The organism is Nocardia sp. BSTN01, assembly GCF_015354405.1.
Taxonomy (GTDB): Bacteria; Actinomycetota; Actinomycetes; order Mycobacteriales; family Mycobacteriaceae; genus Nocardia.
This window is the reverse complement of the sequence record NZ_JADKYP010000035.1, coordinates 1-56,705: the sequence shown is the minus strand read 5'-3', so window position 1 is coordinate 56,705 and position 56,705 is coordinate 1. Positions and strand designations below refer to the sequence as shown.

Below are 56,705 nucleotides of genomic sequence, written 5' to 3'. Positions count from 1 at the left end.
AACAGCGCCAGATGCCAGTTGTGCACGCCGATGATGCCGGCCACCCAGCCGGTGGAACCGCAGGCGCTGGCGATCTTGCGCACGGTGTCGTAGAACACGACCGGATCGGCGGCGTATCCGCCCCACTGGCGCGGCTGCAGCAGCTTGAAGAAACCGGTCTCCTGCAGCGCCTTCATGGTCTCGTCGGGAATCCGGCGCAGATCTTCTGCCTCCTGCGCCTGTTCGCGCAGCTTCGGCAACAGCGCTTCGACCCGCTCGGTCACTTCTTGCGTCATCTCGGGGGCTGCTCCTGCCTGATCGAAATCGGAACGGTGTATCGGTCGCATTCCGTTCTGCGGAACCGATACTTGTCTTGAGACTAGAACACGTTCTTATTTATGTCGAGAACGGGTGTTCATTGTCCCACAACGAACACCTTTGCCTGGTAGTCAACGGAATAGCTGGCGCTGGGCCGCTCAATTTTGTAACGTGTTCTAGTACTTCCAGAGGAGGGATGACGATGGCAGAAACCGCACAGCGGAGCGGGAAGGTCCGCGAGATCGACGTCGGCTCGACACCGACGCGGTACGCGCGGGGCTGGCATTGCCTGGGCCTGGCCGAGACGTTTCGCGACGGTAAGCCGCATGCCGTGCAGGCTTTCGGCACCAAACTCGTGGTGTGGGCCGACAGCAACGACGAGCTGAAGGTGCTCGACGCCTATTGCCGCCACCTGGGCGGCGATCTCAGCATGGGCGAGATCAAGGGCGACTCCATCGCGTGCCCGTTCCACGACTGGCGCTGGGGCGGCAACGGCCGCTGCACCTCGATCCCGTACGCGCGGCGGGTGCCGCCGCTGGCCCGTACCCGCGCCTGGACCACCCTCGAGCGCAACGGCCAGCTCTACGTCTGGCACGACCACGAGGGCAACCCGCCGCCGGACGACGTCACCATCCCCTACATCGAGGGGCCCTACACCGATGCCGACGGCAACCCGGTCGAGGAACGCAACAGCGACTGGACCCCGTTCACCTGGAACACGATGCTGATCGAGGGCGCCAACTGCCGCGAGATCGTGGACAACGTGGTGGACATGGCCCACTTCTTCTATATCCACTTCGCCTTCCCGACGTATTTCAAGAACGTCTTCGAAGGTCACGTGGCGACGCAGTTCCTCGAGACGAAGGGCCGTCCGGACATCGGCATGGCCGCCAAGTACGGCGGGGAGACGCTGCTGAAGTCGGAGGCGTCCTACTTCGGCCCGTCCTACATGATCAACCCGCTGACCAATATCTACGGCGGCTACCAGATCAAGGTCCAGCTGATCAACTGCCACTACCCGGTCACGCAGGATTCGTTCGTGCTGCAGTACGGCCTGTCGGTCGAGAAGCCCAAGGGCATCGACGACGAGACGGCGGAGAAGCTGGCCAAGTCCATGACCGACTTCTTCGGCGACGGCTTCCTGCAGGACGTGGAGATCTGGAAGCACAAGTCCAAGATCGACAACCCGCTGCTCTGCGAGGAGGACGGCCCGGTCTACCAGCTGCGGCGCTGGTACGACCAGTTCTACGTCGACGTCGCCGATATCGACCCGAAGATGGTGCAGCGCTTCGAATTCGAGGTCGACACCACCAAGGCCAACGAGCACTGGGAGGCCGAGGTCGCGGAGAATCTGCGGCGCAAGAAGGAAGAGGACGCGGCACAGCAGGACCCTGCCGTCAAGCAGGAGGCGGGTGCCTGATGGTCTCCTGGGCCAAAGCACCCGATTTCGCGGACCGCCCGGAACGCCGGGAACAGGTGCGTGCCCAGACGGTCGTCGACAAGCAGCGCTATCTCGAAGACGGCCTGACGCCGGTGGCCTGCCGGGCATGCGGAGTGGAAGTCCTGGTTCGCAAGTCCTCTTCGCACCAGCGGTCGGTGCAGTGGACGGTCAGCCCGGCCGAACACTGTCCGGTCTTCGCGAAGCTGGCCGGGCCGGGGCGGCCGGATCCGTGCCCGGACCTGGAGAAGTCGATCCAGTATGCGATCGATGAGGGCATGCTGGCGATCGACGAGTAGGTCGGCGCGTAGCTCGGGCCCGCCCACCGTATTCGGTGGGCGGGCCTGAACTATTCGTGCAAACCTCCGCCCGAAAGGCGGAAATCGCGCCGAATCGCCGAGGTTTGCACGATGTGTTCACCCCGGCGATCAGTCCAGCCGGAAGTCCGCGAAATCGAATCCGGGCGCGACCACGCAGCTCACCAGCACGTATTCGTCACCGGCCGGGCGGGCGGCCTGGCTGACGCCGGCGGGCACCACGGCCTGCAGGAGGTGTCCCCGTTCGACATCCGGGCCGAGGATCACCTCCTCGCCGCCGATGTTCAGCAGCAGCGGGCCACCGCGGTGCCACAACCAGATCTCGTCCGAGCGCACGGTATGCGGCGCGGACTGTTCGTGCGCCAGCAGCAGGAAGTGGATGGCGGTGGCGGATGCGCGCGGGCCGTCGTAGCCGTCCGGCTCGAATTCGACCGGGCTGCGGTAGGTTTCGCGGAACCAGCCACCTTCGGGATGCGGTTGCAGATCCAGCGCCTCGGCCAGTTCGGGTCGTTCGGACATCGTCGCCTCCTGCACGGTTGTCGTCTCCGGGTTTCTGCGCGGCTACGGCCGGCAGCGGCTCATCGGGCATCCCGCGCGACGCTGTAGGCCATCGCGACATGGGTGAACAGCGTGGTGCGCTGTTCCCGCGCGGTGGTGTCGTCCGGTTCGAGCAGACACTGCTGTGAGGTTCCGTCGTGGACCGCGACCACCGCCCGCCCGAGGCCCTCGCGGTCGGTGACGGTGCGGCCCGCGCGATCGAGCAGCGCCTCGAGGACCGGCAGCAGGGCCGCGACGATCGCGTTCTCCCGCGCGACCATCACCCGCCGCAGCGGCGGGTTGCGCAGGGCGTGGGCGGTGAATTCGGCGGTGATGCGAAACCATTTGTCGTCCAGCGGAACCGCCCGCAGCACCTGTTCCACACCGGCGCGCAGGTCGTGGACATCGGCGCCGGACTCCGACTCCAGCACTCCGGTCAGTTCGCGCAGCATCGCGGCCGAGCGCAACTCCCACATCGCCAGGAACAGCTCCTCCAGCGAGCTGAAGTTCGAGTAGAACGCCCCCCGGGTGAATCCGGCGCGCTCACAGATCTGCTCCACCGTGCACCGCCCGAACCCCTCCTCCGCGAAGGCGTCGAAGGCCGCGTCCAGCAACCGCTGCCGAGTCTCGGCCCGTCGCTTGGTCATTCGCGGTTCGCGCGTGGCTACGCCGCTCGGACCGGCGAGATCACCGACGGGAGCGGCCTCCCCCGACGTTTCGGCCGATGCGTCGCGGCGACGTTGCGATGTCCGGCCGCGCCCGGCCTCGGACGACTTCCGGGCACCGAGGGACGTCACGAACGCTTCCTCTCCATGGACACGTGGATACACGAGTGTATCAACCGGCCTGTTCCAGGTTGCCGATCGAAACGACCTGGTCGATCCGCCCGGCCGCACAACGACCGCGGGCCGCGAACGGGGAACGTTCGCGGCCCGGGGTGCCGAATCCGTGCTGCCGTCAGCTGAGGTTGGTGCCCGACCAGCCGAAGTTGAAAGTGTGTCCCTTCGAGCTGCACTGCACCGCACCGCGCCCGCCGGCGCTGCAGGTGGCACCGCCGTAGGTGATGACGCCGCCGTAGTCGTAGCCGTCGACGGAGGGGCCCGGGTCGAAGGGGCGGCTGCCGGCGCGGCCGAGTGGGCCGGTCAGGCCGAAGGTCGGATGCGCCGGGAGGAACGGCAGGTCGATGGCCACATTGTTGATCGGAACTCCGAACAGAGTGGCGATTCCGGGGCTGATGTCGCAGCCGACGTCACCGTTGGGATGTATCGAGCAATTGGCGTATCCGGCGTTGAAATACACCGTGTCGCCCACCAGAAAATCGGCCGGATTCTGCACCGTGGGCCCGTTCGCGGCGACGAACGGCTCCGCACCTGCCACCGCTCCACCCGCCATCGAAATCGCGATAGCGGCAACAGATCCAGCGATCACAGCCCGCATGTTCACAGCAACTCTCCTATGTTTTTCCAAACGAATACCGAGAACAGATTGCTTGCCGCGCAGTGCTACTGCGCGTCCCAGACCCATGATCCGGATCGGTTCGAAACCCACGCGCGTTAACCGCCCACCGCATCTCGTTCTCCGAAAGAATCGAAAGCGGCACCAGCCGGCCTCGCGTTCCGACAATACAGACGCGTCCACGCCGCTCTCGCCGAACGGAGCCGCCGTCCGCGGCGGCGGTCCGACCTGTCGTCACCGGACTTCGCCCCGTACACGACAGCGGGCCGCGAACGATTCACGTTCGCGGCCCGTCGCTCTCGATCCGCTCAGGCGGAGGCGGTCTGCTCCCGCTGCAGTTCCAGCGCGATGTCGATCAGCTGATCCTCCTGGCCGCCGACGAGCTTGCGCTTACCGGCGCGCACCAGCATCTCGGCCGCCGAGACGCCGTAGCGTTCGGCTTGGCGCTCGGCGTGCTTGAGGAAGCTCGAGTACACCCCGGCGTAGCCCATCATCAGGGCCTGGCGGTCCAGCAGGCATTCCTGCGGCATGGCCGGGCGCACGACGTCCTCGGCGGCATCGGCGATGGCGAAGAAGTCGATACCGGTCTTGATGCCGATCTTGTCGGCGACGCCGACGAACGCCTCGACCGGGGTGTTGCCCGCACCGGCGCCGAAACGCCGTGCGCTGCCGTCGATCTGCTTGGCACCGGCCTTGACCGCGTAGATCGAGTTGGCGACGGCGAGGTCGAGGTTCTCGTGACCGTGGAAGCCGACCTGGGCGTCGTCACCCAGTTCGGCGGCGACCGCGGCGATGCGGTCGGAGACCTGATCCAGCACGAGCGCACCGGCGGAGTCCACGACGTAGACACACTGGCATCCCGCGTCTGCCATGATGCGCGCCTGCTTCGCGAGCACCTCCGGCGGCTGCGAATGCGACATCATCAGGAAGCCGACGGTTTCCATGCCGAGATCGCGGGCGTAGCCGAAGTGCTGGATCGAGACGTCGGCCTCGGTGCAGTGGGTGGCGATGCGGACGATGGACGCGCCGTTGTCCTGGGAGATCTTGATGTCCTCCTTGACGCCCACGCCGGGCAGCATGAGGACCGCGATCTTGGTCTGCTTCGCGGTCTGCGCCGCGATCGTGATCAGTTCCTGCTCAGGGGTTTTGGAGAACCCGTAGTTGAACGAGGAACCGCCCAGGCCGTCACCGTGGGTCACCTCGATGACCGGGACGCCCGCGGCGTCGACGGCCGCGACGATATCGCGCACCTCGGTGGCGGTGAACTGGTGGCGCTTGTGATGGGACCCGTCGCGCAGCGAGGTGTCGGTGACGCGGACGTCGAGTTCCTGGGAGAACGGCTGCAATACGTAGTTCATGATCTGGTCCCTCCTAGACCCGAGCCGTGAGGATCTGTTCGGCCATGACCTCGCCCACCCGGGTGGCGGCGGCGGTCATGATGTCGAGGTTGCCCGCGTACGGGGGCAGGAAGTCGCCCGCGCCCTCGACCTCCACGAAAACCGAAACCTTCGCCATCCCACCGGAAATCACGCTCGGCTCGTCGAACTGCGGTTCGTTGAGCAGGCGGTAGCCGGGCACGTACTCCTGGATGTCGGCGACCATCCGGTGGATGGATTCGCTGATCGCGGCGGTGTCGGCATCCTCGGGGATGGCGGCGAAGATGGTGTCGCGCATGATCATCGGCGGCTCGGCCGGGTTGAGGATGATGATCGCCTTACCGCGCTTCGCACCACCGATGGTCTCCACACCCTTGCTGGTGGTCTTGGTGAACTCGTCGATATTGGCACGGGTGCCGGGTCCGGCCGAGACCGAGGAGACCGAGGCGACGATCTCGGCGTAGGGCACCTCGACCACGCGCGAGACGGCCGCGACGATCGGAATCGTGGCCTGCCCACCGCAGGTGATCATGTTGACGTTCGGGGTGTCGATATTCGCACCCAGGTTCACCGGCGGCACGACCGCCGGGCCGACCGCGGCGGGGGTGAGATCCACCGCGCGGATACCGGCCGCCTCGTACTTCGGCGCGTATTCGCGGTGCACGTACGCCGAGGTCGCCTCGAACAGCATGTCCGGCTTCTCCGGCAGCGCGAGCAGCCAGTCGGCACCCTCGGCCGAGGTCTCCAGACCGAGCCCGCGGGCGCGCTTCAAACCCTCGCTGTCCGGATCGATACCGATCATCCAGCGCGGCTCGATCCGCTCCGACCGCAGCAGCTTGTACAGCAGATCGGTGCTGATATTGCCGGAGCCGACGATCGCGGCTGTGACCTTCCCGTTGCTAGGCACTTGATCTCCCTCAGCTGAACTTCAAACGGACGGAACCGAGTCCAGCGAACTCGGCATGGAAGTCGTCACCCGGACGGGCGTCGATGGCGCGGGTGCACGAACCCGGCAGCACGATGTCGCCGGCCTTCAGCCGCACCCCGAACGAGGCGACCTTGCGGGCCAGCCAGGCCACCGCGGTGGTCGGATCGTCGAGTACCGCGTCGCTGCGGCCCTGGGCGACGACCTCGCCGTTGCGGGTCAAGGTCGCGTCGATGGCCTTGATATCCAGCGCATCCGGTGCCACCCGCTCCGGCCCGAGCACCCAGCCGGCCGAGGAGGCGTTGTCGGCGATGGTGTCGCACAACGCGATATTCCAGTTCTTGATGCGGGTGTCGATCAGCTCGATGGCGGGGGCGTAGGCGACCGTCGCGGCCAGCACGTCGGCCTCGGTGCACTCCTCGCCCGGCAGATCCGCGCCCAGCACGAAACCGACCTCGACCTCGACGCGCGGGAACAGGTACTTCGACGTGTCGACCGGAACGTCCTCGAACACCTGCATATCGGCGAGCAGATGGCCGTAGTCGGGTTCGTCGACGCCCATCATCTCCTGCATGGCCTTCGAGGAGAGGCCGACCTTGTGGCCGACCACCTTCGCGCCGTCGGCCAGCCGCTGCCGGATGTTGATGAGCTGAATCTCGTAGGCGTCGACCACGTCGATCGCCGCATACCGCGTGACCAGCGGATCGATCGGCACCCGGTCTCGTTCGGCGACCGCGAGCTCCGCGGCCAGTTCATTCCGTACCGCGTCGGACAGCACGCTTGTTCCTTCCATTGGGGCGCTCGGTCTGGGGACCAGCCGGTGAACGGGATACAAACTGAAACGAGTTTTCCTGCATTTTCTCGTGTCAGCAGTCCCATCTGCCAGACCAATATAGACCGAACCTGATCCGATTCTATAACGTGTTCTACATGACTGATCGGGAATACGACGTGGTGGTGGTCGGCAGCGGCGCCGCCGGAATGACCGCCGCCCTCGCCGCCGCGCACCACGGACTGCGCGCGGTGCTCATCGAGAAGGCCGCGCACTACGGCGGTTCGACCGCGCGTAGCGGTGGCGGTGTGTGGATCCCGGGCAACAAGGCGCTCGAGGCGTCCGGCCGGCCCGACGACCGGGAGGAGGCCCGCCGCTATCTGCACAGCATCATCGGTGACGTGGTGCCGAAGGAGAAGATCGATACCTACATCGACCGCGGTGCCGAGGCTTTCGACTTCGTCCTCGATCACTCTCCGCTGAAGATGACCTGGGTGCCGGGCTACTCCGACTACCACCCCGAGGCCCCCGGCGGCCTGGGCTCCGGCCGCTCCTGCGAGCCGAAGCCGTTCAACCTCAAGGTGCTCGGCGCCGAGGCCGCGAATCTGGAACCGCCCTATGCCAAGGCCCCGCTCAACGTCGTCGTCATGCAGACCGACTTCGTGCGCCTGAACCTCATCAAGCGGCATCCGAAGGGCATGATGCGCGCCATGCGGGTCGGCGCCCGCACCTACCTGGCGAAATTCACCGGCAAGCAGATCGTGGGCATGGGCCAGGCCATTATCGCGGCCATGCGCAAGGGCCTGCAGGACGCGAACGTCCCGGTGCTGCTCAACACTCCCCTGACCAAGCTGATCACCGAGGACGGCCGGGTCGTCGGCGTGGAGGCGACCGTCGACGGCGAGCCGACGATCTTCAAGGCCCGCTACGGCGTGGTGCTGGGCACCGGCGGTTTCGAGCACAACGCCGAGATGCGCGAGCAGTACCAGCGCAAGCCCATCACCACCGAGTGGACCACGGGCGCGGCGGCCAACACCGGTGACGGCATCCGGGCCGGTATGGAGGTCGGCGGCGACATCGGGTTCATGGAGGACTCCTGGTGGGGGCCGACCATTTTCAAGGGTGAGGGCAAGCCGTGGTTCGCGCTGGCCGAGCGCAATCTGCCCGGCGCGATCATGGTGAACGCCGACGGTAAGCGATTCGGAAATGAGTCCGCTCCTTACGTCGAGGCCGTGCACACCATGTACGGCGGCAAATGGGGTCAGGGTGACGGTCCGGGCGAGAACATCCCCGCCTGGCTGGTGTTCGACCAGCGCTACCGCAACCGCTACATCTTCGCCGGGCTGCAGCCGGGCCAGCGCTTTCCGTCCCGCTGGATGGAAAACGACAACATCGTCAAGGCCGACACCCTCGAGGAACTGGCCCGGCGTCTCGGCGTGCCGGCGGACAATCTCGCCGCCACCGTCGCCCGGTTCAACGCCTTCGCGGAGAAGGGCGTCGACGAGGACTTCGGCCGCGGCAAGAGTCACTACGACCGCTACTACGGCGATCCGACCGTGAAGCCGAACCCGTGCCTGGCGGCCCTGGTGCAGGGCCCGTTCTACGCCGCCAAGATCGTGCCGGGCGACCTGGGCACCAAGGGCGGCCTGGTCACCGACACCGCGGCGCGGGTGCTGCGGGCGGACGGCAGCGTGATCGACGGGCTCTACGCGGCCGGCAACTCCTCGACCCCGGTCATGGGCCACACCTACGCCGGTCCCGGCGCGACCATCGGGCCCGCGCTGACCTTCGGTTATCTGGCGGTCATGGATATCGTCGAGAAGGCGCGCGAGGAAAAAGCACCCACCGGCGCGGCGAGCAAATAGGCGGGCACCGGTGAGCGGGACCCGCAGCGGGGGCGTGGCCCGATCCCGGCACCATGGGAGCGGTCCGGCCACCCGCGGCGGCGTCCGCAACACCACTGTCGATGGAGGGTGGTCCGGCCGATCGGATCGGATTCCGGACACCCTCGATCAGGACTCGTGATACGTCGGCGAACAAGGAACACACACAATGCCTATTGACCTGAAAACCGCTCTCGGAGCGGAACTTCCGACCCAGGCGTTCTCCTGGACGCCCTCGGATGTACAGCTGTACCACCTGGGCCTGAGCGCCGGCACCCGCTGGACCGATCCGGGCGAACTGCGCTATCTGGACGATCGGGAGCCGCAGGTGCTGCCGACCTTCGCGACCGTCGCACCGACGATGCGGGTCACCGAACCACCGAAGGTGAGCTATCCGGGCGTGGAGATCGACCTGGCCAAGGTCGTGCACGGCAGCCAGGAAATCGTTGTGCACCGGCCGATTCCGGCCGAGGGCAAGGCGAGCAGCACCGGGCGGATCACCGAGGTGTGGGACAAGGGTTCGGCCGCGGTGATCACCCACGAGACGGTGATCACCGGATCCGACGGGCAGCCGCTGTGGACGGCACGCTCGTCGATCTTCGCCAAGGGTGAGGGCGGTTTCGGTGGTGAGCGCGGCCCGAGCACCAAGGCCGAACTGCCCGATCGGACCCCGGATGTCGAGGTCCTCACCCCGACGCTCCCGCAGCAGGCACTGCTGTACCGCATGTGCGGTGACCGCAACCCGCTGCATTCGGACCCCGAATTCGCCCGTGCCGCAGGCTTTCCCGACCCGATCCTGCACGGCCTGTGCACCTACGGCCTGGTCTGCAAGACCGCGACCGACACCGTGCTGGACTCGGACGCGAGCCGGGTGACCGGCTTCCGGGCCCGATTCGCCGGCGTGCTGTATCCGGGTGAGACGATCCGGTCGCGGATCTGGCGCGAGGGCGACGAGCTCGTCATCGGCGCGACCGTGGTCGAACGCGAGGACGCCCCGGTACTGAGCGATGTGCGGCTGAGCTTCACCGCCTGATCGACGACTCGCCACCGAACGAAGAACCGCCCGACCGGCAGTGCCGGTCGGGCGGTGTCGTCCATCCCGGTTCGCTGATGTTCCGGGCGGGGCCTGTCGGCGTCAGTCCGGGAAGCCGGTGGCGAACAGGCCGGCGATCGCGACGGAACAGATGACGGCGATGATCGGGATAATCCACATGCCATCAGACTACAAGGCGTAGTAGGAAACCACGACATCGCGTAGTAGGGCAAACACCCCGGTTGTGGGGTATATCACGCTCCCACGACTACGTCGGTTCCGCCGTATCCGGGGCGTCCTCGCGCCCGATCACGCCCTGCACGATCGCCGCGTACAACACGATGACCAGCACCGGAGCCAGCAGCGGCAGCCACGCCAGCCGCCCCGGAATCAGCGTCGCCAGCACCGCCGCCGCCGCGAAACCGAGCGCCCCGACGACCGACGGCAATGTGGTGGGAACCACGCCGGCCGGTGCGTGCAGCGTGGCGGTGTTGAGCAGATAGGTGGTCGCCACCAGGCCGGTCCCGGCGGCGGCCAGCGCACCGGTATCGGCCCACGCCAACGCGCCGAGGGCGACCAGTACCGCCAGCACCGCCACCGTGCGGAACCGCCAGCCGACCACGACCGCGACGAAAACCGGAATCGCGGCCCACGGCAGCACGATGCCCACCGCGGTGGTCAGCAGCAGCCCGGACAGTACGGCCAGAAATCTTGTCATCGCTTCACCCGCACCATCCGCCGATGGTCGGGCAGCAGCCGCATCGCCTGGTCGAGGCGAGCGCCGTCGGGCCAGGCCACGATGTCGACTCCGACGGTGCCCATATCGCGGTACATCGCGGTGCGTTCCAACTGCCACATCCGGGCCAGCGTGGGATCCAGGCCGTCCTTGAACGGCGTGCCGCGCAATACGTCGACCACCACCACGGCATGGCCGCGCTTGCGCAGATCGATCAGGGCCAGCGCGAATTCGGTGTCGAGCAGGGTCGAGAACGCGACCACGATCGCGCCGATCGGCACGGCCGTATGCGGAGCCAGCGTGCCGACATTCGGGATGTGCTCGTCGCCCACGCCGAGCACCGTGTCGACGATGCGATAGAACTGGCGCCGCCCGATATCGGGCCGCAGCCAGCGCGGCGCGCGGCCCAGGCACACCACGGCGGTGCGGTCGCCCGCCTGCAGCGCGGTCTGCGCGACCTGCGCGGCCCCGCGCACGATCAGCTCCATCGAATCCGAGGCCGGGCCCGGGGCCTGCAGCGAAGTATCCACCAGCACAACGACATCCGCGGCCCGGTTGGTGAGCCGCTCGGTGACGTAGAGGCGGCCGCGGCGCGCGCTCACCGGCCAGTTCACGGTGCGCAACTGGTCGCCGGGCGCATAGGCGCGGATATCGGCGTACTCCACGCCGGGCCCGTGCCGGCGGGTCAGGTGGGTACCGATCCGTTCCGGAAGTTCGGTGCGCGGCAACCGCATTCGCTGCGGATCAGCGATCGGGTACACGTACACCTCACCGGCGGCGACGCTCGCGGACGCCTGGGCCAAGCCCGCCGGACTCAATGCCGTCAGCCGGACCGTCACCGGATAGCGGCCCCAGCGCTGGGTCGACAGCGCCAGCCGCAGGCCGGCCGGCGCGGGCCCGGAATCCGAGGACTCCTCGACCCGCAACTCCAGCCCGCTCGCCTCCTCGGGACGGCAGCGCAGCAGCGCGTGCCCGTGTTCGACGAACGCGGCGACCGGCAGCTCGACCTCCTCGGATTCGAAGCAGCGCAGAATCCCGCCGCCGTCGACCTGAACCCTGGTGCGCGACAATTGAATCGGCGCGGTGGCCAGGACACCCAGCATCGGCGCCGCGAAGACCGCCAGCTGCCACCGATCCAGCATGATCGCCGGCACCAGCGCGACCGCGGCGGCGACCGCCAGCATGTACACCAGTGGCGCGGGCCGCCAGCGCAGATCGACCTCGCTCGCCGAGGTGGTGTCGCGATGTCTCATGTCACCGTCGCGCGCGGTACCGGCAGGCGGCGCAGCAATTCGGAGATCACGTCCTCGCCGCGGATCCGGCGCACCCACATCTCCGGGCGCAGCGTGATCCGGTGCGCCATCGCCGGAACCGCCAGCGCCTTCACATCCTCCGGGATCACGTAGTCGCGCCCCAGCAGCAGCGCGCGGGCGCGGGCCATCTGCACCAGATCCAGTTCGGCGCGGGGACTCGCGCCGACCTCGACCTGCGGATGACCGCGGGTGGCGGCGGCCAGCGCGACCACATACGTCACCACATCCGGGTGGACGGTGACGAATTCCACCGCCTGGCGCATCTCCACCAGACCTTGCGCGTCCACCACCTGCCCCACCTGCGGGGTGACCGCGCCGCGTTCGAGCCGGCGGCGGATCATCTGGGTCTCGTCCTTCTCCGACAGATATCCCAGCCGTAACTGCATGGCGAACCGGTCCAGCTGGGCCTCCGGTAACGGATAGGTGCCCTCGTACTCGATCGGATTGTCGGTGGCCAGCACGATGAAAGGCTGTGGCAGCGGGAAGGTTTCGCCGTCGATGCTGACCTGCCCCTCGGCCATCGCCTCGAGCAGCGCGGCCTGGGTCTTGGGCGGCGTGCGGTTGATCTCGTCGGCGAGCAGCATATTCGTGAATACGGGCCCGCGCCGGAAGTTGAACCGGCCCGAGGCCATGTCGTAGATCGTCGAGCCGATCAGATCCGCGGGCAGCAGGTCGGGCGTGAACTGCACGCGTGTGAAGTCCAAACCCAATGCGGCCGCGAAGGATCGGGCGATGAGCGTCTTGCCCAGTCCCGGTAGATCCTCGATCAGGATGTGGCCGCCCGACAGCACCGCGACCATGATCAGCTGCAGCTCTTCGCGTTTGCCGACCACGACGCGGGCGATCTCCCGCAGCACCGCATCGGTGCGTTTGATGGTCACATCCAAAGGTGTCGTCATATCCGATCTCGCACTAGTTCCAACCCATTTCACATGTTCGGCAAGCGGCTCACATGCTCTGCAAGCGACGTAGAATCTCGTCGAGCGCGGCCCGGCCGGGCGCACGCGTGTTCTGATCACGCGGCGACGAATTGGCCGGATCCACCCAGCGCCACAGTTCCGGACCGAACTGCAGCCGTCCGGCGGCCTCGGTGGCCTTGCGGTTCTTCGCGATCCGATGACCGCTGGACAGTTCGAACTCCTTGGCCAGCAGCGGGCGCAGATAGCGATCCCAATCGGCCCGGGTGCCGTCGGCGCGGGTCGCGAGCATCTGCGCCCGCGCGTGCCAGCGGCTCAGCATTTCGGCCGGGCCGTTCTCGAAGTCGTGGTCGTCGGCCTCGGCACGGTCCCGCGCCCGCGAGCGCTCGACCAGCGACCACAGCAGCAATGCCAGGGCGCCGAACACCGGCACCCCGACCAGGATCGGCAACATCTCGCGCTGGTTGCTCAGGCCGACCAGCTCGATCAACGCGATCATCGCCACCGCGCCGACCACGATCGTCATCCGGGTCACAGCCGCGCCCCCTGCAGATCCGCCAGCACGATGCGCAGCAGTTGTTCGGCACGCATGCGCTGCCATTCCAGGATCGAATGCGGGCTGAACCGGGCCTCCTCGAACAGCGTCACCAGTTCGCGGGCCGAGGCGTCGTGCAGAACGCCGCGATCGAAGGCGCGCGCCAGCACCTCCGAGGGGGTGTCCGAAATCAGTGGCGCCACCTCGCGGGCCTGCGCCAGACCGCTCTCCATCGCGACATAGCAGGCGATGATCGCGGCGCGCGCATCCTTTCCGGAGGCCATCATCGCGGCCAGGCCCATTTCGGCGACCTGCGCCAACGAGACCGGCGCCTCGGCGGGTGCGGGCGTGGACGGCACCGCCGGTGCGCCGCGGCCATCGCGGGCGCCGACGGCCACCACGCCGAGACCGAGAATCGCGACCGCCACCAGCACCGCGGCGCACGCGCCCACGAACAGCAGGGCGTGGCCGCTCAACTCCGGGGAGCCGGAGAACGGCTGAGTGGTCGGCGGCGCGGTGGTTTCGGGCGGCTGTGCGGTAGCGGGCGGATTCGAACGCGGCGCGGGAGCTTCCTCGCGGCCTCCGGCGAGCAGGTATACCGCCCACACGATCGCGGTCAGCACGGCCGCGACGGCGGTGCCGATGAGGATCACGATCCCGAACCGGCTCAACCGGAACGGCTGCCGCTTGCGCTCACGGTCGACCTCGGCCATCGCCAGCGGCAGATGATGCTGGCTGGTCAGTACCCCGGCCAGCAGGATCACCACGGATACCAGCGACAGCACCGGCATGAGCGCCACCGTCACCGCCGAGGGCGGGGACGGTGCATGCGGGCCGCCGGTGCCGGGCAGGTATCCGCGCAGCGCGAAGACGACGCACGCCATCAAGGCGATCAGCCCGATCGCGCGTGGTATCGCCGTTCTCACCCCGGCCACGGGCCTCTCCCAGAAAACATCCGAACTGCACAAACAGGCACATCGTTACATGCCGAACGGTCCGTGAGGAGGGAAATCGTGACACCGGACGGTGACCGGTGCGGTCTATGCCCCTGGCCGCCAGTTGACAGCCGGCGAAACTGTGACCGGGCACAGCAAATGACCTCGTCTCCGGCCGATCCGTCCAAACGAACGCACTTCACTTCGCCGGACCTTCACGAGGGGCCGGCCACCGTGCTTCCGGCCGACTCGGCCGACTCGGCGACGCTCGACGGGCGAGCGCCGGGCAACCGGCCCAGCCGGCTCGCGGTGCGCTCGAGATCCGGGGCGGCGGCGACATCGCGGACCAACTCCGGCAGCGAAACCTCGGTGTAGAGGGTGAGGGGCAGATCGGCGTCGTAGAGCACGTCGACCAGGTTGACCAAGCGCGTCACCGCATCGATCGGAACCCGCCGCAGCGGCGGCACCGCACACACGACCCAGCGCCGGTAGGTGAGGGTGAGGGTCAGAAAGTCGATGGCCGACAAGGGCCGCACGCAGATTTCGTCTAAATCGAAGACCAGCAGGTCCGCCTCCGCGGCCCGCGCCCGCAGCAGGAGATGGGCGATCGGCACCGCGGCCGGCCGGTCGGCACCGGGCCGGTGCCCGCGTACGTAGCGCCCGCTCGCGAATCCGGTCCGATCACAGATCCGGTCCCGGCACCCGCGAGCGCGGTAATCCTGCGGTCCGTCGACCGCGACCACGGCCAGATGGGTACGCAGCAGCGCGATGGCGGGCTCGAATCTCGCGTGCATCAGCGGATTGGGCAGCAGCTGCTCGGGCGGGTAGTTCGAGGTCGCCACCAGCACGACGCGGCGCGCGAACAGTGCCTGGAGCAGGCGGGTCAGCAGCATGGCGTCACCGACGTCGTGGACGTGGAATTCGTCGAAACAGATCAGTTCGGTGTCACCGAGCAGTGCGTCCAAGGCGGCCGGCAGACCGCCGGTTTCGGCGATCGCGGTATGGAGCCGGGCGAAGAACTGATGAAAGTGGAAGCGGCACTTGCGTTTCGATTCCACTCGCTCGAAGAACTCGTCCATGAGCATCGTCTTGCCGCGGCCGGGACGACCGTGCAGGTAGACCCCGCGCGCGGCGGGCCGCGAGCGCGCCGGCAGGGCATGCGAACCGAAGCCGCGCGGAAAAGCCCACCGGCGCCCGCTCAATCGCTCGGCCACCGTAGCCAGGGCCGCCGCGGCAGCGCGCTGATCGCCATCGAGAACCAGTCCGTCCACGGTCTCCACCCTCCTGAGGGCTCTACATCTGTAGAGCACCTCTACACTTGTAGAGGATGATCGGGCGCGAGACGAGAGAAGGTGACGATGTCCACACCACGCCCGGCCGAACAACCCAGTGCCACGCAGCTGGGGACGAATGTGCGTCGCCCGGCGGGTGATGCGCGCGCAGCGGACCGGCGCGGACTCATCATCGGCACGGCGATCGACCTGATCGCTCGCGAGGGGCTGCGGGCACTGACTCATCGGGCCCTCGATACCGCGGCCGGCCTACCGCCCGGTTCGACCTCGTACTACTTCCGCACCAAGCGCGCACTCATCGAGGCCATCGTGGACGCGATCACCGAGCGGTCGCGCACCGATTTCCGCGCCGCCGACCTACCCGCCACCGACCCGGACGACATCGCCGCCGCGGTGGCCGCATGGCTGGACGACCTACTGGCGCAACGCCGTAACCATCTGATCGCCCGTCACATGCTGATCACCGAGCTGCTCGGCGACGCCGAGCTCCACCCGCGTCTGGTCGCGAGCCTGTTCTCCCATCGGCACGCGCGCGAACTGTTCCGCGCGCTCGGGGCCGCCGATCCCGATACGGCCGCAGCCGATTACATCGCCGTCGTCGAGGGCTTGGTATTCGACCGATTCGCCGGTGCGCGAAGGGAATTGGCCGCGGGGACCCGGGAGAGTGCCGAGCAGTTGGCCCGGCCTTTACGTGCACAACTGCGCGCCGCGGGCGAATAGGCGACGGCGTGTGCGGTGAAAAGTTCAGGCTCCGAGCAGACGCCCGGCCTCGGCCGGTACGTCAGGCCGCGGTCAGCACCAGCCCGGAGGTCGGCACGCCGGTGCCGGCGGTGACGACGATGTTCTCCAGGCCCTCGACCTGATTCACCGAGCTGCCGCGGATCTGGCGCACCCCTTCGGCGATGCCGTTCATCCCGTGGATGTAGGCCTCGCCCAGTTGGCCGCCGTGGGTGTTGAGCGGCAGTCGGCCGCCGATTTCGATCGCCCCGTCGGCGACGAAATCCTTGCCCTCGCCGCGACCGCAGAAGCCCAGTTCCTCGAGCTGCATCAGCACGAACGGGGTGAAGTGGTCGTAGAGAACGGCCGCCTGCATATCGTCGGGCCGCAACTCGCTCTGCGCCCACAGCTGGTCACCCACCAGGCCCATTTCCGGCAGGCCGGTCAGTGCGTCGCGGTAATAGCTGGTCATCACGTACTGGTCCGCGCCGGAACCCTGGGCCGCACCGGCGATCAGCGCGGGCTTGTTCGGCAGGTCCCGGGCGCGCTCGGCGCTGGTGACCACGATGGCCACACCGCCGTCGGTCTCCTGGCAGCAGTCCAGCAGATGCAACGGTTCCGCGATCCAGCGCGAGGCCTGGTGATCGTCCAGCGTGATCGGCTTGCCGTAGAAGTGGGCCGCCGGATTCACCGCGGCGTGCTTGCGGTCGGCGACCGCCACCCGGCCGAAATCCGCACTGGTCGCGCCGTATACGTGCATATAGCGCCGGGCCACCATGGCGACCTGTGCGGCCGGAGTGCCCAGGCCGTGCGTATAGGAGAACGCGTTGTCCACACCCGAGGAGCTGGGATTGCCGGTCGCCAGATGAGTCGCGAACTGCCCGAAGCGATTTCCGGAGCGCTCGTTGAACGCGCGGTAGGCGACCACGACATCCGCGACTCCGGTGGCGACGGCCATGGCGGCCTGCTGCACGGTCGCGGCCGCCGCGCCGCCGCCGAACGGGATGTTGCTGAAGAACTTCAGGCTCGGGATGCCGGTGGCCCGCGCGACCGCGGCCTGGGTGTTGGTATCCATGGTGAAGGTCGTCAGGCCGTCCACATCGGCGGGAGTCAGCCCCGCGTCCGCGAGGGCGGCGGTGACGGCCTCGGCAGCCAGGCGCAGTTCGCTGCGGCCGGAGTCCTTGGAGAAATCGGTGGCGCCGATGCCGACGATGGCGGCGCGGCGGCTCAGACCCGTCACTGGCGTGCCTCCTGCAGGGAGATGACGGCTTTCGCCGTGATGTGGTCGCCGAGGCTGTCCGTGCCGACCACATCGATGGTGATATCCGCGCCGTCCACGGCCGCCACGGTTCCGCTGAGCGTCAGGGTGTCGCCCGCGTACAGCGGCACACCCAGGCGCAGGGCGACGGATTTCACGACCGCCCCCGGCCCCGCCCAATCGGTGACGAATCGCTGCACCAGGCCGGTGTCGGTGAGGATGTTGACGAAGATGTCCTTGGACCCGCGCTCGACGGCCTTGTCGCGGTCGTGATGCACGTCCTGGAAGTCGCGGGTGGCCAGCGCGGTGGAGACCACGAACGTCGGGTCGGCGTGAATCACCAACTCGGGCAGCGTAGTTCCCACCTGCACAGCGGCGGGCTGAATCGTCGAGGTCATCGCACGGCCTTCCAGTAGGGCACGGTGTTGTCGTCGTCGAGCTGCTGGAAGCCCACTTCGACGGGCAGCCCCACCTCGACCTCGGCGGGGTCGACGCCGCGCAGTTCGCCGAGCATGCGCACACCCTCCTCGAGTTCGACCAGCGCGACGACATACGGGACCTGCCGGCCGGGCACCTTCGGCGCGTGGTGCACCACGAAACTGAAGACGGTGCCGCGGCCGGAGGCCACCACGTAGTCGGACTGTTCGGTGTGGTCCTTCCACAGCGCCGGAACCGGCGGATGCTGCAGCGTCCCGTCCGGGCGCCGCTGGATTCGCAACTCGCCGAGTTTTGTTCCGTCCCAGAAGAATTCGGTGTCCTTCGACACGGTGGGCCGGACCCGCTTCGCCAGATCCTCCGCCGACACCTCGCCGGGGGCTGCGGCGGGCTTCGCCGTACCGGGTGCGAATTTCAACATCCGGAACAGCATCTCGGTGACGGGTTCGTCGTCGACGTACCAGGTCAGCAGGTAGGTGGCGAACCAGCCATCACCGAGTCCGGTGCGCTTGGGCCCCACCAGTTCTCGCAATCTGGTCCGCGCCACCGGTCGCTCGCCGAGGCGTAGGTAGCGGTGGTAGGTCTGCTCGCAGTTGGTCGCCACCACCGAGGTGTAACCGGCGGCGTCGAGCAGATCGTTGACCGCGTTCATCGGATCGTCGGCGGGCCGCGATCCGTGCAGGCCGGGCATGGTCCATACCTGGGCCATGGCCGGCGGCGCGACGATGCCGGGATGTCCGGCGGCGCGGGCGGCGTCGTCGTCGACGTAGATCGGGTTGGCGTCGCCCAGCGCCTCGACCCAGTTGTTGATCATCGGCTGGTTCACCGGGTCGCGGCCGAGGCGCGGGGCGGACTCGCCCAGCTGCTGGATCTTCTCGCCGGCGGCGCGGATCTCTTCCGCCGTCACGGTTTCCGACATGCGAAAACTCCTATCTCGGTACGCGGGGCAGGCGCAGGCCCATCTGCGCGATCAGTTCGCGCATGACCTCGTTGACGCCGCCACCGAAAGTCACGACCAGGTTCTGCTTGGTGCGCTTGTCCAGCCAGGTCAGCAGTTCCGCGGTGGCCGGGTCGGCCGGATCACCGAAGCGCCCCACGATCTCCTCCGCCAGCCGGCCCGCCTCCTGCAGTGCCTCCGTGGAGTACACCTTGGTCGCCGAGGCATCGGCGATCACATCCCGCTGATCGGAATCGGGGCGCTCCATATTCGAGGCGACCTGCCAGTTCAGCAGTTCGTTGACCCGCACCATGGCGTGCAGGCGCCCCAGGGCGCGCCGCACCTCGGGCTCGTCCAGGACTTCCTGGCGCCGGGACCAGTCGCGCACCCGCTCGTAGAGCTGTTCGATCTTGCCGGACGGGCCCAGGCTGACCCGCTCGTGATTGAGCTGGGTGGTGATCAGCTTCCAGCCGCCGTTCTCCTCCCCGACCAGCATTTCCGCCGGCACGCGGACGTTGTCGAAGTAGGTGGCGTTGGTGTGGTGCGCACCGTCGGCGGTGATGATCGGCGTCCACGAGTAGCCCGGATCGGTGGTGTCCACGATCAGGATCGAGATGCCCTTGTGGCGGGACTCGACCGAACCGGTGCGTACCGCCAGCCACACGAAATCGGCCTCGTGCGCGCCGGTGGTGAACACCTTCTGCCCGTTGACGATCCAGTCGCCGTCGGCATCCCGCACCGCCGAGGTCCGCAGTGCGGCCAGGTCGGTACCGGCGTCGGGCTCGGAATATCCGATGGCGAAATGGATATCGCCGGTGAGGATTCCGGGCAGGAACTTGCGCTTCTGCTCCTCGGTACCGAACGACTGCAGGGCCGGGCCGACGGTCAGCAGCGTCACCAGCGGCACCGGCACATCGGCGCGGACCGCCTCGTTGTAGAAGATCTGCTGTTCCAGCGGGCCGAAGCCCTGGCCGCCGTATTCCTTCGGCCAGCCCACGCCCAGCCAGCCGTCGCGGCCCATCCGCTTCACCACCGCGCGGTAGGCGTCGCCGTGGCGGTTCACCGCCATCTCGGCCTCCTCCTCGGGAGTGACGAGATCGGCGAAATAGGCGCGTAATTCGTCGCGCAGTTTGTGCTGATCAGCGGTCAGATCGATGTACATCTGGCTCCCAACCGGTCCAGCCGGAACGACGCACCGCCGAGCCAGCGGGCGATGTCCTTGGCTTGTGAGTAGTAGCGGTGCAGCGGGTGAGTCACATCGACGCCGATGCCGCCGTGCAGGTGATGGCACCGCTGCATGGCCGCCGGTAGCTCGGAGGCCACACAGAACGCCAGCACATCGAGATCGTCATCGACACGTGCGGTGTCCTTGCCACCGCCTCCGGCGTCGCGGGTCGCAGCCAGCGACCAGTTCGCGGATGTCGCGGCCACCTGCAAGGTGCGCGATACCACGTACACGTCGGCGATTTCCTGTGCGACGGCCTGGAATTCGGCCAGCGGGCGGCCGAACTGCTGCCGGGTCCGCAGATGTTCCGAGGTGAGCGCCAGCACACCTTTGAGCAGACCGTCGGCGACCGCGCCGAGGGTTGCCAGGGCGATGCGGTGCAGGTCCTCCAGCGGAATATCCAGCAGCTGCCCGGCCGGAATCACCGTGTCGTCGAAGGACACCGAGTATTCCGGCGCGCCGGTGGAACTCGGGCTCTCGGTGCGGGTGATGCCGTTCGCATCCCCGTCGACGACCGCGATTCCGCGATCGGTCGGCACCAGAATCCACTGTGCCTGTCGCGCGTACGGCACCGCGATCTTGCGGCCGTTGATCCGCACCGAATCGCCGTCGGCCACCGCCTTCGTCTGCGGTTCGGCGACGAACGGGGCGCCCGGCTCGTGCAGTGCCGCGGTCAGGATCGCGCCCTCGGCGACGGCGGGAAAAACCTTGGCCGCCAAGTCGTCTCCGGCATGGCCGACCAGCGGCAGCACACCGAATCCGAGGGTCGACAGCGCCGGCACCGCCACCGCGTCGGTCGCGAGTTCGGTCAGCAGGGTCGAGACCTCCAGCAGTCCCATCCCGTCGCCGCCGTGCTCTTCCGGCAGCGGCAGCGCCAGCAGCCCGCTGTCGACCAGCGCGGGCCACAGCGCGAGATCACGCGCGCTGTCGTGTTCGAGCAGGCTCACGACGACTTCGGCGACCGCGTCCTGACTCTCGTCTCTGGTGAAGTCCAATTCTTTTGCTCCCTGTCGGATGTGGGCTGCTCTGGCGGCCCGGCCCTGCGATATCAGCCCTTCGATTCGCGGGGCAGCCCGAGAATCCGCTCACCGGCGACGGTCAGCAGAATCTGTTCGGTGCCGCCTGCGATCGACAGACAGCGCGTGAGCAGGAATTCCTTCACCACGCCGGTGTCCAGCGCACCGGCTGTTCCGGCCAGCTCGGCCGCGAATTCGGCCACCGCCTGCCGGTGGCGGACGCCGACCAGTTTGCGGACGCTGCTCTCCGCCGCGGGGTCACCGCCGGCCAGCAACTTCTTGGCCGCGCGCGCCTCCAGCAACGTGCCGGCCACCGATTCGGCGATCAGCGCGCCGAGGCGATCGGCGACCACCTCGGCACCCGGGCCCGCGGTGGGAGCGGCCGCGATCACGGCCTCGAGCTCCTCACCGATTCCCTTGCCGCCCATGGCCACTCGCTCGGCGGACAGCGTGGAGCGGGCGATCCGCCAGCCGTTGCCGAGCTCACCCACCAGGCAGTCGTCGGGGACGAACACGTCGTCGAGGAAGACCTCGTTGAAGCGCGCCTCGCCGGTGATCTCGACCAGCGGCCGGATCTCGAGCCCCGGACTTTTCATGTCGACCAGGAAGTAGCTGATGCCCTTGTGCTTCGGCGCGGCGGAGTCGGTGCGCGCCAGGCAGATTCCCCACGTGGCACGGTCGGCCAGCGAGGTCCACACCTTCTGGCCCCGCAGCTTCCAGCCGCCCTCGACCCGCTCGGCGACGGTGCGCAGTGCCGCCAGATCCGAGCCGGCGCCCGGCTCCGAGAACAGCTGGCACCAGATCACCTCACCGGTGAGGGTCGGCGGGGCGAAGCGCTCGATCTGCTCGGGCGTACCCCATTGCAGGAGGGTGGGAATCGCCCAGTTCGCGATGACGAGATCGGGCAGTTCGATTCCGGCCTTGCGGATCTGGTCCTCGATCAGGCTGCGCTGAATCGGCCCGGCGTCGCGGCCGTAGGGGGCCGGCCAGTGGCAGGCCAGCAAACCGGCGTCGGCCAATGCGGCACGCTGCTCCGCGGCGGGCAGTGCGGCGATCCGAGTCAGGTCGGCGGCCAGCACGGTCGCCTCGGCGGCATCCAATCCGGCGGCCTCCCAGGCGGTTCCGCCTTCGGCGTCGCCGAGGTCGATCGAGACGGTGCGGCGCACCCCGGCCTGCGTCAGCCTCGCCACCTCGGCACGCCAGTGCGCCGAACCGCCCAGCAACGCCCGCAGCGCGGTCGCGCGCCGCAGATACAGGTGCGCGTCGTGCTCCCAGGTGAAGCCGATACCGCCCAGCACCTGGATGCAGTCCTTGGCGTTCTCCACGGCGGCGTCCAGTGCGATCGTCATCGCGACGGCGGCGGCCAATCGCAGTTCGCGACCACCGGAATCGCTCGTATCAGCCGCTGTTGCCAGATCTGCCGCTGCCGCGGCGTCTGCCGCCACGGCGCGGGTCTGTTCGGTGCGGCACAGCATCCAGGCGCAGATGTGCTTGATCGCCTGGAATTCGCCGATCTTGCGCCCGAACTGCTCGCGGACCTTGGCATAGTCGACCGCGGTCTCCAGACACCAGCCCGCGATCCCCGCGGCCTCGGCCGCGATCAGCGTGGCCACGAGATCGCCGACCGCGTACGGCGGTTCGAAGACGTGGTCGGCGGGCACGGCGACGTTCGCGCAGGTGACGCGAGCCAGCGGAGTGCTGGGGTCCAGGGGTTCGAGCGCCTCGACCGTCACGCCCGGGGTGCCCGCCGGCAGCAGGCACCACAGTTCGCGCTCGCCGAAGCGTACCGGCAGCAACAGCGCGGTCTGCTCGTCGGCGCCGAGCACGCTCTCCCAGGTGCCGGACACCTCCGGCGCGTCGGTTGCGTTGTGCGACAGCACAAGAGGCTGACTCAGGGCGATACCGCAGGGCGTATCCTCGTCGAGGGTGTCGCCGGCAACGAGGCCGGCCAGCGCGGTAGCCGTCACCGGTCCGCCCACGAGATCATGCGCCGCCTGCTCGATCAGCACGGCCAGATCGCTCACGCAGCCGCCCGCGCCGCCGGCCTCCTCGGGGACCGCGACGCGGAAGACGCCGAGGCCCACCAGGCCCGGCCAGAATTCACGCCAGTACCCGGGCGCGCCAGTGCGCATTGTTGCAATCGGGTGCACCGCTGCGGCCCATCCGCGCATCGACTCCTGGACGGCTTTATGCTCGTCAGTGGTGGCGATGGTCACACTCCATACCGCCTTTCCGGCGTGACTCCCACACCTAGAACATGTTCTAATGTGACGGTCGGGCGTAAGTCAAGGGGCGTCCGTCGCCGCCGCTGAACTACGCTCGTCGGCCACCGGAACCGACGTGCGTGCAGGAAAGGACTTTCACGAATGGCCAGTCCCTCCCGAGAGCAGGCAGCCGACTCGGGTGCGCAGAACGGAGCCCGCAATCGCGCGACGGTCAGCACCCTCAGCGAGGACGAGCTGAGCTCGGCGGCCCAGCGCGAGCGGCGCAAACGAATTCTCGACGCCACCCTCGCGCTCGCCTCCAAGGGCGGTTACGACGCGGTGCAGATGCGCGCGGTCGCCGAACGCGCCGATGTCGCGGTCGGCACGCTCTATCGGTACTTCCCCTCGAAGGTGCATCTGCTGGTCTCGGCGCTGGCCCGGGAATTCGAGCAGTTCGACAGCAAACGCAAGCCGCTGGCCGGGCAGACCCCGCAGGAACGCATGCACGTGATGCTGACCCAGGTCACCCGGGCCATGCAGCGCGATCCGCTGCTCACCGAGGCCATGACGCGGGCATTCATGTTCGCCGACGCCTCCGCGGCCGCCGAGGTCGACCGGGTCGGCAAGGTGATGGACCGTTTCTTCGCGCGTGCCGTGAACGAGGGCGAGCCCACCGAGCGCGATCTGGCCATCGCCCGCGTGATCAGCGACGTGTGGCTGTCGAATCTGGTGGCGTGGCTCACCCGGCGCGCCTCGGCGACCGATGTGGCCGAGCGTCTGGACCTGACCGTCGACCTGTTGCTGGGCGAGAAGTCCTGAGCGCGCGGCAGGAAGCGGATTACCGGACAATGGAGGTCCGGGCGTTCGAAACCTGCCTGGCGAGCTCGTGTAAACAGCACGTATCACTGCGCCAACACGCGGGCAAACCTGACCCAGTAAAGTTTCTCGCGCCCTGAAAAATCTCCTCCGATCACTAGGTTGGATGCGTGAGCGCACAGGATCTGCCACACGAACTTCGCCGTGCCTTGTCGGCCGTAGCCCGCGTGCCGAGGCTATTGGTCGCTTCGGACTACGACGGGACAATCGCGCCCATAGTCTCCGATCCGGCAAAGGCCTATCCCCATCGGGAATCGGTCAGCGCATTGCGTGCGCTCGCCGGCCTGACGACCACGACCGCGGCCGTCATCTCCGGCCGCGCGCTGCGAGATCTCGCGGCGCTTTCCCGGCTTCCCGTCGAGGTGCAGCTGATCGGAAGCCACGGCTCGGAATTCGATGTCGGCTTCGTGCACGCCATCGACAACGACGCCAAGCAACTGCTGACCGAGGTGCGTCACGCCCTGGCCGCCATCGCCGACGACAATCCCGGCGTCACCGTCGAAGCCAAACCGGCCAGCATCGCGCTGCATGTGCGCAATGCCACCCCCGAGGTGGGCCGCCGCGCGTTGCAGCAGGCGCGGCAGGGTCCGGCGAGCTGGGTCGGCATCCAGGTCACCGAGGGCAAGGCGGTCATCGAACTGGCCGTCATCCAGACCGACAAGGGCGCGGCCCTGGACATCATCCGCCATCAGGAGGGCGCCTCGGCCGCGGTCTTCTTCGGTGACGACGTCACCGACGAGAAGGCCTTCGCGCGGCTGTCGGGTCCGGATATCGGCATCAAGGTGGGCGACGGCGACAGCCTGGCCGAATATCGGGTGCCCAGTACCGAGGAGGTCGCCAAGGCCCTCGCGTTCCTGCTCGAGGAACGCCGCACCTGGCTGGCGGGCGCGTCGGCGCCGCGCATCGAGCGGCTGACCATGCTGGCCTCCCCGCGCTCCAAGGCGCTGCTCACCCCGGACGGGACCGTCAGCTGGTTCTGCCATCCCGAACCGGATTCGGCGGCGGTCTTCGCCCATCTGCTCGGCGGACCGGCGGCCGGACATTTCACCATCGCCCCCGAACGCCAGAGCCTGCCGCTGTCGCAGCGCTACGTCGACGGCACCATGACCGTCGAAACCCGTTGGTCCAGTTTGAAAATCGTCGACTACCTGCCGCACGACGTCGCACTGGAACGCACCGATCTGACCCGCGTGATCACCGGCGACGCGCGTGCGGTGGTCACCTTCGCACCCCGTCCCGAGTTCGGGCAGGTACCGGTGACGCTGGTCCGCGAACCGGCCGGCCTGCGCGTGCACGGCACCAACGACCCGATCGTGCTGCGCTCCCCCGGCGTGCAGTGGGAGATCTCCGAAGAGGGCATCCATCACGTCGCCCGCGCGGTGGTCGACCCCTCGCAGGGTCCGATCGTGCTCGAAATGCGCTGCGGCACCTCCGATCTCGCCCCGGCGATGGTCAGCGAGGCGGACCGGCGCAACGAGGCCGAGCGATACTGGCGCGACTGGGCCTCCGATCTGAACCTGCCGCCGCTCAAGCCCGATCTGATGAAGCGTTCGGCACTGACGCTGCGCGGACTGGTGCACGCTCCGTCCGGGTCGATTCTGGCCGCGGCCACCACCTCGCTGCCCGAAGACATCGGCGGCGTCCGCAACTGGGACTACCGCTACTGCTGGCTGCGCGACGCCTCGCTCACCGCGCACGCCCTGGTCACGCTGGGCTCGCTGGCGGAGGCCGAGGATTTCCTGGCCTGGACGCACCGCGTGCTCGAGACGCTGGCCGGACCGGAACGCCTGCACCCGCTGTACACGCTCTACGGCGAGACGCTGCCCCCGGAGGCGGTGCTGGATCAGCTGCCCGGTTACGCGGGCTCGCGGCCGGTACGCGTGGGCAACGCGGCGAATATGCAGGTCCAGCTGGATGTGTTCGGCCCGATCGTGGATCTGATCGCGGCCCTGGCCGAGGCTCGGGAGGGGAAGGGCATTCTCGACCCGGCCAAGGCACTGCCCGACCGCGACTGGGAACTCGTCGAGGCCATGGTCCAGGCTGTCCAGCGCCGCTGGCGCGAACCGGACCACGGCATCTGGGAGATCCGCGGCAACCCGCGTCACCACGTGTATTCGAAGGTGATGGGCTGGCTGACGGTCGACCGGGCGCTGAAGCTGGCCGAGCGGTTCGACCGCGGCATCGACCCGGTGTGGGTCGAACTGCGCGAGACCATCGCCGACGAGGTCAAGGCCAAGGGCTGGAACGAGCAGGTGCAGTCCTACACGGCCGCCTACGACGGCACCGATCTGGACGCCGCGACCCTGCACATCGGTCTCAGCGGCCTGATCGAACCGTCGGATCCGCGCTTCGCGGCCACGGTCGTCGCCACCGAGGCCGAGCTGCGCAGCGGCTCGACGGTGTACCGCTACCACCACGACGACGGCCTGCCCGGCGGCGAGGGCGGTTTCCACCTGTGTGCCGCCTGGCTGGTGGAGGCCTACCTGCTGATCGGCAAACGTGAGGACGCCGAGGCGCTGTTCGCCCAGCTGGTGGATGTCGCCGGTCCGACCGGACTGCTCAGCGAGGAGTACGACCCGGTCGCCGAACGCTCCCTGGGCAATCACCCGCAGGCCTACAGCCATCTCGGCCTGCTGCGCTGCGCTCAGCTGCTGAGCCAGCCGGTCGCGGCGGCGATGGTGCAGTAGCCCCAGCTCGCCGGATACCCGTCCCAGGGCCCGCGGTCGCTCGGATCGAGCGGTCGCGGGCCCTGTTCGTGGTGCGGTTCACATCCCGATCGGTCCGATCGATGGGGTCGGAGGTGGACACATACGCTACATTTAAATGGAAATCGTTTCCGTTAAGAGCTCGTGTGCAGGAGTACCCGCGTGATCAGAAGTTTCGCCGCTCGAATCGCTGTCGTCACGCTGGGCCTCACCACCGCGGTCACGCTGGCCGCCTGCTCGGGAACCTCCTCTGATTCGGGGAAGCCGAAGATCGTCGCCTCCACCGACGTGTGGGGCAGCGTCGCGGCGTCGGTCGGTGGGCCCGACGTCGAGGTGAAGTCGATCATCGACAGCCCGAACGTGGACCCGCACTCCTACGAGACCAGCCCGACCGACGCCGCCGCGATCCGCGATGCCGCACTGGTCGTCTACAACGGCGGGCACTACGACGAGTTCGCCGAGAAGGCGGCCGCCGGCCGCGGCAAACCCAGCATCGCCGCCTTCGACCTGCGCTCGGCGCCGAACGACGAGAACGAGCACGTCTGGTACGACATGAAGACGGTCGACGCGGTGGCCGGGCGGATCGCGGACGAACTCGGCCGCATCGATCCCGAGCACCGGCAGGCGTTCGCCGACCGCGCCGCGGCGCTGCGCGGGCAGCTGGCGGCCGTCACCGCGATCACCGCGAAAATCGCTGCCGCGCACCCGAAGTCGCCGGTGATGCAGACCGAGCCGCTGGCACACTACCTGCTCGCCGCCGCCGATACCGACGACCGCACCCCGCATCCCTTCGAGGAAGCGATCGAACAGGGCACCGATCCGTCCCCGGCGGATCTGGCGACGGTGCGAGACCTGTTGACCGGTAAGCAGGTTCGAACGCTGGTCTACAACATCCAGACCGAGGACAAGACCACGAAGGACGTCGCCGCGACCGCGAAATCCGCGGGCGTGCCGATCATCGAGGTCACCGAAACCCTCCCGGCGAACACCGATTTCGTGCAGTGGCAGACCGGCAACGCGACGGCGCTGGCCGCCGCGCTCGGCTGAGGTCGGTAGTGATGACGGGACGCACCCGAACCGAGGCGCCGGAGCACGCCCCGGCGCAGGCATCGCACAGCATCGCCCCCACGGTCTCCCTGCGCGGCGCGAGCCTGGCGTTCGGGCCGCGCACGCTCTGGCAGGGACTCGATCTCGATATCGCGCCCGGCGAATTCGTCGCGGTGCTGGGGCCCAACGGATCCGGTAAGACCTCGCTGCTGCGGATGCTGCTGGGGCAGCTCGCGCCGAGTGCGGGCACGGTCGAGGTGAGTGGGGCGCCGGCGCGACTGGGAAATCCGCGGATCGGCTATGTGCCGCAACAGAAGACGATCGACGCCGGTGTGCAATTGCGCGGCGTCGATCTGGTCGGGCTGGGTGTGGACGGGCATCGCTGGGGTCTGGGCTGGCGCGGCCGGGCCGAACGCCGCCGCCGCGTCGCCGACGCCCTCGCGCAGGTCGGTGCCGAACATTTCGCGAACGCGCCGCTGGAATCGCTGTCCGGCGGGGAGCAGCAGCGGCTGCGGGTGGCGCAGGCGCTGGCCGGTGATCCGCGCGTGCTGCTGTGCGACGAACCGCTGCTGAGCCTGGATCTGGCGAATCAGCGGCTGGTGTCCGAACTCATCGATCGCCGCCGTCGCACCCACGACACCGCGGTGCTGTTCGTGACGCACGAGATCAATCCGATTCTGCCGCTGGTGGATCGGGTGCTGTATCTCGTGGAAGGAAAATTCCGGATCGGCGCCCCGGACGAGGTGATGACCTCGCAGGTGCTGTCGGAGCTCTACGGCACCGAGGTCGACGTGCTGCGCGTGCGCGGCCGGCTGGTGGTCGTCGGCACCGGCGACGAGATCGATGCGCTGGGTACGCACCACACCGAGGGAGCCGGCGAATGAACGACAAACTCTCCGACGTCCTCACCAAGATGCTGGACCTGCACACCACCGCCGACCTGCTGTCCTACGACTTCGTGCAGCAGGCCGTGCTCGCGGCCGCCCTGCTGGGACTGCTCGCCGGCGTGATCGGACCGCTCATCGTGAACCGGCAGATGTCGTTCGCCGTGCACGGCACCAGCGAACTGTCGCTGACCGGCGCGGCGGCGGCGCTGCTGGTCGGCATCGGCGTGGGCGCCGGAGCGATCGCGGGTTCGGTGATCGCGGCGGTCATGTTCGGGTTGCTGGGTTCCAAGGCGCGCGAACGTGATTCGGTGATCGCGGTGGTGATGTCGTTCGGGCTCGGCCTGTCGGTGCTGTTCCTCTGGCTGGGGCCCAGTCGCGCCGGATCGAAATTCTCCCTGCTCACCGGACAGGTGGTCAGTGTCGGCGGCACCGGACTCACCTCCCTCGCGCTCTGCACCGCCGGCGTGCTGGCGGTGCTCGCGTTCATCTATCGCCCCCTGCTTTTCGCCAGCACCGATCCGGAAGTGGCCGTGGCGCGCGGGGTTCCGGTGCGCGCGCTCGCGGTGGTGTTCGCGGTGCTGCTCGGCGTGACCGCCGCCTTCGGGGTGCAGATCGTCGGCGCCCTGCTGGTGCTGTCGCTGCTGATCACCCCCGCCGCGGCCGCCGCCCAGCTCACCGCTAGCCCGCTGCGGGCGACGGTGCTGTCGGTGCTGTTCGCCGAAATCGCCGCGGTCGGCGGGATCCTGCTGTCGCTGGCGCCCGGCGTCCCGGTCTCGACCTTCATCACGACCATCTCGTTCGCGATCTACCTGGTCTGCCGGTTCATCGGCCGCCCGGTCGTGAATGCCCGCCGTCGGACGGCACTGCGCGCGCCGGCCACCACCGCGCCGGAGCCGGCCGGTGCGCCGGCTCCGCAGGTCGACGCCTCGAACGACCCGGGTTCGTCACGCGGTCGAGCGGAGGACGTGCAGCTGCCGGTCCGCGGGTGAGATCCAGCGGTCGTCATCGGCCGCCCGTCTCGCGTCAACTCGGCCAGCAGGACTGGCCGCCCGGTCCAGACAGCAGAATGATCAGGACGAAGCCGCCCATCATGGGCACGACCGCGAGGCCACTCGCGGCGACGACGAGATTCTGGTTGATGTCGCGGCGCGACCACAGTCGGATCAGCACGAGAAGTCCGAGGGCCAGCATGACCGCGGCGCCGGTGATCTGAAACGTCTGCGCGGCGCGGAACGCCGCGTCCCGGGCGGCGGCGTCACCGTGCACCGGGTCGCAGTAATCACCGACTCCGTGCGTGAAGAACGAATAGCCGCCCAGAAAGATGAACGGGCCCAGCACTACCGAGGCGAGCGCGTACATCCAGGCGAGGACGAAGGGTCGGTCGAGCAGAAGCCTCATCGCCGAACTGTAATTTCCCACCGGTGCTGGGAAGTCTCGGCCGATCCGCCCGCGTCTCAGATCGCGCCGCTCTCGCCGGCGAGCGCGAACAGTCCGTCCGCGGTCTGCTCGATCAAGCCGTCGACGAGCAGGGAATCCAGGGCCCGGTCGCGCTGGCCGGGATCGCGGGTCCAGGCCAGGTCGAGAGCCACGCGTTCGACCGGTCCGGTGGCCGCGCGCAGCACGTCGAGCAGGCGGCCGCGCGCCTGCCGATCGGTGCCGTCGTATTTCTGCGTACGGCGCACCACATCCGACGCCGGACGACCGGAGGTGACCCACGTGCAGCGCGGCAGCGGACAGCGTTCACAGTCGGGATTGCGAGCGGTGCAGACGGTGGCTCCCAATTCCATCAACGCCGCGGAGAAGATCGCCGCCCGGTCGATCCGGACCGGCAGCAGGGTCTCGGTTTCGGCCAGATCGCGGGTGCGCGGATTCCCGGCCTCGGCCCGGCCGTGCACCGCCCGGGCGACCACACGGCGAACATTGGTGTCCACCACCGGAACTCGCTGCCCGTAGGCGAAGCAGGCCACCGCCCGCGCCGTGTAGGCGCCGATGCCGGGGAGGGTGAGCAGCACCTCGACATCGTCGGGCACCACGTCGTCGTATTCGGCGGCGAGCACCCGCGCGCATTCGTGCAACCGCAGGGCGCGGCGCGGATAGCCGAGTTTGCCCCATGCGCGCAGCACCTCGCCGGGCGAGGCGGCGGCCATGGCCGAGGGCACCGGCCAGCGCCGCACCCATTCCGGCCAGATCGGTTCCACCCGGACCACGGGCGTCTGCTGCAGCATGATCTCACTCATCAGGATCTGCCAGGCGCTCACTCCGGGGCGCCGCCACGGCAGGTCCCGGGCCGACTGCTCGTACCAGTCGATCAGGATGTCGCTGTCCACGCCCGCGCCCGGGTCGCGGGTGGCCTCGGTCGCCGTCTTCGAGCTCACGACATCACCGCCGCGCGAGTCCGCCGGTGATCCGAAATTTGCCCACGTGTAGCGGAACGGACTCGCCGGTAGCCCTCAAGCCATGGAAAATGGGACGCATGCCTCATACCAACCCGATCAGTGCCTGGAAGTCTCTCCGCGAGGGTAACGACAGGTTCGTCAACGGCACACTCCAGCACCCCAGCCAGGGCGCCGCCGACCGCACCAAACTCGTCGGCGGACAGCATCCCCGGGCCATCCTGTTCGGGTGCGGCGACTCCCGGGTCGCCGCCGAGATCATCTTCGACCAGGGCCTCGGCGATATGTTCGTGGTCCGCACCGCCGGCCACGTCGTCGACGAGTCGGTGCTGGGTTCGATCGAATACGGCGTCGAAATCCTCAACGTGCCGCTGATCGTCGTCCTCGGGCACGACAGTTGCGGCGCCGTCCGCGCGACCATCGACGCACTCGACGACGGCAACGTGCCCGGCGGATTCATCCGCAGCGTGGTCGAGCGCGTGACGCCGTCCATCCTCACCGGCCGCCGCGACGGACTCACCGAGGTCGACGAACTCGAGGCCCGCCACGTGCAGGAGACCGCGCGCTTGCTCACCGATCGCTCGAAGATCGTGTCCGATCGGGTCGCGAGCGGGCAGTGCGCCATCGCCTGTGTGAACTACAAGCTTGCCGACGGCCGCGCGCTATTGCACAAGGTGATCGGCGACATCGGCGAAACGGTCTGAACCACAACGGTTCTCACACGGTGATCGCCGGGTGAGCGCGCCGCCGCGGAAGGCGGCGCGAAAATGTACCCGGCATCACCGCCATTTCGGCGCCGACACGCCGCGTACCTGAGCGGAACGGCACGATCGTGCCCTTACCGTTGTTGCCGTGCTGGAACCGAATGGACCGCTGCCGCCGGAGATCTACTGGCGTCGCCGCCTGCTAGCCATCGGCGCGCTGATCGTCGCGCTCGCTCTGGTGATCTGGCTGGCATTGATGTTGCTGCGCAGCGGCGGGGACGACAAAGACCCCAAGGCCGCGGCGGCGACCTCCACCTCCGCCAAGGCGGCCGGGTCCACCACCGCCGATCCCAGCGGTTCGAAGGTTCCGGCCTCGGGCACCGTCAATTCGACGGCCAGCGGCGTCCCGGCCCCGTGCCCGGATCAGTCGCTGGCGGTGAAGGTGACCGTCGGACAGCCGACCTACAAGGCCGGTGATCAGCCGGTGATCACCATCGTGCTGACCAACATCTCCACCGCGGCCTGCACCCGGGATATGGGTTCGGGCCTGCAGCAGGTGTGGGTACAGTCGCTGGACGGCCAGCGGAAGCTGTGGTCGAACACCGACTGCGATCAGGGCGGCCCGGCCGATCTGCGCACGCTCAACGGCGGCCAGCAGGCGGCGTTCACTCTGACCTGGTCGGGCACCACGTCGCAGCCCGGTTGTGCGGGCGATCGCGTTCCGGTGCCGGCCGGCGGATACGCGGTGGTGGCGCAGTTCGGTTCCGTGCGCAGCGCGCCGGAGACCTTCAACATCGCCTGACGCGGGATCGGATCCGGCGGCGGCCGAGGGGTTCAGACGGTGCCGGATTCCGTCGATCGGACCGCACCGGATTCCGACAGCCGGGACAGGCCCTCGCGGATCTGCCGGGCCAGATGCGCGTCGATGCCGTCGACGCCCTCGATCTCCGACGCACTCGCCGATACCAGGCCCGACAGCGAGCCGAAGGCGGCGATCACGGGTTCGGCACGGCGCAGCGGCACCCGCGGGATCTCGGCGAGCACCCGGTATCCACGCGGGCCCACGGCGGTGTCGAGAGCTTCGAACGTCGCCGGAAACCCCAGGGGCGGTGCGAGATTGGTGAGTTCCAGCAGATCCACCTCGAGCAACCCGTCGAGGGCGGCCAGGGTGCGGTCGACCATCGCGTCGTCGACCGGTTCGCTGCGGATGTAGTCGCGGACCAGCAGGCGGCGCAGGGCCTCGGTGTTGCCGACGAGTTCGGCCAGTTGCAGCGCCAGCTGCCGGCCGTCGACGCCGAGTTCGGCCACGTCGGAACTGATTTCGCGCGCGACGCGGCGGACCAGTTCCAGGCAGTGCACCACCGCCAGCACATCACGCACCGTCGCGCAGTCGTTCAACTCCACCAGTGACAGCTGCCGGGTGGTCTCGTCCAGCCGGGAGCGGTAGCGCTCCAGCGTCGCCATCGCCTGATTGGCCCGCGACAGGATGGTCTCCGAGGTCTGGATCGGATGCCGATGCCCGTTGAGATAGACCGTGACGAGGCCCGTCGAGCGGCTCACCGACACCACCGGATAGCCGGTCTGCGCGGCGGTGCGCTCGGCCGCCTTGTGCCGGGTGCCGGATTCGGTGGTCGGCAGGCCGGGATCGGGAACCAGATGGACGTTGGCGCGGCGGATGCGTGCGCCGTCGGTCGAAAGCACCACGGCGCCATCCATTTTCGACAGCTCACGCAGCCGGGTCGGCGAGAATTCGACATCGAGTTCGAATCCGCCGTCGCAGATTCGTTCCAGTTCCTCGTCGTAGCCGAGCACGATCAGCCCGCCGGTGCGGGCGCGCAGAATCCGGTCGATCCCGTCGCGCAGTTCGGTGCCCGGCACCAGCCGGGCGATGGTGGTGCTCAGACCGGGATCGTCGTCGGCCCGGACCGCCTCCGCCGCGGGCATCGCCTCCGCCGGAGCCGCCGCGACCGGCACATCCGCTGGGGTCGTGAACCTGCCGCGCGGCGCGGGACGTCCGAGCAGGTGGGTCACCCAACGGCTCGGGATCATTCCACAGCCTCCACACGCTCGCGTCGTCGCTTCGACAAACCACTCGAGGCGAGTGCCGCACGAACACTCGCGACCTCGTGCACCTTCATTCCGATGCCGGACAGGTCGGTCCCCGGCGGTACCAACGCCTCCGTGAAACCTAGCCGCTCGGCCTCGCGCAGTCTGCGCCCGACCCCCGTGACACGCCGGACCTCCCCGGCGAGGCCGACCTCGCCCAGCACCACCATGCCCGCGCGCAGCGGGATATCGCGTTCGGCGCCGGTGATCGCCACCGCGACGGCCAGATCGGCGGCGGGTTCGGTCAATCGCATCCCGCCGACCGTGGCGGCATACACGTCGTGCTTGCCCAGATACACACCACAGCGGCTCTGCAGCACCGCGAGCACCATCGACACCCGGTTGTAGTCCAGACCGCTGACCGCCCGCCGCGGCGCGGGTACCTGGGTGGATACGGTCAACCCCTGCACCTCGCCGAGCAGCGGCCGCTTACCGTCCATCGCGACGGTGATCGCGGTCCCGGGCACCTGATCCGCGCGGTGATGCAGAAACAGTCCGGACGGATCGCTCACCCCGACGATGCCGTCGTCGTGCAGTTCGAAACAGCCCACCTCGTCGGCACTGCCGAAGCGGTTCTTGATGCCGCGCACCATGCGCAGGGTGGAATGTTTGTCGCCCTCGAACTGCAACACCACGTCCACCAGGTGTTCGAGGGTGCGCGGCCCGGCGACATTGCCGTCCTTGGTGACGTGGCCGACCAGCAGCACCGCGATCCCGCTCGCCTTGGCCAGGGAGGTCAGGGCCGCGGTCACCGCACGCACCTGGGTGACGCCGCCGATCACCCCGTCCGCGTCGGCGGCCAGCATGGTCTGCACCGAATCGACCACCAGCAGTGTCGGCCGCACCTGATCGACATGGCCGAGAATCGTGGCGAGATCGGATTCGGCTGCGAGATAGACCCTTTCGTGCACGGCCCCGGTCCGGTCGGCGCGCAGCCGGACCTGCCCGGCGGACTCCTCGGCGGTGACGTAGAGCGCGCGCTCGTCGCGTTGCCGGGCCCAGCGGTGAGCGACCTCGAGCAACAGCGTCGATTTGCCGACGCCCGGTTCACCCGAGAGCAGCACCACCGATCCCGGCACGACCCCGCCGCCGAGGACACGATCCAGTTCCGCGACGCCGGTGGGCCGGGCGCGGGTGACCTTCGAATCGATGGTCGAGATGGGAGCTGCGGCCGTCGAGGGCAGCATCGCCCGGCGCCCGGCGGGATGCGTACCCGCACCGGCGCCGGCCGTCACCACCTCGTCGACGGTCCCCCATTCGTTGCATCCCGGGCAGCGCCCCACCCATTTGGCAACCTCGTTCCCGCATGACGAGCAGCGGTACAGCGACTTCACCTTGGCCACGTGCGCAGCCTAGAGAGAGGGGCCGACATGGGCCGGTAGCCGGGACGGTGTGCGCGGAGGCGAGTCTCAGTGGCCGCCGTGCTCGGCGACCGTCGCGCCCTCGTGCCGCGGGGTGTCCGGGCCGGCGTCGACGGGCACCTGCACCTGCACGGTGCCGGCGTTCTTGAAGTTGAAGGTCACGCCGTAGGTCAGGCCGGGCACGATGTCCTTGGACAGCCCGGTGATCTCGACCAGGATCGGATGCGCGTTCGGGTCGGCCGGCTGATCGGGCGTTCCGGCGCCCTCCTGGCGCGGGGACGCGCTGTGCTCCGGCGTGGGGGTCGCGGGCGAGCTGGCGGGCTGCGCGGGAGCGGAGGTCGGCGTCGAGTTCTCGCCCGCCTGGGCCGCCTTGGCCGCTTCCGGACCCGCGGCGACGACCGTCTGCCCCGGGACCAGATCCGGCGTGGCCGGGGTGATCTTCACCTGGCCGAGGTCGGTGGTGATGCTGACCAGCTGGTCGGTCTTGGACGAACCCTCGTTGATCGCACTGAACGCGACGACGGACTTGCCGCCCTTGGCGTTGGTGTACTCCTCCGACTGCGGCAGCAGGATGCGCACGTCACGCAGCGCCACATTGCCGACGGTGGCCGCGCTGCCGTTGACGGCGGGCACCTGGCTCGCGGTCTGCGAGATCTGGCCGGCACCGCATCCGGACAACGCCAGCGCCGCACCGGTGGCCAGCGCGGCAACAGCGATTGCGCGCCGCGACACCTTGGTCACATTCGACGCTGTGGTGGCTTTCAGGGCAGTCACGGGTTGTCCTCCATGTCGACCGGCTCACTCCACGATGGAGAGTAGTAGTAGGCAGCGTAGTAGTTCACAGGGTGGTCGGTGTGGACCGGTCCGGTGTAATGTTCCGCGGCGACCCGCGAGCCGCGTATCCCGTTCTGCCACAACAAGATGCATACGCGTCGCGATCTGTCAAGCCCCAAGGTCGGCCTGTTGTGGCCCCTGACCTGCGCCGTTGATCGCGGCGTTATCGAGTCGCATGTTAAACTGTGAACATCGAAAGGGGCACGGGACACATGATTTTTAAGGTCGGAGACACCGTCGTTTACCCCCACCACGGAGCGGCGCTGATCGAAGCAATCGAGACTCGCACCATCAAGGGTGTTCAGAAAGAGTATCTGGTCCTGAAGGTCGCTCAAGGCGATCTCACCGTTCGGGTTCCCGCAGAGAACGCGGAGTACGTCGGCGTCCGCGACGTCGTCGGCCAGGAAGGTCTCGACCGAGTCTTCCAGGTGCTACGCGCTCCGCACACGGAGGAGCCGACGAACTGGTCTCGGCGGTACAAGGCCAACCTCGAGAAGCTCGCCTCCGGCGATGTGAACAAGGTGGCCGAGGTCGTCCGCGACCTGTGGCGTCGGGAGCAGGACCGCGGCCTGTCCGCCGGCGAGAAGCGGATGCTGGCCAAGGCCCGGCAGATCCTGGTCGGTGAGCTCGCGCTCGCCGAGGGCACCGACGACGTCAAGGCCGAGACCCTGCTCGACGAGGTTCTCGCCGCGGCCTCCTGACCGCATCGCCTTGACGCTCAACTCCCGCCGCGTTGTGGCATTGGTTCCTGCCGCCGGTCGGGGCGTTCGCCTGGGTGAATCGACACCGAAGGCATTCGTCCCGGTCGGCGGCAGTCCCATGCTCGTACACGCAGTAGACGGTCTGATCGCGTCCGGGGTCGTCGACCGCATCGTGATCATGGCGCCCATCGAGATGATCGATGCGGCCCGGGAACTGCTCGCCGCCCGTGCCCACGCGGCCAGCTCGATACCGGTCGACGTGGTGGCCGGCGGCGTGGAACGCACCGACTCGGTCCGTGCCGGTCTCGCCGCCGCACCGGAAGCCACCCATGTCCTCGTGCACGACGCGGCCCGCGCCCTGACGCCGCCGTCGCTGATCGCGCGGGTTGTGGACGCGCTGGACGCCGGTCACCGCGCCGTCGTTCCCGGCATTCCGGTGGCCGACACCATCAAGGCCGTCGATACGGCCGGCGACGTCACCGGTACGCCCGACCGTTCGGGGCTGCGGGCGATTCAAACTCCTCAGGGCTTCGATGCCGCGCTGCTACGCGAGGCGTACGCGCTCGACCTGCCCGCCACCGACGACGCGGGCCTCGTCGAGGCGACGGGGGCGACCGTCGCGGTGGTCCCGGGCGATCCACTGGCCTTCAAGATCACCGGGCCACTCGATCTGAAACTCGCGAACGCGCTGGTAGCGGACGCCGCACTCCCCGCGACGACCGGAGCGGCGGTGACCGGATGACCGATCTCACCGCGCTGCGTACCGGCATCGGCAGCGATGTACATCCCATCGAACCCGGCCGGCCCTGCTGGATGGCCGGACTGCTGTTCGAGGGCGACGACGGCTGCTCCGGACATTCCGACGGCGATGTGGCCGCCCACGCTCTGTGCGATGCGCTGCTCTCGGCCGCCTGCCTGGGCGATGTCGGCGCGGTCTTCGGCACCGGACGACCCGAATGGGAAGGCGTATCCGGCGCCGCGATGCTGACCGAGGTACGGCGGTTGCTCGGCGAATCCGGATATCGGATCCTCAACGCGGCGGTGCAGATCATCGGTAATCGCCCCAAGATCGGGCCGCGACGCGCCGAAGCGCAAAAAATACTCGGCGAATTGCTCGACGCACCTGTTTCGGTTTCCGGTACGACTTCCGACGGTCTGGGACTCACCGGACGCGGTGAGGGCATCGCGGCGGTGGCGACCGCATTACTCGTGCACGACGGGCGATGTAGTACCGCATAACCACAGTCGGCGATCACCGCGGATTTACTGTTCGCGCCGATCGACCGCAGCGAACTCGGCGCCGTCCGCCGTATTCGCGCTCGTGCCCGGCGGCCGCAGCACCGGCCGGCAACTTCGCTCCGGAAACATGCCCCGGCGAATCCTTTCCGGACCCGCGGTGCCATCGCATTCGATGGACCGTGGACCATAGGAGGGGCCCACCCATACCGTTGTTCAACAAGCCTTAGGATGGCTGGTCGTGACTCTGCGCCTGTTCGACACCGCGACGCGGACCCTGCGGGATTTCACCCCGCTGGTCCCTGGACGTGCGTCGGTGTACCTGTGTGGCGCCACTGTGCAGGGCGAACCTCATATCGGGCACGTCCGCAGCGGCGTCGCCTTCGACGTGCTGCGCCGCTGGCTCACCGCGAACGGCTACGACGTGGCCTTCGTGCGAAATGTCACCGATATCGACGACAAGATCCTCGCCAAGGCCGCCGCCGCGGGCCGACCCTGGTGGGAATGGGCCACGACCCACGAGCGCGCCTTCGACCGCGCCTACGAGGCACTCGGGGTGCTGCCGCCGTCGGTGGAACCGCGGGCCACCGGGCACATCACCCAGATGGTCGAGATGATGCAGCGGCTCATCGATCGCGGGCATGCCTACGCGTCGAGCGGCAACGTGTATTTCGATGTGCGCAGTTATCCGGAATACGGTGCGCTCTCCGGGCACAAACTCGAGGATGTGCAACAGGGCGAGAGCGCCGGCGAGGGTAAACGCGATCCGCGCGATTTCACGCTGTGGAAGGCCGCCAAACCGGGCGAGCCGACCTGGCCGTCGCCGTGGGGACCCGGGCGCCCGGGCTGGCATCTGGAATGCTCGGCGATGGCCGAGTTCTACCTCGGTCCCGAATTCGATATCCACTGCGGCGGTATGGATCTGGTTTTCCCACACCACGAGAACGAAATCGCCCAATCCCGTGGCGCCGGAGACGGATTCGCACAGTATTGGCTGCACAACGGGTGGGTGACGCTCGGCGGCGAGAAGATGTCGAAATCGCTCGGCAACACGCTCTCGGTGCCGAATATTCTCACCCAGGTGCGCCCCGTGGAATTGCGGTTCTATTTGGGCAGTGCGCATTACGCGTCGATGCTCGAATATTCCGAGCAGGCGCTGCGCGATGCCGCGCAGACCTATCAGCGACTCGAGGCCTTCGTGCAGCGCACCGTCGAGCGGGTCGGTGAGGTCGCGGTCGGGAAATGGACCGACGCCTTCGCCGAGGCGCTGGACGACAATCTCGCGATCCCGAAGGCACTGGCCGAGATTCATCGCGTGGTGCACGAGGGCAATCGGGCGCTGGAAGCGGGCGCGGGCGAATCGGCGCGCGAGGCCGCCGGACAGGTGCGGGCGATGCTCGGGATCCTGGGCGTCGATCCGCTGGATCCGCACTGGGCCGGCCCGAAGGACACCTCGGCGGCCGAATCCGCACTCGACGTCCTGGTGCGGGCCGAACTCGAGCGCCGCCAGCAGGCCCGCAGCGAAAAGGATTGGGCCACCGCCGACGCCGTGCGCGATCGGCTCGGTGCGGCCGGAATCGAAGTCGTCGACACTGCCGGCGGCTCGGATTGGTCGCTGGCCAAATGATTCAACCGGCGAAGCCTGCTGATCGGGTGCGGGTGTCGCGACCGACACGAAAGGCATACTGATGGCAGGAAATTCGCAGCGACGGGGTGCGATCCGCAAGGGCGGCACCAAGAAGGGCGCCGTCGTCGGCAGTGGCGGGAAGCGCCGCCGCGGGCTCGAGGGCCGCGGCGCCACCCCGCCCGCCACCATGCGCAAGAACCACCCCGCCGCGAAACGCGCTGCGGTGGCGGCGAAAGCGGCCAAGGCGACGCAGGGACAGAACCGCGCCCGGCCCGGCACCCGCAAGGGCGACGACGGGCCGGAGTTGGTGCTAGGCCGCAACCCGGTGGTGGAGTGTCTGCGCGCGGAGGTTCCGGCCACCGCGCTGTACGTCGCGCTGGGCACCGAGAACGACGACCGCCTGACCGAATCCGTGCAGCGCGCCGCCGACGCCGGAATCTCCATCCTGGAGGTGTCGCGCACCGATCTGGATCGGATGAGCGCCAACGGTTTACATCAGGGCATGGCCCTGCAGGTGCCGCCGTATCGTTACGCCCATCCGGAGGACCTGCTGGACAGTGCGCGCGCGTCCGGGACCGCGCCGCTGCTGGTGGCGCTGGACAACATCTCCGATCCCCGCAACCTGGGCGCGGTGATCCGTTCCGTCGCCGCGTTCGGTGGCCACGGCGTGGTGATTCCGCAGCGCCGCAGCGCGAGTGTCACGGCGGTCGCCTGGCGCACCAGCGCCGGCGCCGCGGCCCGGCTGCCGGTGGCCCGCGCGACCAATCTGACTCGCACACTGAAGGATTGGGCCAAAGCCGGTCTGCAGGTGGTGGGCCTCGACGCCGGCGGCGACACCGTCCTCGACGACTTCGACGGCACCACACCGACCGTCGTGGTCGTCGGCTCGGAGGGCAAGGGCCTGTCGCGCCTGGTCCGCGAAACCTGCGACACCATCATCAGCATCCCGATGGCGGGGCCGGTGGAGTCGCTCAACGCCTCGGTGGCGGCGGGCGTCGTGCTCTCGGACATCGCCCGGCAACGCCGCTGAGCAGGGCCGGAAACTCCCAAGCTGCCCGTCTACCAAGCTTTTCGGGTCGCGACGCCGTAAACTCGTACGGTGGCCATGAATCAACCCGACTACTGGGGATCGCTGCCTGAGCCGCCGACCGGCAATCCGGTCGAACACCCCCATGCGACGACGGTGCTGATCCTCGGTGTGCTGAGCCTATTGTGTTGCGGCGCACTGGGTCCGGTGGCGTGGGTGATGGGCAAGCGGGCGCTCGACCAGATCGAGATGTCCGGCGGCACCATCGGCGGCCGCTCGCAGGTGGTGGTCGGCTATGTGGTCGGCATCGTCGGCACCGTACTGATGGTGTTGTACGCGTGCGTCTTTCTGATGATGCTCATCGGCGGGCGCTGACCGGGTTCGCGAGGCCGGTTCCTCGGCTTTGGCTAGGCCGGTTCCTCGGCGGTGCCGTCGAGCCCCGGGCGTTCGCCCGGCGACGACAACTCGCCCGCGGGCCATTCGGCGCTGATACTGCCCTTCCACTGCGGCTGGCGGCGGTCGCGGAACGCCGCCATCCCCTCGGCCGCGTCCACGCTCTTGCCGACGAAGCCGTGCAGTTCGGATTCCAGCCGGCCGACCGCCTCGGGGCTCATCCCGAGGCCCTCCCAGAGCAGCCGCTTGGTCATTGCCGTCGGCAGCGGCGCCGAACCGGCCGCCAGGTCGTGGGCCACGGCCAGGGCGGTCGGCAACACCTCGCCGGCCGGCAGACTGCTGTTGGCCACGCCCATCTGGCGCGCTTCCTCACCGTCGAACGTGCGGCCGGTCAGCATGATGTCGGCCGCATTGGCCATCCCCGCCAGACGCGGCAGTGTCCAGTGCGCGTAACCGTCGGCCATCGCGCCGCGACGCACCTGGTTCAGGCCGTATACGGCGTCGGTCGCCATGTATCGCAGATCGCACTGCAGGGCCAGCGACAGCCCGATACCCACGGCATGCCCGTTCACGGCCGCGATCACCGGCTTGCGGATCTGCCACGGCGGCGGATCGATCGTGCCGCGCACATCACCGACACGGGCGGACAGATCGGCGCCCGCGCAGAACGCGGGCGGAGTCCCGGTGATCACCACCGCGCGAATCGCGTCCTCGGTATCGCAGCGCCGCAGCGCGGTCCCGAGCTCCGCCGCCATCGCGGGCGTCATGGCGTTCTGCTGCGCGGGACGATTGAGCGTGAGTACGGCGACCCCGGCGGACACATCGACCTGCAGTTCCGAACTCATGCGACACAATCCTAGGTGTGGGTGATCTTTCCCGCCCACCTTACTTGCACGCAATCCGCACGAGCGGGTGTCGCGGATCAACCGAAGCGCACATCTGCGAGCCGTTCACCTTGGTGGTCTCGGCCCGCCTCGATTTTGGAGCGACGGAGCGAGGGAGCGCAGCGACTGAGCGGAGGAGTGAAAAATCGAGGCCCAAGGGGCCGAGACCCCGCCGGAGCGAAGCGGAGGCCAAAATTACCGCAGTATCTGGCGGCCGATCGCGTACTTGTGGACTTCGGTGGGGCCGTCGTAGAGGCGGAAGGCGCGCATGTCGCGGAAGATCATCTCGACCACGGTTTCGTCGCTGATGCCGATGCCGCCGAGGACCTGGACGCAGCGGTCGGCGACCTTGAACAGTTCCTCGGATACATAGGATTTCGCCATCGAGCTCTCGTGACGCGCCTTGTGGCCCTGGTCCATCAGCCAGCAGGCGTGCCAGATGGTCAGGCGGCACTGGTGCAGGGCGATCTCGTTGTCGGCCAGCATGAACGACACACCCTCGTGCTCGCCGATCGGCTTACCGAAGGCGGTGCGGGTCTTGGCGTGTTCGACGGCGATGCTCTGGGCCCGTTCGGCGGCGCCGAGCCAGCGCATGCAGTGGGTGAGGCGGGCGGGGGCCAGGCGCAGCTGGGCGTAGCGCAGGGCCTGACCGCTCTCCCCCAGCAACGACTCCTTGGGCAGGACCAGATTCTCGAAGCGAACGACGCCGTGGCCGCCGACGTAGTTGCGGTCCATCGTGTTCATGGTTCGCTCGATGACGATGCCCGGCGTGTCCCCCTCGGTGAGGAACAGGGTCGGGCCCGCGGGGAGGTGCTCGTTGTCCTCGAGTTTGGCCATGACGATCCAGGTCTTGGCCCCGTCGGCCCCGGTGATCAGCCATTTGCGGCCGTTGATCGTGAAGTTCTCGCCGTCGAAGGTGGCGGTGGTGGCGAGCTGTCCCGGATCCGATCCGGCGCCCCCGGGTTCGGTCATCGCGAAGACCGATCGCTGGTGGCCGTCGATCACCGGCATCAGGTAACGGTTCACCTGCTCCGGGTTCGCGACCTTGGACAGCAGGAACATATTGCCCTCGTCGGGCGCGGCGCAGTTCATCGCGACCGGTCCCAGGGTGGACCACCCGGCCGCCTCGTACAGCACGGCCTGCTCGATGTGGGTGAGCCCGCGACCGCCGAGTTCCTCGGGCGCCTGAATGGTGAGCAGCTTCTCGGCCCGCGCCACTTCGACCAATTCCTGCCGCAGGTCGTCGTCGGGTCCGTGCGCGGTCAGGCGGGGGTCGCGCTCGAACGGGACGATCTTGTCGATGACGAACCGGCGGATGCGGTCACGTTCGGCGGCGAGGTCGGCGGGTATCGAGAAGTTAATCATGATTCACCTTTTGGTCGGGGCCTGAGAGGAGCATACGTCGCCTCCGGACCGAGACTGAAGGCGATTGCCCGCAGCTGCCGGACCGCAGCTTCCGAAGGCCGCCGCGCTGGCCCGCTCGCGCACCCACACGATCCGATCAACCCAGATTTTCGTGCAGAAATCGTTCGACTTCGGCGCGATAGACATCGGGTTGATCGTCGTGGACGAGATGTCCGGCGGCGCCGACGACGACGTGGCGCACCCCCGGCCGCGCCGCCGCCATCTCCCGCATCTGCCCCGGCGGCGTGATCGTGTATTCACCCTCGATCAGCAGGGTCGGCACGCGCACCGCGGCCCATTCGGCCCAGAAATCGCGAGTGCCCCACTCCTCGGAGATGTCGCGGAAGGTCGCGACCGACCCGTGCAACCGGTAGCCGTCCGGCGCGGGCGTGAACGACTCGAGGAAGTAGCGACCGGCGACCGGGCCGAAATAGTCGAGTACCGCGTCGGCATCGGGAAACGGCTGCGGCCACGCCTCGATCATCTCCGCCCAGTGCTGGGCGGTGCGCCCCCGGAAATCGGGCGCCATATCCTCGACCACCAGCGCCCGCACCCGCTCGGGATGAGCGGCCGCGAACATCCACCCGTGCAGTCCGCCCATCGAATGCCCGATCACCACCATCGGCTCCGAGATCGCGGCGGTCGCGGCGGCCAGGTCGGCGACGAACGCCTCGGTGGTGAGCTCCGGCGGCGCCGGACGCCCGTGCCCGGCGGCGTCGAAGGAGTGGACATGGCCGAATGCGCGCAGCCACGGCACCTGGCCGGCCCAGGTCCGCGCGCTGCCCATCAATCCGTGCAGCAGCAGAATCGGCACCCCGGTGCCGCCCTCGTCGTACAACATCGGCACCGACGATACGTGCCGCGCGGTGGGATTAGCCTGTGCTCATGGCTGTTGTGAAGATCAATGCGATCGAGGTTCCCGAGGGAGCCGGACCCGAACTCGAGAAGCGCTTCGCGCATCGCGCGCACGCGGTGGAGAACTCGCCCGGCTTCCTGGGCTTCCAGTTGCTCCGCCCGGTGGCCGGCGACAACCGGTATTTCGTTGTGACACAGTGGGATTCGGAAGAGTCGTTCGCCGCGTGGCGGGACGGCCCGGCCAAGGAGGCGCACGCCGGACAGGCCCGCCAACCGGTCGCCACGGGCGCCTCGCTGCTGGAATTCGAGGTCGTCCTCGACGTCGCGGGCAAACCGGCCCAGTAGTCGTCACCTCGCCCGGCGGTCCGGCCCCGGCCACCGGGCGAGGTTCGACGTCACCAACCCGTACCGGGTACCGAGCCGGCTCAGCTTTCGAGTGCGGCGTCGAGTTCGATCGTCTCGACGCCGGCGAGGGCCTTGCTGACCGGGCAACCGGCCTTGGCGGTCTGGGCGGCCTGCTCGAAGCCGCTCGCGTCGATGCCCGAGACCCGGCCGCGCACGGTCAGCGCGATCTTCGAGATGCGGAAGCCGCCCGCGGGATCCGGGCCGAGCGTCACGTCGGCATTCACGTCCAGGCTTTCGATGGTGCCGCCGGCGGCGCCGATCTGACCGGACAGCGCCATCGCGTAGCAGGACGAATGCGCGGCCGCGATCAGTTCCTCGGGGCTGGTGGTGCCCTCGGCGGTATCGGCGGTCCGTTTCGGGAACGAGACGTCGAATTTGCCGACACCGGAACTGGCCAGGTCGACCTGTCCGGATCCGTCCTGCAAGCCACCGGTCCATGCGGTACGCGCGCTACGTGTAGGCATCGCTGTCCTTTCGTCGAGTGAGAATGAGCCGTCGCGATCGAACCTACTCGCCGAGCGCGCTCGACTCACCGGTGTCCGGCACGATTCCCGCGCGGCACCGCGCAGGCGGTCACGCCATATCGCGACGCACCATCAGTATCACTGTGGCGCAGGCGAATACCACGATATACGCCGCCAGGACGAGAAATGACGCCGGTCGCGACAGGATATCCAGCACGCCCGGTGTCGCGGCGCCGCCCACACTGCGCATGGCCCCGGCCGCCGAACCCGCCGCGGTCCCCGGCAGATGGTCGGTGATCGCCCGGATCGGCGAGAAGATCGACGCGACGCCGCGCAACAGATTCTCCACCACCAGCACCCACACCAGTCCCAGCCCGACCGCCAGCGCCGGACCGCGCGCGATCGCCGCGATCAAGGCGCCGGCCAGCGTCCACATACCGAGGATCACCACGCCGGTCGCGAGGCCGAGCAGGGTGTGCGCGGCCGTCGGCAGCGTCAGGGCCTGGTGCTCGGCGACCCCGATCATCGCGGCCACACCGGCATCCACCACGAACGCCGCACCGACCAAACCCACCACCACACTCGTCAGCGACAGCACGGTGCCGCCGACCACCGCGCGGTGCGACGGCCCCTGTGTGAAGACGGTTTTCCAACTGCCCCAGCCGTATCCACTGCCGACCACCAGCGCGCCGAGCACCAGCATGAGCGCACCGCCGAACATCGCCATGCCCTGGGTGAACACCTCCGGCACGGCCGCGGGCAGCATCAACTGCAACAGCACCTCGCGCGGTTGCCCGTTCGACATCCGGGAACTGCTGCCCGAGGTGTAGGCCAGATAGTTGAACAGATAGGCGAAGACGAGATTCAGCGCGAGCCAGGTACCGAGCACGATCCAGAACGCGGGCCACTTGCGCAGCCGCGCGAATTCGGCTCGGGTGCAGGCCAGTACGTCGTTCACGGGTGCTCCTGTCTCGTCATCTCGAAAAACACTTCCTCCAGCGACTTCTCGTCCGTGCGCAGCTCCAGCAGATCCGCGCCGGATGCGATCACCGCGCGCGCCACCTCGGGCGCCATTGCCCTACCGGCATCGACTCTGATGCCGGCGGCGGACAGCGTCGCACGGTGTTCGCCCACCACCCGGCGCACCGCCGGATAGGCCGTCTCGAGTGGCTCGGCGCGCACCAGAAGCGTTGCCGCGCCCCGCAGTTCACCCACCGTCGATTCGGTGAGCAGCGTCCCGCCGGAGATCACACCGACCCGATCGCAGATTTCCTGCACCTCGCCGAGCAGATGCGAGGAGAGCACGACGGTGTGCCCGTCGGCGGCCAAACCGGTGACCAGTTCCCGCATTTCGGCCATGCCCGCCGGGTCCAGGCCGTTGGTCGGCTCGTCGAGGATGAGCAGGTCGGGGCTGCCGAGCAGGGCCGCACCGACGCCGAGACGCTGCTTCATGCCGAGCGAATAGGTGCGGAACCGGTCGTCGGCCCGGTCGGCGAGACCTACCCGCGCCAGGATCTCGTCCACTTCGGCGAATCGGTCGCGACGCCGGAGGCCGGCGGTGCGCTCGATCCGGTGGTAGCGGGCCAGCACCCGCAGGTTGTCGCGGCCGGACAGGTACGGATAGAAGCCGGGCCCTTCGATCAGAACGCCGATGCGTCGCAACGACTCCGATTCGCCCGGATTGCGGCCCAGTACCGTCGCGATACCGGAGGTCGGCGCGATCAGCCCGACGAGCATCCGCAGCGTCGTCGTCTTACCAGCGCCGTTGGGACCGAGAAATCCGTAGATTTCGCCGCGCCGCACCGTCATGGACACCGCGTCCACAGCCGTCTGGTCGCCGTACTTCTTGGTGAGCGCGTCGGTGACCACGACCTCCGCGGCGTTCGACCGAGTCTGGGTGGCCGTGCCGGGGAGCACGCCACCGGGATCCGCATTCGATCTGTTCATATCTCGACCATCCGCTTCGACCTGCGGCGACACATCCGTCCCCGTGCCCGGCTCGGCGTACGTATCTGGACGTAATTCGCGGCGCGGAGGCTCACGGGGCGGCGCGGCGGGGTTACCGTTCGAACTGTGCAGTCGAGTACTCGGCCCGGCGCCCGGGATGTGATGCTGAGCGTCGTCGTGGCCGCCGTCCAACTGGGCGCCGGACATGCGGCGAATGCGCATCAGTCCGGCGTGCGACCACTGGATGCGCTGGGTTACGCGCTGCTGGTGGCCGGCCCGCTGCTGTTGGCGCTGCGCGCGAAGTATCCGCGGGCGGTGTTCGTGGGCGTACTCGCGGTCACCGTCGTCTATCTGCTGGTCGGCTACGGTTACGGACCGGTCTTCGTCTCGCTGGTCATCGCCTTCCTGACCGCGGCCTCGCGCGGCTCCCGCTGGTCCACCTATCCGCTGGTGCCGCTGGGATATCTGCTGATGGTGTGGCCGGTACCCGCCCTGCGCGGCCACGGCCCCGGGGGCTGGCCGGCCGCCGGGATCCTGGCCTGGCTGGTGGTGCTGATCGCGATCGCCGAAGGGATCCGGCAGCGGCGTTCGGCGCTGATCGCGCGGCGTCAGCGCGCCGAGGCGGCGCGGCGGAATCGGGAGGCCGAACGCGGCCGTGAACTGGCCGAACGCGAACAGCGGGCTGCCTCCGAACGCCTCGCCATCGCACGCGAACTGCACGATGTACTGGCCCACAGCCTGTCGCTGATCAATGTGCAGTCGTCGGTCGCGCTGGAATTGTTCGACCGCAAACCCGAACAGGCCGCGACCGCGCTGTCGGCGATCAAGGATGTCAGCCGGGATGCGCTGGAAGAGGTGCACAGCCTGCTGCGCTCGATTCGCGCCGGTGCGGAGACCATTGCGGCGCCGACCAGCCCGGCGTTCGGCATCGGCGATCTGGAATCATTGCTGTCCCCGACCCGCGCGGCCGGCACGGTGGTGCACACGCGGGTCTCCGGCACGCCGCGGCGATTGCCGGTGATTGTCGATGTGGCCGCGGCGCGCATCGTGCAGGAATCGCTGACCAATGTGCTGCGGCACGCACCCGGAGCGGAAGCGACTGTCGCAGTGAACTATTCACCGGACGAGCTGTGCATAACTGTGGACAACGAGCCGTCCCCGAATGGTGCACAGTCATCCACAACCGGTGGCGGGAACGGGATTCCAGGGATGATCGAACGCGCCCACGCCCTGGGCGGCGACGTGATCGCGGGGCCGCGCGCGGACGGGCGGTTTCGCGTGGCAGCGCGATTGCCGATTCCGTCGAGCGCAGGATCCCGCCCGGCCGAACCGCGGGATCCACGATGAGCGCGGATGCCGGCGCATCCGCTTCCCGCACCCGGCCCACTGCCATCGAATTCCTCGATGTTCAGGAGGTTTCGTGAACGACATCCGCGTCCTGGTCGCCGACGACCAAGCCCTGGTCCGCGCCGGATTTGTCGCGTTATTGGACGCCCAGGACGGGATCACGGTGGTCGGCGAGGCCGACAGCGGCGAACAGGCGCTGAGCATGACCCGCGAACTCCACCCGGATGTGGTGCTGATGGATATCCGCATGCCGGTGCTCGACGGTTTGTCCGCCACCCGCGCGATCGTCGCCGATTCACAACTCGCCGGGGTGAAGGTGGTGGTGCTGACCACCTTCGAACTCGACGAATACGTGTTCGAAGCGATGCGGGCGGGTGCCACCGGCTTCCTGGTCAAACACACCGAGCCGGCGGATCTGGTGAAGGCGGTGCGGGTGGTGGCCGACGGCGATGCGCTGCTCTCGCCCAGCGTCACCCGTCGTCTGGTCGCCGAATTCGCCACTCACGCCAAACCCGCGCCGGCGACGACCCTCGACGAGCTCACCGACCGCGAACGGCAGGTGATGACGCTGGTCGCCGAGGGCCTGACCAATGCCGAAATCGGTCAGCGCTTGTTCATGAGCCCCGCCACCGCCCGCACCCATGTGAGCCGAATCCTGGTGAAACTCAATGCTCGCGACCGCACCCAGCTGGTGGTGCTGGCCTACGAGTCGGGTCTGGTCCGCCCCGGCTGGCAGTAATCCGGCCGGGCCCGGCGCCGCCCGATCTACGCTGTCGCCCGCTGGGCTCCTCGCCCGCGTATACGCGCCGCGACGTACGGCGACTATGGTCTCGGCACCGATGTCGCGGCGTAGCGATCGCGGGAGGCTGAGGTTATGACTTCCTACCTGTCCCCCACCACCACCGCATTCCTCGCCGATCGTGACCACGGTCGGTCGTCGCCCTGAAGCCTCAGCTTCCCAACACCTTTCACATCGGAGACGTCATGCGTCCAGGTCCGGGCATCATCCGGATCGAAACTTGTAGCGTGCCAGAGAATCTCTCGCGTGTCAGCCGCCGTCTCCCGCGAGAATGCACTTCACCCCCGGACGTATCCCTCGGTAATGAAGGCCTCGATCTGCGAATCCGTAAGCGCCGGGTCCTCCGTCCTCTCGCCGCTTTCCGAAGATGATGCACCCGATTACCAGCCATAGCCACCAGATTCCGGCGGACAAGGCAGATATGGGAAGCGTTCTCCGTGTCGAAGCTTCAGCCAGAGTCAATGAGCGGCGAAATCCATTGTTGCTCAGTACACTACGCACGAAAGCTGCCGCGGCGGGGTATTAGGTTGCGATCTACCGGGGGAGTTCAGTGCCTTCACCACCAGCGCAAACTCCTGTTCGGACGTGGATGCGCCATCGGCACGTTCAGCGCGTTCGCGGACAACGAGCGCCACTCACGAGAGGATTGCACGCTGGATTCCGAGGAAGTTCCGAACGACTGCCGGACGGCCCTGCTTGCGGCCGGGATAAGGCGGCGTTGGGCTGCAGGCTCCGTGTTGATGCGCGAGGGGGAACTGTCGGACTTCGTCATGGTGATCGAAATCGGTCGAGTCAAGGTCACTTCGTCGACAGCAAGCGGCAAACAAGTTTTGTTGGCGATCAGGGGGCCGGGTGATCTGCTGGGTGAGTTCTCGGCCATCGACACCAGGGTGCGTTCCGCGACCGTCGTCGCACTATCATCGGTAACCGCTAAGGTGCTGTCGGGCACGGATTTTCGCGCGATCCTGACGAACAACGGCAGGGCCGCGTTCAGTCTTCTGCGAATGATCGTCAACCGCGCGCGGGAGGCAGACGCTCAACGGCTGGAGTACGGCGCCTACACCGTCACAGAACGAATCGCCCGCCTCCTGCTCGACTACGCCGGACGTTACGGGCAGACCGATGCGGACCGGGTGATCATCACTCTGCCACTCACACAAACCGAACTGGCGCATGCGGCGGGCGCATCCCGCGAAGCGGTTGCCAAGACGCTCAGGCGGCTGCGAGACCTGGGCGCAGTCCGGACCGGCCGACGGCGAATCGAGCTACTGCGGCCGCAGGTCCTCGCCGAAGTCGCCGAGGGACTTCCGAGTGTGTATTCGGACGCAGACGAACCTCGCCGTTCCTTATAGACAAGATGGACCATTGTCAGGGAGGACTCATGAACGACCCCAAGCACCGCTCATTTCTCGTGGTGGATGTCGAAAACTCCAGTGCCCTGGGCAATCCCCAGTTGGTTGCTATGCGCGCGACGCTGTACGAACTGCTGAGCAAAGCGATTCCGAACTCCGATGTGGTGGTACAGGAGGACCGAGGAGACGGAGCGATGCTCGTCCTCGATCTGCCAGTACTCGACGTGCTCGACCAGATCGTCACCGCATTTCTGGGCGGCGTGCGCGAGCACAACAATACGGTGGATCTGTCGGATTGGTTGCGGGTGCGCCTTGCCGTCCACGAAGGCTACGTCCATCGCGACGAACACGGCTGGACGGGTGAAGCTCTCACCGCGACCTTCCGGCTGAACAACTCCAAGTTGGTGAAGCAGACCCTCGCACGTGCGGCCCGCGCTCACGGCGTGGTCGTCGTTTCCGATTACGTCTACCAGGGAGTTGTCCGCCACGAATACCGAGACACCGTGACATCGGCCGGATTCCGCGATGCCATGATCAGTACTGGCGACGCCGAAGTCCGGGCCTGGGTACGGGTGCCTGGATATCCGGAGCCACCACTTTCCGACCACACCGCGGACTCTCCCGCCACGATCGAAGCCGGCGCCGCCACCGTGGCGCCGATCGCCGGTCAGGGCGGGATCAATGCCAACAATGTACTGACCGGCAACATTCGGGCCGACATGATCGTCGGTGGTAACAACAACAGCTGGCGCGCGTGATATGAGTGAAACTCACAGCCAGGCAACGCTTCCAGAGGAATCGCGGAACCGCGAATCCACCGGCCCCGCGGACGATCAGAGCGGTCACGCGAACCGGAGCGATTCGTCCCGACGGCGCGAATCGCTGACAGCTGACCGAGCCATATCGCAAGCGTTCGCCGTACTGAGCGGATCCTCGGTCAACGCCAATAACGTATTCATCGGGAACACTACTGCGGGAACGGTACTGGGATCGGGCGCCGGCGTGCCCGAACGACGGTTCCTTCCCAGCGGTCAAGTAACCGCCGATGTCCTACGACACCTCGAGGCCACCTTCGTCCCACCCCCGGTATACGACCTGGTGTGCCGCAGGCTGCGGACTCAACCGCTGTTGCTCCTGCGGGCCCCGCGCGGCTGGGGACGAACGACTGCCGCGCTGCGCGCACTCGACGACCTGCGCAGTTCGGAAGTACACAAGCTGAATCCGGACGTGCGGTTGCGGTCCCTGGACATCGAATTCACCTCGAACGCCGGCTATCTGCTCGACTCGCTCGAGATCGAACAGACCGCCGCCCTCAGTGAATTCCATCTCGAGCAGCTGAGCAGTTCATTGGCCCGGCACAACTGCCGCATGGTGGTCGTCCTCGACAGCGATACCGAACTCTTCGCTGATGCGACACCGTATCTGGTCGACGGCGGTGAGCCGGCGAATGCCGCCTCGGTAGTGCGCAAACACCTGCGCCTGCGACTGTCCGAGGACCAGCCCGAGGTGCTGAAACACGACGACGTGTCGAACCTGTTGACCCATGTGACAGAGCACCGACCAGCGACACGTGACCTCGCGTTGCTGGCTGATCAACTCGCCGACGTAGCTGCCGGACGCATAGATATCTCCGACCTCATTGCTCAGCGATCCTCATCGGTCGACGATCGTTTCCGGCAGTGGTTCGACTCCGATCTGGACGCCGAGACCCGTGCTTTCGCTATCGCGCTGGCGGTGTTCAACGGGATGCCTCTGCACATCGTCACCGATGCCGGCCGCAGATTGGCGACACTGATCGAGCTGGAGGAGATACCCGACGAGTCTCGGCACGTGCGCTCGGTATTCGGACTTCGTACCGCCGACCTGCTGACTCGGATGCACGCGCAGCTCGAGCAGACGGTCGAAGACACTCGATACGGCCGGATAGCGGTGGAAGCAGTGAAGTTCATCGATGATCATGTGCCCGGTCGGGTACTGGAATATGTCTGGCGGGAATATCCGGCCGCACATCGCCTCGTCCGATCCTGGTTGCGGGAGCTGGGCGATGATCCCGACATCCGCGTCTGCGCACGTGCCGGGGTTGCTGCAGGGAAGCTATCGATCTTCGAATTCGAATACGCCCGCGAGCTCGTGATCGAACCGTGGGCCGACAGCGGCGCACCACATGAGCGAGTCGCCGCAATCGGCGCTCTGCAGTTTCCAGGTACGCAACCCGAACTCGCACCGCTGGTGACGAGAATGCTTACGGCTTGGCTGCGGTCGCGTCAACCGTTGTCACGGCGGATCACCGCCGCAGCCGCGCTGGGCAGCACCGTCGGCCGGACGATGCCGGATCGAGCACTGCAATTGCTACGCAAGGCTGCGGCTAGCACCGAACTCCCTCTCAGAGACGGTGTTTGCTTCGGCGTGTTGCAGCTATTCAACGTCGCGGAGCTGACCGGCCGTGTCCTCGAGGAGTTGGCGGAATGGACCGGGTCGCGAAAAAGCCGAGTGCGCGACACGGCATTCCACTGTGCGCTGGAAATCAGTGCCAGTGTGCACATCGAGACGCCACGCGGAAGTCGCGCCTGGCCCGCGGTGGTATGGCTGTCCGATGAATCGGCACACCTGCGCAGCCTCATCGTCACGATCTTCGCGCGGATGGCGCAAGCTCCGTTTTATATGCCGGAGGCTTACGACGAGATCCGGCGTTGGGTCCGGATGTCCGAGAGAGATCCGAATCTACGCAAGCCAATCGGAAAACTACTGATCGAACTGAATCATGCCATTCCGGAGCCGGACATCCTGCAGTACCACCTGAAGCTGTGGGCCGACGAAACCGCCGGCCCGGTACACGCAGTGGATGAGTTGCTCACCATGCTCGAGACGAGGTACGAACTCCAATGAATACAGATGGGCCACTGCTGCGCTACGAAGAAATGTCCCGTGGCGCTTGGCGTCGTTTCCGCCCCACCACCGATGGGCCGATGGTAGCGGTATCCGAAGATCGGCAGGGCCGACTCCAGCTGATGGACCGCAGGCCATCGGCATCGGAAGTCTTCTACAGTCCACCTACAGGGGTGTACTGGGTGGATGTGTCGGTGCATCACGCCGGTGCCCGCATAAAGTTGCCAACCGCGGAGGGTGTCTTCCATTTCGTCGCCGACCTCGACCTGGCGTGGCGGATCGGTGATCCGGTGCAGGCGGTCCGTGACAAGTTGCGCGATGGCGAATACATTTATCGGCCGTATCTCGAGCATCAGCTACGCAGCATAAGCCGGAAATTCGAAGTCAACCGCTTCGCAGAGGCCGAACAGCACCTCAACATATTCGCCGATCGCACAACTGAGTTGCCGTGCGGCATCGTTCTGCTGGACTGGAAAGTGAAGCTCTCACCTGAATCGAGCACACAAAGCCATATCCAGGAACGCACGTACGATATCCACCGCAAAGAGCGGCGAGAAGCGGAGCATGATGGCCTACAGCACGCCGCCACACTGCGACACCGGGAAACCGAGGTCGAACATAGATTGGCGCTGCAGCAGGAGAGTTTCCGGCAAGAGCTCGCAAAACTAGAGGAGCAGCACCGGCTGGACCTCGAGAAATTGCGGATGCAGTTCTACTCAGATGCCCTCCAGACAGGCGAATTGGGTGCGATTGCGCTGCGGCTCGCGTCCAACCGCGAAGATGTGAACGAGGTTATCCAGCTGTTCATGCGTGAGAAACAGCTGGACTTCACTGCCGCGTCCGAAATGCTGAACGCTCTGCTGGAGCAGCGCCTGGTCAATCGCCGAGACGTTCAGGACATCCTGCAGCAGACAACCGGGGTCATTGCAGACCGCCTGCACCAGAATGCGCCGGGGGCCGTTGCATCGGTGAAGCATGCCCAGCAACTGACTGCGTCCGTGGAAGATGCGGAGGTGGTCAGCGAGCCGGACGATGAGGACGACCATGTTTGACCGTCTCACCGCCGGAAGTTCATTGACGACTCTCCCTCTGCTCGGCGGTCCGATCGGAGTGCTGGACGATTTCCTACTCGACCTCGAATTTTCCGAATTTTGGGCCGCCACAGTCGAATTCGTCATTGCAGCAATCGTGCTGTTCGGGATCCTCACAGTGGTCGTCGGTATCCTGATCCCCAGGTTGAGTAATAGGCTGTGCAAACGGACGGACCTCGTAGCGGCGGCAGCTTCTACGGTGCTACTGGCACCGGAATGGCTGATCACCAGGCTGCTCATCAAATCCGGGCGCAGACCGGGCCGAATCGTCTATACGTACGGCTACGGCGTACTCGCGCTGGCCGACGGCCTACGGATTGTGGTTGATGCCGCGCTTCGTCGACTGGCCGGAGTCGGCAAATATCGCCATTGGGTTGCGGGCCTGCTGCTTGTTGTCGGACTGCTGTCCTGGAACAGCGTATCCTGCGCCGGCGACTCGAAGCCGTGCATATCGCCTGCGCGGCAATGGGTTCTGCTGATACAGCAGCCCGATGTCCATGCGGATAGATGAGAATTGTCACCGCAGCGCACCGAGCAGTACCACCGTGAACCAGGCCAGAAAGGCCGTCAGGCTGAGCGCACTCCATCGCAATGCCACCGCGAGCCGCCGATACTTGCGCCGCGCAATCGCCGCAAGTACGGCGGCTTGCCGCCAGGCATGATCAGCCAGCACCGACACCACCGGCCGCTCACCGCCTTCGGCCGGGAAAGTGGGAAAACTGAACCAATTTCCAGGACCGGCTTCACTAAGTGTGGGCCGCAGCGCCGCCGCGAGGTAACACATGCATATGAGCAGGAGAGCCTCCAGCACGATAGCCATCACGCCCGTGGCCTGATCGGTTGGTGTGCGCCCGGCACTGACCAGACCCGTCAAAGCGAATCCGTTTGCGGTCAGCAACAATCCGAGCTTTGTGTCGGCAGCCGTGATGGTTCGGTTGAATTCGGAAACCGCATGCAGTGCCGCCTCCAGATCTTCCGCGGCACCAAGCCTTCTCCTGCGAATCTCCATGCGACCAGCAAAACATCGACCGCCGCCGAAGTCCGCGTACTAGGACACACAATCACCCGTCTCACAACAGATTCGGTTGCGGCCCTGATAGAAAGTGCCGGTCACCCCATATGCGGGGTGACCGGCACTTTCGATCCGTACGGACTACTTACTCGCCCGAGGCCTCGGGAGCAGCGTCACCGGCGCCGGCCAGCGCCGCGACCGGTTCGGCCTCCGCCTTCGCGGGCTTGGCCTTACCGGAGAAGGTGAACTTGGCGTCCTCGCCGGCACCCTCGCCGTCCCAGTTCTCGACGTCGACCTCGACGATCTGGCCGGGGCCGAGTTCGCCGAACAGGATCTTCTCCGAGAGCTGATCCTCGATCTCGCGCTGGATGGTCCGGCGCAGCGGGCGAGCGCCGAGCACCGGGTCGAATCCGCGCTTGGCGAGCAGGCTCTTGGCCTTCTCGGTGAGGTCGATTTCCATATCCTTGTTCCGCAGCTGGGTCGCGACGCGGTTGATCATCAGATCCACCATCTCCACGATCTGCTCGTTGGTGAGCTGGTGGAAGACGATGACGTCGTCGATACGGTTGAGGAACTCCGGACGGAAGTGCTTCTTCAGCTCGTCGTTGACCTTGAGCTTCATCCGCTCGTAGTTCGAGCCCTCGTTGTTGGACTGAGCGAAGCCCAGACCCACGGCCTTCGAGATATCCGAGGTACCCAGGTTCGAGGTGAAGATCAGCACGGTGTTCTTGAAGTCGACCGTACGTCCCTGACCGTCGGTGAGACGGCCGTCCTCGAGCACCTGCAACAGGGTGTTGTAGATCTCCTGA

58 protein-coding genes (1 of these 58 running past the window's edge) are annotated in these 56,705 nt (G+C 67.6%); 26 read left to right on the top strand and 32 right to left on the bottom strand.

Translation table 11 applies throughout. The annotated features are described in order from the left end of the window. A protein-coding gene (hsaA, locus tag IRT45_RS24570) for a 3-hydroxy-9,10-secoandrosta-1,3,5(10)-triene-9,17-dione monooxygenase oxygenase subunit (protein WP_030517284.1) crosses the window boundary here: on the bottom strand, positions 1-275 show its 5' end (the start). It extends 895 nt beyond the left edge of the window; only the first 275 of its 1,170 coding nucleotides appear in the window; the start codon lies at positions 273-275; its stop codon lies off the left edge, out of view. 224 nt (positions 276-499) lie between these two features. On the opposite strand from hsaA, the gene IRT45_RS24565 reads away from it, so the two are divergent. After that, positions 500-1,717, top strand: a complete 1,218-nt coding sequence (locus IRT45_RS24565) for a Rieske 2Fe-2S domain-containing protein (protein WP_194808243.1) — start codon at positions 500-502, stop codon at positions 1,715-1,717. After that, positions 1,717-2,034 carry a hypothetical protein gene (locus IRT45_RS24560; RefSeq protein WP_039775843.1) on the top strand — a complete coding sequence of 106 codons (318 nt, stop codon included), beginning with the start codon at positions 1,717-1,719 and terminating at the stop codon, positions 2,032-2,034. The genes IRT45_RS24565 and IRT45_RS24560 overlap by 1 nt, the downstream gene beginning before the upstream one ends. A gap of 129 nt (positions 2,035-2,163) precedes the next feature. Here the strand turns inward: IRT45_RS24560 and IRT45_RS24555 are convergent, their stop codons facing one another. The 6 genes from IRT45_RS24555 to IRT45_RS24530 form a co-directional block, all read right to left on the bottom strand. Further along, entirely contained in the window at positions 2,164-2,571 is a 408-nt protein-coding gene (locus IRT45_RS24555; RefSeq protein WP_194808242.1) for a cupin domain-containing protein, read from the bottom strand. Between the two features lie 59 nt (positions 2,572-2,630). Further along, positions 2,631-3,236, bottom strand: coding sequence for a TetR/AcrR family transcriptional regulator (locus IRT45_RS24550; RefSeq protein WP_194808264.1), 606 nt, complete (start codon positions 3,234-3,236; stop codon positions 2,631-2,633). 310 nt (positions 3,237-3,546) lie between these two features. Further along, a complete protein-coding gene (locus IRT45_RS24545; RefSeq protein ID WP_194808241.1) occupies positions 3,547-4,227 on the bottom strand; it encodes a hypothetical protein in 681 nt (226 codons plus the stop codon). Positions 4,228-4,352: 125 nt separating this feature from the next. Then, complete coding sequence (dmpG, locus tag IRT45_RS24540) at positions 4,353-5,402, bottom strand: 4-hydroxy-2-oxovalerate aldolase (protein WP_194808240.1); 1,050 nt, start codon at positions 5,400-5,402, stop codon at positions 4,353-4,355. A 13-nt stretch (positions 5,403-5,415) separates the two neighbouring features. Then, entirely contained in the window at positions 5,416-6,327 is a 912-nt protein-coding gene (locus IRT45_RS24535) for an acetaldehyde dehydrogenase (acetylating) (protein ID WP_194808239.1), read from the bottom strand. Between the two features lie 10 nt (positions 6,328-6,337). Continuing rightward, a complete protein-coding gene (locus IRT45_RS24530; protein WP_194808238.1) occupies positions 6,338-7,123 on the bottom strand; it encodes a 2-keto-4-pentenoate hydratase in 786 nt (261 codons plus the stop codon). Between the two features lie 143 nt (positions 7,124-7,266). On the opposite strand from IRT45_RS24530, the gene kstD reads away from it, so the two are divergent. Next, positions 7,267-8,982, top strand: a complete 1,716-nt coding sequence (gene kstD / locus IRT45_RS24525; protein WP_309241138.1) for a 3-oxosteroid 1-dehydrogenase — start codon at positions 7,267-7,269, stop codon at positions 8,980-8,982. Between the two features lie 187 nt (positions 8,983-9,169). Then, on the top strand, positions 9,170-10,033 hold the full coding sequence (locus tag IRT45_RS24520) for a MaoC family dehydratase (RefSeq protein WP_194808236.1): 864 nt from the start codon (positions 9,170-9,172) through the stop codon (positions 10,031-10,033). 268 nt (positions 10,034-10,301) lie between these two features. Here the strand turns inward: IRT45_RS24520 and IRT45_RS24515 are convergent, their stop codons facing one another. From IRT45_RS24515 to zapE, 6 genes are all read right to left on the bottom strand, one after another. Further along, positions 10,302-10,751: a hypothetical protein gene (locus IRT45_RS24515; RefSeq protein WP_194808235.1), complete on the bottom strand. Its 450-nt coding sequence runs from the start codon at positions 10,749-10,751 to the stop codon at positions 10,302-10,304. Further along, positions 10,748-12,022 carry a DUF58 domain-containing protein gene (locus tag IRT45_RS24510; RefSeq protein ID WP_194808234.1) on the bottom strand — a complete coding sequence of 425 codons (1,275 nt, stop codon included), beginning with the start codon at positions 12,020-12,022 and terminating at the stop codon, positions 10,748-10,750. Before IRT45_RS24510 ends, IRT45_RS24515 begins: the two co-directional genes overlap by 4 nt. After that, positions 12,019-12,981 carry a MoxR family ATPase gene (locus tag IRT45_RS24505; RefSeq protein WP_194808233.1) on the bottom strand — a complete coding sequence of 321 codons (963 nt, stop codon included), beginning with the start codon at positions 12,979-12,981 and terminating at the stop codon, positions 12,019-12,021. The genes IRT45_RS24510 and IRT45_RS24505 overlap by 4 nt, the downstream gene beginning before the upstream one ends. Before the next feature lie 49 nt (positions 12,982-13,030). Further along, the gene (locus IRT45_RS24500) at positions 13,031-13,525 is read right to left on the bottom strand and encodes a hypothetical protein (RefSeq protein WP_194808232.1); all 495 of its coding nucleotides are present in this window, start codon (positions 13,523-13,525) and stop codon (positions 13,031-13,033) included. A 5-nt stretch (positions 13,526-13,530) separates the two neighbouring features. Beyond that, on the bottom strand, positions 13,531-14,469 hold the full coding sequence (locus IRT45_RS24495) for a DUF4129 domain-containing protein (RefSeq protein WP_309241137.1): 939 nt from the start codon (positions 14,467-14,469) through the stop codon (positions 13,531-13,533). Positions 14,470-14,684: 215 nt separating this feature from the next. Further along, positions 14,685-15,740 (bottom strand): cell division protein ZapE, encoded by a 1,056-nt coding sequence (zapE, locus tag IRT45_RS24490; protein WP_194808269.1) that lies wholly within the window; start codon positions 15,738-15,740, stop codon positions 14,685-14,687. Positions 15,741-15,827: 87 nt separating this feature from the next. On the opposite strand from zapE, the gene IRT45_RS24485 reads away from it, so the two are divergent. Next, positions 15,828-16,481: a TetR/AcrR family transcriptional regulator gene (locus tag IRT45_RS24485; protein ID WP_194808231.1), complete on the top strand. Its 654-nt coding sequence runs from the start codon at positions 15,828-15,830 to the stop codon at positions 16,479-16,481. A gap of 61 nt (positions 16,482-16,542) precedes the next feature. Here IRT45_RS24485 and IRT45_RS24480 read toward each other — a convergent pair whose 3' ends face one another. Genes IRT45_RS24480 through IRT45_RS24455 form a run of 6 tightly spaced genes read right to left on the bottom strand, consistent with a single transcriptional unit; the run spans position 16,543 to position 23,565 of the window. Then, positions 16,543-17,718 (bottom strand): lipid-transfer protein, encoded by a 1,176-nt coding sequence (locus IRT45_RS24480; RefSeq protein ID WP_039775760.1) that lies wholly within the window; start codon positions 17,716-17,718, stop codon positions 16,543-16,545. Continuing rightward, on the bottom strand, positions 17,715-18,134 hold the full coding sequence (locus IRT45_RS24475) for a MaoC family dehydratase (RefSeq protein WP_194808230.1): 420 nt from the start codon (positions 18,132-18,134) through the stop codon (positions 17,715-17,717). The genes IRT45_RS24480 and IRT45_RS24475 overlap by 4 nt, the downstream gene beginning before the upstream one ends. Then, on the bottom strand, positions 18,131-19,090 hold the full coding sequence (locus tag IRT45_RS24470; protein WP_194808229.1) for a bifunctional MaoC family dehydratase N-terminal/OB-fold nucleic acid binding domain-containing protein: 960 nt from the start codon (positions 19,088-19,090) through the stop codon (positions 18,131-18,133). The genes IRT45_RS24475 and IRT45_RS24470 overlap by 4 nt, the downstream gene beginning before the upstream one ends. Positions 19,091-19,100: 10 nt before the next feature. Further along, a complete protein-coding gene (locus IRT45_RS24465; protein ID WP_194808228.1) occupies positions 19,101-20,270 on the bottom strand; it encodes an acyl-CoA dehydrogenase family protein in 1,170 nt (389 codons plus the stop codon). Beyond that, the gene (locus IRT45_RS24460; RefSeq protein ID WP_194808227.1) at positions 20,255-21,328 is read right to left on the bottom strand and encodes an acyl-CoA dehydrogenase family protein; all 1,074 of its coding nucleotides are present in this window, start codon (positions 21,326-21,328) and stop codon (positions 20,255-20,257) included. The genes IRT45_RS24465 and IRT45_RS24460 overlap by 16 nt, the downstream gene beginning before the upstream one ends. Before the next feature lie 53 nt (positions 21,329-21,381). Beyond that, positions 21,382-23,565: an acyl-CoA dehydrogenase family protein gene (locus tag IRT45_RS24455; RefSeq protein WP_194808226.1), complete on the bottom strand. Its 2,184-nt coding sequence runs from the start codon at positions 23,563-23,565 to the stop codon at positions 21,382-21,384. 150 nt (positions 23,566-23,715) lie between these two features. Between IRT45_RS24455 and kstR the strand changes: the two genes are divergently transcribed. From kstR to IRT45_RS24430, 5 genes are all read left to right on the top strand, one after another. Next, positions 23,716-24,372 (top strand): cholesterol catabolism transcriptional regulator KstR, encoded by a 657-nt coding sequence (gene kstR, locus IRT45_RS24450; protein WP_030517308.1) that lies wholly within the window; start codon positions 23,716-23,718, stop codon positions 24,370-24,372. Positions 24,373-24,539: 167 nt separating this feature from the next. Beyond that, the gene (gene otsB, locus IRT45_RS24445) at positions 24,540-27,116 is read left to right on the top strand and encodes a trehalose-phosphatase (protein ID WP_194808225.1); all 2,577 of its coding nucleotides are present in this window, start codon (positions 24,540-24,542) and stop codon (positions 27,114-27,116) included. Between the two features lie 180 nt (positions 27,117-27,296). Next, positions 27,297-28,181, top strand: coding sequence for a metal ABC transporter solute-binding protein, Zn/Mn family (locus IRT45_RS24440; protein WP_309241136.1), 885 nt, complete (start codon positions 27,297-27,299; stop codon positions 28,179-28,181). Between the two features lie 11 nt (positions 28,182-28,192). Then, the gene (locus IRT45_RS24435) at positions 28,193-29,065 is read left to right on the top strand and encodes a metal ABC transporter ATP-binding protein (protein WP_194808224.1); all 873 of its coding nucleotides are present in this window, start codon (positions 28,193-28,195) and stop codon (positions 29,063-29,065) included. Further along, on the top strand, positions 29,062-30,057 hold the full coding sequence (locus tag IRT45_RS24430; protein WP_194808223.1) for a metal ABC transporter permease: 996 nt from the start codon (positions 29,062-29,064) through the stop codon (positions 30,055-30,057). Before IRT45_RS24435 ends, IRT45_RS24430 begins: the two co-directional genes overlap by 4 nt. Positions 30,058-30,091: 34 nt before the next feature. On the opposite strand, the gene IRT45_RS24425 is transcribed toward IRT45_RS24430, so the two are convergent. Both IRT45_RS24425 and IRT45_RS24420 read right to left on the bottom strand, forming a co-directional pair. Continuing rightward, positions 30,092-30,466 carry a hypothetical protein gene (locus tag IRT45_RS24425; RefSeq protein WP_194808222.1) on the bottom strand — a complete coding sequence of 125 codons (375 nt, stop codon included), beginning with the start codon at positions 30,464-30,466 and terminating at the stop codon, positions 30,092-30,094. 56 nt (positions 30,467-30,522) lie between these two features. Next, the gene (locus IRT45_RS24420; protein ID WP_194808261.1) at positions 30,523-31,395 is read right to left on the bottom strand and encodes an A/G-specific adenine glycosylase; all 873 of its coding nucleotides are present in this window, start codon (positions 31,393-31,395) and stop codon (positions 30,523-30,525) included. 146 nt (positions 31,396-31,541) lie between these two features. On the opposite strand from IRT45_RS24420, the gene IRT45_RS24415 reads away from it, so the two are divergent. Both IRT45_RS24415 and IRT45_RS24410 read left to right on the top strand, forming a co-directional pair. Continuing rightward, a complete protein-coding gene (locus IRT45_RS24415) occupies positions 31,542-32,165 on the top strand; it encodes a carbonic anhydrase (protein WP_194808221.1) in 624 nt (207 codons plus the stop codon). Between the two features lie 148 nt (positions 32,166-32,313). Further along, complete coding sequence (locus IRT45_RS24410; RefSeq protein ID WP_194808220.1) at positions 32,314-32,967, top strand: DUF4232 domain-containing protein; 654 nt, start codon at positions 32,314-32,316, stop codon at positions 32,965-32,967. 32 nt (positions 32,968-32,999) lie between these two features. On the opposite strand, the gene disA is transcribed toward IRT45_RS24410, so the two are convergent. The 3 genes from disA to IRT45_RS24395 all read right to left on the bottom strand — a co-directional run bounded on the left by disA (position 33,000) and on the right by IRT45_RS24395 (position 36,406). Next, positions 33,000-34,109, bottom strand: a complete 1,110-nt coding sequence (disA, locus tag IRT45_RS24405) for a DNA integrity scanning diadenylate cyclase DisA (protein WP_194808260.1) — start codon at positions 34,107-34,109, stop codon at positions 33,000-33,002. A 101-nt stretch (positions 34,110-34,210) separates the two neighbouring features. Then, the gene (gene radA / locus IRT45_RS24400; protein ID WP_194808219.1) at positions 34,211-35,614 is read right to left on the bottom strand and encodes a DNA repair protein RadA; all 1,404 of its coding nucleotides are present in this window, start codon (positions 35,612-35,614) and stop codon (positions 34,211-34,213) included. Between the two features lie 66 nt (positions 35,615-35,680). Further along, complete coding sequence (locus tag IRT45_RS24395; protein ID WP_309241135.1) at positions 35,681-36,406, bottom strand: hypothetical protein; 726 nt, start codon at positions 36,404-36,406, stop codon at positions 35,681-35,683. Positions 36,407-36,678: 272 nt separating this feature from the next. Between IRT45_RS24395 and carD the strand changes: the two genes are divergently transcribed. The 6 genes from carD to IRT45_RS24365 all read left to right on the top strand — a co-directional run bounded on the left by carD (position 36,679) and on the right by IRT45_RS24365 (position 41,432). Beyond that, positions 36,679-37,167, top strand: coding sequence for an RNA polymerase-binding transcription factor CarD (gene carD / locus IRT45_RS24390; RefSeq protein ID WP_019931623.1), 489 nt, complete (start codon positions 36,679-36,681; stop codon positions 37,165-37,167). A 10-nt stretch (positions 37,168-37,177) separates the two neighbouring features. Then, on the top strand, positions 37,178-37,909 hold the full coding sequence (gene ispD / locus IRT45_RS24385; protein WP_194808218.1) for a 2-C-methyl-D-erythritol 4-phosphate cytidylyltransferase: 732 nt from the start codon (positions 37,178-37,180) through the stop codon (positions 37,907-37,909). 14 nt (positions 37,910-37,923) lie between these two features. Beyond that, positions 37,924-38,406, top strand: a complete 483-nt coding sequence (gene ispF, locus IRT45_RS24380; protein ID WP_036497513.1) for a 2-C-methyl-D-erythritol 2,4-cyclodiphosphate synthase — start codon at positions 37,924-37,926, stop codon at positions 38,404-38,406. 238 nt (positions 38,407-38,644) lie between these two features. Beyond that, a complete protein-coding gene (gene cysS, locus IRT45_RS24375; RefSeq protein WP_194808217.1) occupies positions 38,645-40,030 on the top strand; it encodes a cysteine--tRNA ligase in 1,386 nt (461 codons plus the stop codon). A gap of 61 nt (positions 40,031-40,091) precedes the next feature. Beyond that, on the top strand, positions 40,092-41,060 hold the full coding sequence (rlmB, locus tag IRT45_RS24370) for a 23S rRNA (guanosine(2251)-2'-O)-methyltransferase RlmB (RefSeq protein WP_039775741.1): 969 nt from the start codon (positions 40,092-40,094) through the stop codon (positions 41,058-41,060). A gap of 75 nt (positions 41,061-41,135) precedes the next feature. Continuing rightward, positions 41,136-41,432, top strand: a complete 297-nt coding sequence (locus IRT45_RS24365; RefSeq protein WP_036497501.1) for a hypothetical protein — start codon at positions 41,136-41,138, stop codon at positions 41,430-41,432. 32 nt (positions 41,433-41,464) lie between these two features. Here IRT45_RS24365 and IRT45_RS24360 read toward each other — a convergent pair whose 3' ends face one another. The 3 genes from IRT45_RS24360 to IRT45_RS24350 all read right to left on the bottom strand — a co-directional run bounded on the left by IRT45_RS24360 (position 41,465) and on the right by IRT45_RS24350 (position 44,579). Next, on the bottom strand, positions 41,465-42,295 hold the full coding sequence (locus IRT45_RS24360; RefSeq protein WP_194808216.1) for an enoyl-CoA hydratase/isomerase family protein: 831 nt from the start codon (positions 42,293-42,295) through the stop codon (positions 41,465-41,467). 234 nt (positions 42,296-42,529) lie between these two features. Then, on the bottom strand, positions 42,530-43,699 hold the full coding sequence (locus IRT45_RS24355; protein WP_194808215.1) for an acyl-CoA dehydrogenase family protein: 1,170 nt from the start codon (positions 43,697-43,699) through the stop codon (positions 42,530-42,532). Between the two features lie 136 nt (positions 43,700-43,835). After that, the gene (locus tag IRT45_RS24350) at positions 43,836-44,579 is read right to left on the bottom strand and encodes an alpha/beta fold hydrolase (protein ID WP_194808214.1); all 744 of its coding nucleotides are present in this window, start codon (positions 44,577-44,579) and stop codon (positions 43,836-43,838) included. 44 nt (positions 44,580-44,623) lie between these two features. Here IRT45_RS24350 and mhuD point away from each other — a divergent pair, with 44 nt between their 5' ends. Further along, a complete protein-coding gene (mhuD, locus tag IRT45_RS24345; protein ID WP_036497507.1) occupies positions 44,624-44,938 on the top strand; it encodes a mycobilin-forming heme oxygenase MhuD in 315 nt (104 codons plus the stop codon). Positions 44,939-45,018: 80 nt separating this feature from the next. Here the strand turns inward: mhuD and IRT45_RS24340 are convergent, their stop codons facing one another. The 3 genes from IRT45_RS24340 to IRT45_RS24330 form a co-directional block, all read right to left on the bottom strand. Next, positions 45,019-45,462, bottom strand: a complete 444-nt coding sequence (locus IRT45_RS24340; RefSeq protein WP_039775731.1) for an OsmC family peroxiredoxin — start codon at positions 45,460-45,462, stop codon at positions 45,019-45,021. Between the two features lie 109 nt (positions 45,463-45,571). Beyond that, entirely contained in the window at positions 45,572-46,420 is an 849-nt protein-coding gene (locus tag IRT45_RS24335; protein ID WP_194808213.1) for an ABC transporter permease, read from the bottom strand. Continuing rightward, entirely contained in the window at positions 46,417-47,409 is a 993-nt protein-coding gene (locus IRT45_RS24330) for an ABC transporter ATP-binding protein (protein WP_194808212.1), read from the bottom strand. Before IRT45_RS24330 ends, IRT45_RS24335 begins: the two co-directional genes overlap by 4 nt. Before the next feature lie 126 nt (positions 47,410-47,535). Here IRT45_RS24330 and IRT45_RS24325 point away from each other — a divergent pair, with 126 nt between their 5' ends. The 7 genes from IRT45_RS24325 (at position 47,536) to IRT45_RS24295 (ending at position 55,395) form a co-directional block, all read left to right on the top strand. Beyond that, positions 47,536-48,756 carry a histidine kinase gene (locus IRT45_RS24325; protein WP_309241134.1) on the top strand — a complete coding sequence of 407 codons (1,221 nt, stop codon included), beginning with the start codon at positions 47,536-47,538 and terminating at the stop codon, positions 48,754-48,756. 73 nt (positions 48,757-48,829) lie between these two features. Continuing rightward, positions 48,830-49,495: a response regulator transcription factor gene (locus IRT45_RS24320; protein WP_309241133.1), complete on the top strand. Its 666-nt coding sequence runs from the start codon at positions 48,830-48,832 to the stop codon at positions 49,493-49,495. Positions 49,496-50,016: 521 nt separating this feature from the next. Continuing rightward, positions 50,017-50,907, top strand: a complete 891-nt coding sequence (locus tag IRT45_RS24315; RefSeq protein ID WP_194808211.1) for a Crp/Fnr family transcriptional regulator — start codon at positions 50,017-50,019, stop codon at positions 50,905-50,907. Between the two features lie 29 nt (positions 50,908-50,936). Further along, positions 50,937-51,665, top strand: coding sequence for a hypothetical protein (locus IRT45_RS24310; protein WP_194808210.1), 729 nt, complete (start codon positions 50,937-50,939; stop codon positions 51,663-51,665). A 613-nt stretch (positions 51,666-52,278) separates the two neighbouring features. Continuing rightward, positions 52,279-53,793 carry a hypothetical protein gene (locus IRT45_RS24305; RefSeq protein ID WP_194808209.1) on the top strand — a complete coding sequence of 505 codons (1,515 nt, stop codon included), beginning with the start codon at positions 52,279-52,281 and terminating at the stop codon, positions 53,791-53,793. Next, a complete protein-coding gene (locus IRT45_RS24300; RefSeq protein ID WP_194808208.1) occupies positions 53,790-54,845 on the top strand; it encodes a hypothetical protein in 1,056 nt (351 codons plus the stop codon). Before IRT45_RS24305 ends, IRT45_RS24300 begins: the two co-directional genes overlap by 4 nt. Next, positions 54,838-55,395, top strand: coding sequence for a hypothetical protein (locus tag IRT45_RS24295; protein WP_194808207.1), 558 nt, complete (start codon positions 54,838-54,840; stop codon positions 55,393-55,395). Before IRT45_RS24300 ends, IRT45_RS24295 begins: the two co-directional genes overlap by 8 nt. A gap of 6 nt (positions 55,396-55,401) precedes the next feature. On the opposite strand, the gene IRT45_RS24290 is transcribed toward IRT45_RS24295, so the two are convergent. Continuing rightward, the gene (locus IRT45_RS24290; protein ID WP_194808206.1) at positions 55,402-55,893 is read right to left on the bottom strand and encodes a Pycsar system effector family protein; all 492 of its coding nucleotides are present in this window, start codon (positions 55,891-55,893) and stop codon (positions 55,402-55,404) included. A gap of 148 nt (positions 55,894-56,041) precedes the next feature. Continuing rightward, on the bottom strand, positions 56,042-56,705 hold a 664-nt coding region (locus IRT45_RS24285), incomplete at its 5' end, for an AAA family ATPase (protein WP_194808205.1).

Bases quoted from the DNA above. Each gene is read 5' to 3' on its own strand.
- carD (WP_019931623.1), top strand. From the start codon at position 36,679: ATGATTTTTAAGGTCGGAGACACCGTCGTTTACCCCCACCACGGAGCG.
- IRT45_RS24500 (WP_194808232.1), bottom strand. From the start codon at position 13,525: ATGACGATCGTGGTCGGCGCGGTGGCGATGATCGCGTTGATCGAGCTG.
- IRT45_RS24520 (WP_194808236.1), top strand. From the start codon at position 9,170: ATGCCTATTGACCTGAAAACCGCTCTCGGAGCGGAACTTCCGACCCAG.
- IRT45_RS24510 (WP_194808234.1), bottom strand. From the start codon at position 12,022: ATGAGACATCGCGACACCACCTCGGCGAGCGAGGTCGATCTGCGCTGG.
- IRT45_RS24430 (WP_194808223.1), top strand. From the start codon at position 29,062: ATGAACGACAAACTCTCCGACGTCCTCACCAAGATGCTGGACCTGCAC.
- IRT45_RS24505 (WP_194808233.1), bottom strand. From the start codon at position 12,981: ATGACGACACCTTTGGATGTGACCATCAAACGCACCGATGCGGTGCTG.
- disA (WP_194808260.1), bottom strand. From the start codon at position 34,109: ATGCCCGCGGCGGAGGCGGTCCGGGCCGACGACGATCCCGGTCTGAGC.
- IRT45_RS24290 (WP_194808206.1), bottom strand. From the start codon at position 55,893: ATGGAGATTCGCAGGAGAAGGCTTGGTGCCGCGGAAGATCTGGAGGCG.
- IRT45_RS24515 (WP_194808235.1), bottom strand. From the start codon at position 10,751: ATGACAAGATTTCTGGCCGTACTGTCCGGGCTGCTGCTGACCACCGCG.
- dmpG (WP_194808240.1), bottom strand. From the start codon at position 5,402: ATGAACTACGTATTGCAGCCGTTCTCCCAGGAACTCGACGTCCGCGTC.
- IRT45_RS24470 (WP_194808229.1), bottom strand. From the start codon at position 19,090: ATGTCGGAAACCGTGACGGCGGAAGAGATCCGCGCCGCCGGCGAGAAG.
- IRT45_RS24550 (WP_194808264.1), bottom strand. From the start codon at position 3,236: ATGACCAAGCGACGGGCCGAGACTCGGCAGCGGTTGCTGGACGCGGCC.
- kstR (WP_030517308.1), top strand. From the start codon at position 23,716: ATGGCCAGTCCCTCCCGAGAGCAGGCAGCCGACTCGGGTGCGCAGAAC.
- IRT45_RS24330 (WP_194808212.1), bottom strand. From the start codon at position 47,409: ATGAACAGATCGAATGCGGATCCCGGTGGCGTGCTCCCCGGCACGGCC.
- IRT45_RS24555 (WP_194808242.1), bottom strand. From the start codon at position 2,571: ATGTCCGAACGACCCGAACTGGCCGAGGCGCTGGATCTGCAACCGCAT.
- IRT45_RS24315 (WP_194808211.1), top strand. From the start codon at position 50,017: ATGAGCGGCGAAATCCATTGTTGCTCAGTACACTACGCACGAAAGCTG.
- IRT45_RS24435 (WP_194808224.1), top strand. From the start codon at position 28,193: ATGACGGGACGCACCCGAACCGAGGCGCCGGAGCACGCCCCGGCGCAG.
- rlmB (WP_039775741.1), top strand. From the start codon at position 40,092: ATGGCAGGAAATTCGCAGCGACGGGGTGCGATCCGCAAGGGCGGCACC.
- IRT45_RS24415 (WP_194808221.1), top strand. From the start codon at position 31,542: ATGCCTCATACCAACCCGATCAGTGCCTGGAAGTCTCTCCGCGAGGGT.
- IRT45_RS24350 (WP_194808214.1), bottom strand. From the start codon at position 44,579: ATGTTGTACGACGAGGGCGGCACCGGGGTGCCGATTCTGCTGCTGCAC.
- IRT45_RS24365 (WP_036497501.1), top strand. From the start codon at position 41,136: ATGAATCAACCCGACTACTGGGGATCGCTGCCTGAGCCGCCGACCGGC.
- IRT45_RS24360 (WP_194808216.1), bottom strand. From the start codon at position 42,295: ATGAGTTCGGAACTGCAGGTCGATGTGTCCGCCGGGGTCGCCGTACTC.
- IRT45_RS24310 (WP_194808210.1), top strand. From the start codon at position 50,937: ATGAACGACCCCAAGCACCGCTCATTTCTCGTGGTGGATGTCGAAAAC.
- IRT45_RS24340 (WP_039775731.1), bottom strand. From the start codon at position 45,462: ATGCCTACACGTAGCGCGCGTACCGCATGGACCGGTGGCTTGCAGGAC.
- IRT45_RS24295 (WP_194808207.1), top strand. From the start codon at position 54,838: ATGTTTGACCGTCTCACCGCCGGAAGTTCATTGACGACTCTCCCTCTG.
- IRT45_RS24465 (WP_194808228.1), bottom strand. From the start codon at position 20,270: ATGTACATCGATCTGACCGCTGATCAGCACAAACTGCGCGACGAATTA.
- IRT45_RS24355 (WP_194808215.1), bottom strand. From the start codon at position 43,699: ATGATTAACTTCTCGATACCCGCCGACCTCGCCGCCGAACGTGACCGC.
- IRT45_RS24560 (WP_039775843.1), top strand. From the start codon at position 1,717: ATGGTCTCCTGGGCCAAAGCACCCGATTTCGCGGACCGCCCGGAACGC.
- IRT45_RS24425 (WP_194808222.1), bottom strand. From the start codon at position 30,466: ATGAGGCTTCTGCTCGACCGACCCTTCGTCCTCGCCTGGATGTACGCG.
- IRT45_RS24475 (WP_194808230.1), bottom strand. From the start codon at position 18,134: ATGACCTCGACGATTCAGCCCGCCGCTGTGCAGGTGGGAACTACGCTG.
- mhuD (WP_036497507.1), top strand. From the start codon at position 44,624: ATGGCTGTTGTGAAGATCAATGCGATCGAGGTTCCCGAGGGAGCCGGA.
- IRT45_RS24300 (WP_194808208.1), top strand. From the start codon at position 53,790: ATGAATACAGATGGGCCACTGCTGCGCTACGAAGAAATGTCCCGTGGC.
- IRT45_RS24485 (WP_194808231.1), top strand. From the start codon at position 15,828: ATGTCCACACCACGCCCGGCCGAACAACCCAGTGCCACGCAGCTGGGG.
- IRT45_RS24565 (WP_194808243.1), top strand. From the start codon at position 500: ATGGCAGAAACCGCACAGCGGAGCGGGAAGGTCCGCGAGATCGACGTC.